This is a genomic window from Archangium sp., assembly GCF_057119385.1.
Genome location: NZ_DBNGVP010000114.1, coordinates 1 through 56,403, shown reverse-complemented (window position 1 = coordinate 56,403; position 56,403 = coordinate 1). Strand labels below are relative to the sequence as shown.

General features: G+C 69.2%; 52 protein-coding genes and 1 pseudogene (1 of these 53 only partly in view). 20 read left to right on the top strand and 33 right to left on the bottom strand.

All coding sequences use genetic code 11. The features are described from left to right. Positions 1-366: the 3' end of a peptide chain release factor 3 gene (locus AC16DP_RS27375; RefSeq protein ID WP_329733209.1), read on the top strand. Its footprint begins 1,254 nt before the window's first position; the window shows 366 of its 1,620 coding nt (coding positions 1,255-1,620); the start codon falls outside the window, past its left edge; its stop codon occupies positions 364-366. Between the two features lie 102 nt (positions 367-468). Here the strand turns inward: AC16DP_RS27375 and AC16DP_RS27370 are convergent, their stop codons facing one another. Beyond that, complete coding sequence (locus AC16DP_RS27370) at positions 469-1,185, bottom strand: hypothetical protein (RefSeq protein WP_329733208.1); 717 nt, start codon at positions 1,183-1,185, stop codon at positions 469-471. Positions 1,186-1,244: 59 nt separating this feature from the next. After that, on the bottom strand, positions 1,245-1,790 hold the full coding sequence (locus tag AC16DP_RS27365) for a hypothetical protein (RefSeq protein WP_329733207.1): 546 nt from the start codon (positions 1,788-1,790) through the stop codon (positions 1,245-1,247). Positions 1,791-1,857: 67 nt separating this feature from the next. Here AC16DP_RS27365 and AC16DP_RS27360 point away from each other — a divergent pair, with 67 nt between their 5' ends. Further along, positions 1,858-3,357: a carboxypeptidase M32 gene (locus AC16DP_RS27360; RefSeq protein ID WP_329733206.1), complete on the top strand. Its 1,500-nt coding sequence runs from the start codon at positions 1,858-1,860 to the stop codon at positions 3,355-3,357. Positions 3,358-3,558: 201 nt separating this feature from the next. On the opposite strand, the gene AC16DP_RS27355 is transcribed toward AC16DP_RS27360, so the two are convergent. After that, positions 3,559-3,906, bottom strand: a complete 348-nt coding sequence (locus tag AC16DP_RS27355) for a hypothetical protein (RefSeq protein ID WP_329733205.1) — start codon at positions 3,904-3,906, stop codon at positions 3,559-3,561. Positions 3,907-4,288: 382 nt separating this feature from the next. Between AC16DP_RS27355 and AC16DP_RS27350 the strand changes: the two genes are divergently transcribed. After that, positions 4,289-4,852, top strand: coding sequence for a hypothetical protein (locus AC16DP_RS27350; RefSeq protein ID WP_329733204.1), 564 nt, complete (start codon positions 4,289-4,291; stop codon positions 4,850-4,852). 107 nt (positions 4,853-4,959) lie between these two features. Further along, on the top strand, positions 4,960-5,664 hold the full coding sequence (locus AC16DP_RS27345; protein WP_329733203.1) for a hypothetical protein: 705 nt from the start codon (positions 4,960-4,962) through the stop codon (positions 5,662-5,664). 68 nt (positions 5,665-5,732) lie between these two features. On the opposite strand, the gene AC16DP_RS27340 is transcribed toward AC16DP_RS27345, so the two are convergent. The 6 genes from AC16DP_RS27340 to AC16DP_RS27315 all read right to left on the bottom strand — a co-directional run bounded on the left by AC16DP_RS27340 (position 5,733) and on the right by AC16DP_RS27315 (position 13,384). After that, a complete protein-coding gene (locus AC16DP_RS27340; protein WP_329733202.1) occupies positions 5,733-6,209 on the bottom strand; it encodes an NUDIX hydrolase in 477 nt (158 codons plus the stop codon). A gap of 166 nt (positions 6,210-6,375) precedes the next feature. Next, the gene (locus AC16DP_RS27335; RefSeq protein ID WP_329733201.1) at positions 6,376-8,004 is read right to left on the bottom strand and encodes a DUF2339 domain-containing protein; all 1,629 of its coding nucleotides are present in this window, start codon (positions 8,002-8,004) and stop codon (positions 6,376-6,378) included. Between the two features lie 21 nt (positions 8,005-8,025). Beyond that, on the bottom strand, positions 8,026-8,403 hold the full coding sequence (locus AC16DP_RS27330; protein WP_329733200.1) for a GNAT family N-acetyltransferase: 378 nt from the start codon (positions 8,401-8,403) through the stop codon (positions 8,026-8,028). 69 nt (positions 8,404-8,472) lie between these two features. Then, a complete protein-coding gene (locus AC16DP_RS27325) occupies positions 8,473-8,823 on the bottom strand; it encodes a four-helix bundle copper-binding protein (protein WP_329733199.1) in 351 nt (116 codons plus the stop codon). 339 nt (positions 8,824-9,162) lie between these two features. Then, entirely contained in the window at positions 9,163-11,874 is a 2,712-nt protein-coding gene (locus AC16DP_RS27320) for a M1 family metallopeptidase (RefSeq protein WP_329733198.1), read from the bottom strand. 343 nt (positions 11,875-12,217) lie between these two features. After that, positions 12,218-13,384: a ribonuclease D gene (locus AC16DP_RS27315; RefSeq protein ID WP_329733197.1), complete on the bottom strand. Its 1,167-nt coding sequence runs from the start codon at positions 13,382-13,384 to the stop codon at positions 12,218-12,220. Between the two features lie 66 nt (positions 13,385-13,450). On the opposite strand from AC16DP_RS27315, the gene ttcA reads away from it, so the two are divergent. Genes ttcA through AC16DP_RS27295 form a run of 4 tightly spaced genes read left to right on the top strand, consistent with a single transcriptional unit; the run spans position 13,451 to position 17,232 of the window. Then, entirely contained in the window at positions 13,451-14,311 is an 861-nt protein-coding gene (gene ttcA, locus AC16DP_RS27310; RefSeq protein WP_052519061.1) for a tRNA 2-thiocytidine(32) synthetase TtcA, read from the top strand. Beyond that, entirely contained in the window at positions 14,304-15,128 is an 825-nt protein-coding gene (locus tag AC16DP_RS27305) for a TerB family tellurite resistance protein (RefSeq protein ID WP_329733196.1), read from the top strand. Before ttcA ends, AC16DP_RS27305 begins: the two co-directional genes overlap by 8 nt. A 16-nt stretch (positions 15,129-15,144) precedes the next feature. Continuing rightward, positions 15,145-15,966 carry a phosphate/phosphite/phosphonate ABC transporter substrate-binding protein gene (locus AC16DP_RS27300; protein WP_329733195.1) on the top strand — a complete coding sequence of 274 codons (822 nt, stop codon included), beginning with the start codon at positions 15,145-15,147 and terminating at the stop codon, positions 15,964-15,966. Positions 15,967-15,996: 30 nt separating this feature from the next. Beyond that, a complete protein-coding gene (locus tag AC16DP_RS27295; protein WP_329733194.1) occupies positions 15,997-17,232 on the top strand; it encodes a serine hydrolase domain-containing protein in 1,236 nt (411 codons plus the stop codon). Between the two features lie 10 nt (positions 17,233-17,242). Here AC16DP_RS27295 and AC16DP_RS27290 read toward each other — a convergent pair whose 3' ends face one another. The 16 genes from AC16DP_RS27290 to AC16DP_RS27215 form a co-directional block, all read right to left on the bottom strand. Continuing rightward, complete coding sequence (locus tag AC16DP_RS27290; protein WP_329733193.1) at positions 17,243-18,511, bottom strand: metallophosphoesterase; 1,269 nt, start codon at positions 18,509-18,511, stop codon at positions 17,243-17,245. 54 nt (positions 18,512-18,565) lie between these two features. Beyond that, positions 18,566-19,114: a Uma2 family endonuclease gene (locus tag AC16DP_RS27285; protein ID WP_329733192.1), complete on the bottom strand. Its 549-nt coding sequence runs from the start codon at positions 19,112-19,114 to the stop codon at positions 18,566-18,568. 171 nt (positions 19,115-19,285) lie between these two features. After that, complete coding sequence (locus AC16DP_RS27280) at positions 19,286-20,434, bottom strand: serine/threonine protein kinase (protein ID WP_329733191.1); 1,149 nt, start codon at positions 20,432-20,434, stop codon at positions 19,286-19,288. A gap of 86 nt (positions 20,435-20,520) precedes the next feature. Beyond that, a complete protein-coding gene (locus AC16DP_RS27275; protein WP_329733190.1) occupies positions 20,521-23,532 on the bottom strand; it encodes a choice-of-anchor D domain-containing protein in 3,012 nt (1,003 codons plus the stop codon). A 191-nt stretch (positions 23,533-23,723) separates the two neighbouring features. After that, a complete protein-coding gene (locus AC16DP_RS27270; RefSeq protein ID WP_329733189.1) occupies positions 23,724-24,581 on the bottom strand; it encodes an alpha/beta fold hydrolase in 858 nt (285 codons plus the stop codon). 83 nt (positions 24,582-24,664) lie between these two features. Continuing rightward, positions 24,665-24,838 carry a hypothetical protein gene (locus AC16DP_RS27265; RefSeq protein ID WP_329733188.1) on the bottom strand — a complete coding sequence of 58 codons (174 nt, stop codon included), beginning with the start codon at positions 24,836-24,838 and terminating at the stop codon, positions 24,665-24,667. 243 nt (positions 24,839-25,081) lie between these two features. Continuing rightward, positions 25,082-26,083, bottom strand: coding sequence for a trypsin-like serine protease (locus AC16DP_RS27260; protein ID WP_329733187.1), 1,002 nt, complete (start codon positions 26,081-26,083; stop codon positions 25,082-25,084). Continuing rightward, positions 26,080-26,955: a trypsin-like peptidase domain-containing protein gene (locus AC16DP_RS27255; protein ID WP_329733186.1), complete on the bottom strand. Its 876-nt coding sequence runs from the start codon at positions 26,953-26,955 to the stop codon at positions 26,080-26,082. Before AC16DP_RS27255 ends, AC16DP_RS27260 begins: the two co-directional genes overlap by 4 nt. Before the next feature lie 71 nt (positions 26,956-27,026). After that, positions 27,027-28,949, bottom strand: coding sequence for an AAA domain-containing protein (locus AC16DP_RS27250; RefSeq protein WP_483956886.1), 1,923 nt, complete (start codon positions 28,947-28,949; stop codon positions 27,027-27,029). 93 nt (positions 28,950-29,042) lie between these two features. Next, the gene (locus AC16DP_RS27245) at positions 29,043-29,414 is read right to left on the bottom strand and encodes a type 2 periplasmic-binding domain-containing protein (RefSeq protein ID WP_329733184.1); all 372 of its coding nucleotides are present in this window, start codon (positions 29,412-29,414) and stop codon (positions 29,043-29,045) included. A 16-nt stretch (positions 29,415-29,430) separates the two neighbouring features. Then, positions 29,431-30,894: a restriction endonuclease fold toxin-2 domain-containing protein gene (locus AC16DP_RS27240; protein ID WP_329733183.1), complete on the bottom strand. Its 1,464-nt coding sequence runs from the start codon at positions 30,892-30,894 to the stop codon at positions 29,431-29,433. Positions 30,895-31,008: 114 nt separating this feature from the next. After that, positions 31,009-31,764, bottom strand: coding sequence for a DUF5953 family protein (locus tag AC16DP_RS27235; protein ID WP_329733182.1), 756 nt, complete (start codon positions 31,762-31,764; stop codon positions 31,009-31,011). A 1-nt stretch (position 31,765) separates the two neighbouring features. Beyond that, positions 31,766-32,515: a DUF6310 domain-containing protein gene (locus tag AC16DP_RS27230; protein ID WP_329733181.1), complete on the bottom strand. Its 750-nt coding sequence runs from the start codon at positions 32,513-32,515 to the stop codon at positions 31,766-31,768. Positions 32,516-32,840: 325 nt separating this feature from the next. Then, positions 32,841-34,631: a serine/threonine protein kinase gene (locus AC16DP_RS27225; RefSeq protein WP_329733180.1), complete on the bottom strand. Its 1,791-nt coding sequence runs from the start codon at positions 34,629-34,631 to the stop codon at positions 32,841-32,843. Beyond that, positions 34,628-35,479, bottom strand: a complete 852-nt coding sequence (locus tag AC16DP_RS27220; protein ID WP_329733179.1) for a DUF2381 family protein — start codon at positions 35,477-35,479, stop codon at positions 34,628-34,630. Before AC16DP_RS27220 ends, AC16DP_RS27225 begins: the two co-directional genes overlap by 4 nt. Positions 35,480-35,650: 171 nt before the next feature. Then, positions 35,651-36,490, bottom strand: coding sequence for a hypothetical protein (locus AC16DP_RS27215; RefSeq protein ID WP_329733178.1), 840 nt, complete (start codon positions 36,488-36,490; stop codon positions 35,651-35,653). A gap of 298 nt (positions 36,491-36,788) precedes the next feature. Between AC16DP_RS27215 and AC16DP_RS27210 the strand changes: the two genes are divergently transcribed. Further along, positions 36,789-37,205 (top strand): DUF6209 family protein, encoded by a 417-nt coding sequence (locus AC16DP_RS27210; protein WP_329733177.1) that lies wholly within the window; start codon positions 36,789-36,791, stop codon positions 37,203-37,205. On the opposite strand, the gene AC16DP_RS27205 is transcribed toward AC16DP_RS27210, so the two are convergent. The 3 genes and pseudogenes from AC16DP_RS27205 to AC16DP_RS27195 all read right to left on the bottom strand — a co-directional run bounded on the left by AC16DP_RS27205 (position 37,189) and on the right by AC16DP_RS27195 (position 40,302). Next, positions 37,189-38,199 (bottom strand): 3-oxoacyl-ACP synthase III family protein, encoded by a 1,011-nt coding sequence (locus tag AC16DP_RS27205; RefSeq protein WP_329733176.1) that lies wholly within the window; start codon positions 38,197-38,199, stop codon positions 37,189-37,191. The genes AC16DP_RS27210 and AC16DP_RS27205 overlap by 17 nt on opposite strands. 121 nt (positions 38,200-38,320) lie before the next feature. Beyond that, positions 38,321-38,503, bottom strand: a pseudogene (locus AC16DP_RS27200) (hypothetical protein); the annotation flags it as partial. Between the two features lie 482 nt (positions 38,504-38,985). Beyond that, positions 38,986-40,302, bottom strand: coding sequence for a DUF418 domain-containing protein (locus tag AC16DP_RS27195; protein ID WP_329733175.1), 1,317 nt, complete (start codon positions 40,300-40,302; stop codon positions 38,986-38,988). Between the two features lie 367 nt (positions 40,303-40,669). Between AC16DP_RS27195 and AC16DP_RS27190 the strand changes: the two genes are divergently transcribed. The 4 genes from AC16DP_RS27190 to AC16DP_RS27175 are packed head-to-tail and all read left to right on the top strand — an operon-like array spanning position 40,670 to position 44,527. Beyond that, the gene (locus tag AC16DP_RS27190; protein WP_329733174.1) at positions 40,670-41,257 is read left to right on the top strand and encodes an RNA polymerase sigma factor; all 588 of its coding nucleotides are present in this window, start codon (positions 40,670-40,672) and stop codon (positions 41,255-41,257) included. After that, complete coding sequence (locus AC16DP_RS27185; RefSeq protein ID WP_329733173.1) at positions 41,254-42,018, top strand: zf-HC2 domain-containing protein; 765 nt, start codon at positions 41,254-41,256, stop codon at positions 42,016-42,018. Before AC16DP_RS27190 ends, AC16DP_RS27185 begins: the two co-directional genes overlap by 4 nt. Further along, positions 42,015-43,607: a caspase family protein gene (locus AC16DP_RS27180; protein WP_329733172.1), complete on the top strand. Its 1,593-nt coding sequence runs from the start codon at positions 42,015-42,017 to the stop codon at positions 43,605-43,607. Before AC16DP_RS27185 ends, AC16DP_RS27180 begins: the two co-directional genes overlap by 4 nt. After that, the gene (locus tag AC16DP_RS27175) at positions 43,595-44,527 is read left to right on the top strand and encodes a hypothetical protein (protein ID WP_329733171.1); all 933 of its coding nucleotides are present in this window, start codon (positions 43,595-43,597) and stop codon (positions 44,525-44,527) included. The genes AC16DP_RS27180 and AC16DP_RS27175 overlap by 13 nt, the downstream gene beginning before the upstream one ends. 83 nt (positions 44,528-44,610) lie before the next feature. Here the strand turns inward: AC16DP_RS27175 and AC16DP_RS27170 are convergent, their stop codons facing one another. From AC16DP_RS27170 to AC16DP_RS27160, 3 genes are all read right to left on the bottom strand, one after another. Then, positions 44,611-46,482, bottom strand: coding sequence for a M4 family metallopeptidase (locus AC16DP_RS27170; RefSeq protein ID WP_329733170.1), 1,872 nt, complete (start codon positions 46,480-46,482; stop codon positions 44,611-44,613). A 397-nt stretch (positions 46,483-46,879) separates the two neighbouring features. Continuing rightward, entirely contained in the window at positions 46,880-47,980 is a 1,101-nt protein-coding gene (locus AC16DP_RS27165) for an AAA family ATPase (protein WP_329733169.1), read from the bottom strand. 3 nt (positions 47,981-47,983) lie between these two features. Next, positions 47,984-48,811, bottom strand: coding sequence for a polyphosphate kinase 2 family protein (locus tag AC16DP_RS27160; RefSeq protein WP_329733168.1), 828 nt, complete (start codon positions 48,809-48,811; stop codon positions 47,984-47,986). A 97-nt stretch (positions 48,812-48,908) separates the two neighbouring features. Here AC16DP_RS27160 and AC16DP_RS27155 point away from each other — a divergent pair, with 97 nt between their 5' ends. The 7 genes from AC16DP_RS27155 to AC16DP_RS27125 all read left to right on the top strand — a co-directional run bounded on the left by AC16DP_RS27155 (position 48,909) and on the right by AC16DP_RS27125 (position 55,226). Then, positions 48,909-50,522 carry an adenylate/guanylate cyclase domain-containing protein gene (locus AC16DP_RS27155; protein ID WP_329733167.1) on the top strand — a complete coding sequence of 538 codons (1,614 nt, stop codon included), beginning with the start codon at positions 48,909-48,911 and terminating at the stop codon, positions 50,520-50,522. Between the two features lie 116 nt (positions 50,523-50,638). After that, entirely contained in the window at positions 50,639-50,971 is a 333-nt protein-coding gene (locus AC16DP_RS27150; RefSeq protein ID WP_329733166.1) for a PadR family transcriptional regulator, read from the top strand. Positions 50,972-51,084: 113 nt separating this feature from the next. Beyond that, entirely contained in the window at positions 51,085-51,585 is a 501-nt protein-coding gene (locus AC16DP_RS27145; RefSeq protein WP_329733165.1) for an acyl-CoA dehydrogenase family protein, read from the top strand. Continuing rightward, entirely contained in the window at positions 51,476-51,856 is a 381-nt protein-coding gene (locus AC16DP_RS27140; RefSeq protein ID WP_329733164.1) for an acyl-CoA dehydrogenase family protein, read from the top strand. Before AC16DP_RS27145 ends, AC16DP_RS27140 begins: the two co-directional genes overlap by 110 nt. Positions 51,857-51,918: 62 nt before the next feature. After that, a complete protein-coding gene (locus tag AC16DP_RS27135; RefSeq protein WP_329733163.1) occupies positions 51,919-53,958 on the top strand; it encodes an ATP-binding protein in 2,040 nt (679 codons plus the stop codon). Positions 53,959-54,001: 43 nt separating this feature from the next. Then, positions 54,002-54,472, top strand: coding sequence for an ATP-binding protein (locus AC16DP_RS27130; protein ID WP_329733162.1), 471 nt, complete (start codon positions 54,002-54,004; stop codon positions 54,470-54,472). Beyond that, positions 54,459-55,226: a tRNA(His) guanylyltransferase Thg1 family protein gene (locus AC16DP_RS27125; RefSeq protein ID WP_329733161.1), complete on the top strand. Its 768-nt coding sequence runs from the start codon at positions 54,459-54,461 to the stop codon at positions 55,224-55,226. The genes AC16DP_RS27130 and AC16DP_RS27125 overlap by 14 nt, the downstream gene beginning before the upstream one ends. Before the next feature lie 58 nt (positions 55,227-55,284). On the opposite strand, the gene AC16DP_RS27120 is transcribed toward AC16DP_RS27125, so the two are convergent. Together AC16DP_RS27120 and AC16DP_RS27115 are read right to left on the bottom strand one after the other, a co-directional pair. Next, positions 55,285-55,896: a hypothetical protein gene (locus AC16DP_RS27120; RefSeq protein ID WP_329733160.1), complete on the bottom strand. Its 612-nt coding sequence runs from the start codon at positions 55,894-55,896 to the stop codon at positions 55,285-55,287. A 7-nt stretch (positions 55,897-55,903) separates the two neighbouring features. Next, positions 55,904-56,311 carry a hypothetical protein gene (locus tag AC16DP_RS27115; RefSeq protein WP_329733159.1) on the bottom strand — a complete coding sequence of 136 codons (408 nt, stop codon included), beginning with the start codon at positions 56,309-56,311 and terminating at the stop codon, positions 55,904-55,906. Positions 56,312-56,403 lie beyond the last annotated feature (92 nt).

Below are 56,403 nucleotides of genomic sequence, written 5' to 3'. Positions count from 1 at the left end.
CTCTCCGAGGAGGGCACGGTGCAGATCTTCCAGCAGCTCGGGATGGGCATGAAGGATCCCATCGTGGGCGTGGTGGGAGCGCTGCAGTTCGAGGTGCTCCAGTACCGGGTGGAGCACGAGTACGGCGCGCGCATCCTGCTGGACCGGCTGCCCTTCAGCCACGCGCGGTGGGTGGTGGGGCCGAACTTCGATCCGAAGACGTTCGACTGGGAAGGCAACCGGCAGACGGTGCAGGACCGGGACGGGCTGCCGCTGGTGCTCTTCCGGGACGACTGGGCGCTGCAGCACGCCGAGGAGAAGCACCCGGAGCTGAAGTTCCTCTCCGCGGCGCCCATCCTGCGCCAGCTGGCCGCCACGGGGAGCTGAGCCTCCCCCGGCGCCCATGCTCTCCGCCCATCACCCCTCTCCCACCGGGAGAGGGACGGGGTGAGGGGGCCAGGGGCCCCGGGTTGAATCCGTGAAGGCCGTCTACCGTGAGGCGGTCTGGCAGAGCCCGTTGCCGCCCTCGAAGTGGAAGCCGAGGTTGACGGAGGGCTGATCGGACCGGACGCAGGTGCTCACCACGAACTCGATGTTCTTCCCGTCGGCGCTGGTCACGATGTTGCTGTACTGGCCGGCGTCGGAGATGGTCGAGCCGTCCGCGCGGTAATAGCTGAAGACATTCGAGAGCCCGGCCGCGTCCGTGGGGAGCCCGCCCGAGGGCGAATAGGCCCGGACGCGGGTCCGGATCAACATGGGCCGAGCGGTAACGCAGCGCGTGTCATCGGTCGCGAAGGAGAGCAGCTCGGCGGCGTAGGTCACCGGGCCGGTCGCCGTGGCCGGATCCCACGAGACGGGGAACGTGTTGAAGTTCTCGCAGGTGGGCGTGGGCACGTGCTGGCAGGTGCTGCTGCGGGAGCTGCAGTACGAGCCGTAGGCGCAGGTGGAGGGCTGGGGATCGGCGAGGACGCAAGGGTCCCCCGGCTCCTCGGTGCCCGCGTCGGTTCCCGCGTCCGGGGTGCCCGGGTCGGAGCCCGCGTCCGTGCCCGCGTCGGTGTCACTCCCCGCGTCATCCCCCGCGTCCGTGGGGGTCTCCTCCCCTGCGTCGTTGCCAGAGTCCCCGCCGGGCCCGTCCGGGTCGCAGGAGGCGGCCACGAGGACGAGGCCGAGCGAGAGGGGAAGCAGCAGGGAAGGGAATCGTCGCACGGTCGCGTCTCCGGGTCACACCACCGGCACACAGGTGCCGGGGAGAGCCGGAGTCTAATTCACTTGTAGGGCACCACGGTGCCGCCGCGGTGGGCCGAGTCGCGCAGCACCAGGCGCGTCTCCTTGTAGAGGCGCGCGGCCTTGGGGCCCACGAGGAAGGCCTTGGGGTCTCCCTTGCGGAACGTCTTCTTCAGGTACTCTTCAATCTCCCGGTAGATGCGCCGGAACTGGTCCGAGGCGGCGTCCTTGCGGCCCGTCTGGGGCGTCACCTCCATCTCGGCCCACATCTGGCCGCTGAGCAGCTCGCCCTCCTCGTTCATCCGGCAGCGCTCCATGAAGATGACGGGCGAGCGCACCTCGTCGATGCGCCAGAAGCCCTTGTCCGGGCCGCGCTTCACCTTGTCCACGATGGCGGGCCCCACGCTGACGGCCACGAGGTACAGGTCCTCCTCGGGCAGGCGGGGGACGTTTTCCTGGCTGGCGCGGAAGGCCTCCCAGTCCGGGGGGACGCGGCGGGGGTACACCTCCAGCTCGAAGCGCTCGAGGAAGCGGAAGAAGGCGACCTCGTCGTCGGGGGACATGAAGTACTGAAGCTGGCTGGCCATGGTGGGGCAATTAACCGAATGCCGCGCGTTGCGGAAGTCCGGGGCGATTCGGACTAAAGAATCCGCCATGGACAAGACCTTCGACGCGCTGCTCGCCCGGATGCACGAGCTTCGGGATCTCGGTGGGCTGATCGCCCTGGCCACCTGGGACCAGGAGACCTACCTGCCTCCCAAGGCGGCGGAGTCGAGGGCCCACCAGCTCTCCACGGTGCAGGGCCTCCACCACGAGCGCCTGGTGGACCCCCGGCTGGGCGAGCTGCTCGCCTGGGCGGTGGGCAACCCGAGCCTCACGGACGACCAGCGGGCCATGGCGCGCGTGCTCCGCGAGGAGCGGGACCGGGCGGTGAAGGTGCCCAAGGCGCTGGTGCAGGCGCTCGCCGAGGCGCAGAGCCGGGGCCTCATGGCGTGGCGCGAGGCCCGCAAGGAGAACCGCTTCTCCGTCTTCAAGCCCGCGCTGGGGCGGCTGCTGGCCCTGCGCCGCGAGCAGGCGGATGCCTACGGGCACGGCGGCGAGCGCTATGACGCGCTGCTCGAGGGCTTCGAGCCCGGCATGCGCGTGGCGCGCCTCACCCCGGTGCTCAGCGCGCTGCGCGACAAGCTCATCCCCCTGGTGGCGGCCCTCCAGGCGGCGCCGCGGAAGGTGGAGGACCTCTTCGTGGGCCGGAGCTTCGACCCCGAGACGCAATGGCGCCTCTCGCTGCGGCTGCTGGGGGACATGGGCTTCGACCTGGAGGCGGGGCGGTTGGACAAGAGCATCCACCCCTTCTCCAACGCGCAGCACCCCCTGGACGTGCGCCTCACCACGGGCCTGGAGGAGGGCACGCTCTCGGCCCTCTTCAGCACGCTGCACGAGGGAGGACACGGCCTGTACGAGCAGGGCTTCTCCCCGGCCCACCACCGCACGCCGCTGGCGAACGGGCCCTCCATGGGCCTGCACGAGTCGCAGTCGCGCCTGTGGGAGAACCAGGTGGGGCGCGGCCGGCCCTTCTGGACGCACTACTTCCCGGTGCTGCGCGAGGCCTTCCCGCGGGCGCTCGCGGACGTGGACCTGGACACCTTCCACGCGGGGCTCAACCGTGTCTCGCGCTCGCTCATCCGCGTGGAGGCGGACGAGGTGACGTACAACCTGCACATCGTCCTGCGCTACGAGCTGGAGCTGATGCTCATCCGCGACGAGCTGCCGCTGGACGAGCTGCCCTCGGCGTGGAACGAGCGCATGCGGCGCTTCCTGGGCGTCACGCCCCCGGACGACATGCAGGGCGTGTTGCAGGACATCCACTGGTCCTGGGGCGAGTTCGGCTACTTCCCCACGTACGCGCTGGGCAACCTCTACGCCGCGTCCCTCTACCGCGCCGCGCAGCGCGCCATGACCGGGCTGGAGGAGGGCCTCGCCCGTGGTGAGCTCAAACCCCTGCGCGAGTGGCTGCGTACGAACATCCACGCCGAGGGCTACCGCCTCCACGCCGAGGACCTGGTGCGCAAGGTGACGGGCCAGGGCCTCACCGACGTGGACTTCCTCGCCTACCTCGAGTCCAAGTACGGCGCCCTCTACGGCGTCACCCTCTGACTCGACTCTCGCCATTTTGGGCGCCCCAGAGGGAAGAACGAAGCGCTTTCCCAGAGGGGTGTCAGAGGGAGCTGGTCAAAAATGGCTAAAGTCGAGGCCCAATTGAGAAACACGCATCCCGCCTGACTCGGTGAGGTGAAGAGGGGCGCAGGAGGGCATCCGCGCCCACCCGGCTCCCCTCTATGTTTTCCGCAAATGTGTCTACGGGCGGAAAGGTCTTGGCGGTAGTGCCGCTTGCAGATCCTCTGGCACTGCTACATCGTTCCGACGCGCAAGATCGATGTAGGCGCGAATGACCTCCCAGAGTTCGTTGCAGGTTGCCGTCTGACGCCCGCTCTTGACTGGCTTGCTCGCTGGCTGGCGGCCATTGATTCTGCTGATACGCGGGTCGAAGATCTGGTCCTTGAAGACCGGTACGCTTCCATGATCCCACTCCTCAGGGCCGAACCCCACACGGTAGTAGAAGCCGGGTCCATGGCCGTCTGAGGCGTCCACAAAGATGGAGTCTTGGGGGTTGAAGATAGCTGGCACTCGATCGTCCTCCTTCATTCGATTCTCCTTCTTCAATTCATGGATAGTACCTATAGGGTCTATTTCAACCTATAGGTCTCTTCCAGGCCCTATAAGTATCGGTTTCATGAGGGGGGGTAGCAGGAGTGCGAGCGAGTCTGGAGCACCTGGGAGTGCCCACCGCATGTGCGGCTTGGACCCGGCGCGAGGGCCAACCGAGGCCAAGTGGCGCCGTGGAGCCTGCTCGCGCCTCACGCCAATGCCGGAGCCGTGCGCAGGGCGGTGATACGCTGCCCCCATGAGAACAGCCTTGGTCATACACAGAGCGATGGCGATGAGCCTTGCCCTCATGCTTGTTTCCTGCGGTGCGGCACACTCCGCAGCGGTCGGACCCACGGCCCCCAAGGATCTGACCAGGTACGTGATTGTTCTCGAGCAACAGGCAGATGGGCAGGTGCTGCACGCCTGGGTTCCATTGCAGGAGTTTGATCTGGCGAAGTTCCAGCACACCATGCGCATGAGGAACGTCCGTCGAGACATCGTGCGTGTCTCCTCGTCGGACTTGAGGGCGTATTGCGAGGGACGGCGTGCGCAGTGCGAAATGGACTGTCTCAGGAGTGGCAGGCCCTTTGCGATTGGTCGCCGCAAATACCAGGACACCCGGGTACAGCCGTGGCGCATCGCCAGGGGATGGTGGTGTCCGGAAAACTGCATGGATGCTTTTGTTGAATGCACGAAGGGCCGCGGTGAGTGGACAGAGGAGTACGCCGCCGGGTTCGATGCGATAGAACCTGCCATTGACTGGCTCAAGAAGCATCGTGCGGAGCTTGTCGTGGGCTCCGTCGTGGTCATCGCCGGTGTGTCCTTTGCTGTCGTGGTCGCCGGCTCGGGAGGCGCGGTCCTCGTTCTGGCGCCACTCCTGGTCATGGCGGAAATCTCTCCGGGGATGCTCCCCGAAATCCAGCTCGGGGGGGCATGCAGGTGACAATCCATGAGCAGCTTGCGGACGTAGTGCTTTTCATGGGGACCCGGTGGCGAGCAGCGGAGACGAAGGGGTGGCACGAGGAAGTGAAGCTCTGGAGCTATGTGAGGATGCTCGACGACTTCGTCCGCGTGACAGGCCAGGTCTACCGGTTCGAAGACTCCCTCAGGAGAGAGCTTCCAGCGGAACGGCCCTTCGTCAGTACACGTCTGGGCAAACATGAAGGGACGCTCGCGCAACCGGCGATGCAATTGCTGCTCGAAACCCTGGACGAGACGCCTGAGCCTGAACACAAGCAGCAGGTGCGCGTTCTCATCGCCCTCATCAACTTCATCGCCGAGACGGGGCAACTCGAAGAAGCGGATGGCTTCGTCGTCAATCGGCTGGACTACGCCCCGGTGGCCATCGCGCACTTCGCCACTCATGAGGAGGCCCATGCCTGGATGGAGAGCGTCACGGAGCCACCGAGCCCGGTCCGCATCCTCATCGGCGATGAGTATTACCAATTCTGGTATATGCGTGAGGACAATACGCGCGGAATGTATCGCGATCATCCCCTGGAGCCGGTGCTGGAATCGCTCACCGCCAGGGGAATTCCCCTGGGGACACCTTCGTTCGCCACGCGCGTGGAAGCGGAGGCATGGTTGATGAGCCACCCAGCACATCCCTATTCATTCGTGACAATCGCCGGGGAGCACTACTTCGCGGTGCATCACCCGATGTTGAAGCGCCACTCCCTCCTCCATGTGGCATCGGCCCTGGCGGCCTGGGGGGAGTGCGAGACAGAGGACTCGTCAGATGGCGCCGGTGAGTAGGAGGACCCACCAGCTCTGGTAACAGGCGCGGCTCAGGTGCTGGCGAGCTGTTGGGCGCGACCGGCAGGTCAGGCACGCCGCGCGGCCGCGTCCTCGAGGTAGGCGCGCACCATCTCCGCGAGGGGCAGCTGGAGCGCCGTGTCCACGTCGATGAACGCGGCCCATACCACCTCGCGGTTGTCGAGGGCGAGGCTGGGTGGCGCTTCGACCGTGAGCTCGACGAAGAAGCACCGGTCGCGCTTGTACTCGTCGGTGCCCCGGGCCTCGAAGACCTCGCGCAGCTCGCTCGGGGCGACGCTCAGCCCCACCTCCTCGCGCAGCTCGCGTGCGCCCGTCTCCCGCGGGGACTCGCCCCGGTGCTGGCCTCCGCCGGGCATGCTGAAGACGCGCTTGTAGGAGTTCTGCAGCAGCAGCACCTCGCGGCCGTGCCACACGCCGACGAGGGTCCCCGTCGTCTCCGGGCGGCGCACGAACCAGTACCCGAGCGCCAGTGTGTAGGCGCCCCGGTACGCCATGCGCATGAGGGGATCGACGAGCGAGCTCACGGTGCCTCCTGCCTGACACGGTAGCCGAGTGGCCTTCCCTGGTCGATCTGGCGTCGCGGGCTCATCATCCGGCCTCCATTCCCCTGGGAGACCCTTCTCCTTGGAGGTATGGATGCTCGCGAGCTGTCGGATCACCCTGAGCATCGCGGTGATGGAGCAGGCCCGCTCAGCTCCGGTTCCCGCGCAGCCGCGTGTACACGTACGACACGGCCAGCAGCATCAGCCCGAGCAGGATGAAGGTGAGGATGCGCTGGTCCGGTGGCAGCCCGGACAGGTCCACGAAGACCAGGCGCCCCAGGGTGAAGGCCAGCACCGCGAGGCCCACGAACCGGTACCAGCGCTCGCGCACGGCGAAGCCCAGGGCGAACAGCCCGAAGGCCGCCATGCCCCAGCCCAGCGTGGTGAGATCCTCGGGCATCCGCTCGCCCACGAGCCACACCAGCGCGAGCCCCGCTCCGGCCGCGCAGGAGAACTGGAGCGCGCCGCGGCGGCTCCCCTCGAGCGGCGGAGGCAGCCGCTCCGTCCGCGCCACCGCGGCCCGCTCGACGAGCACGAAGCCCACCAGCAGGGCGGCGTCCAGGAGCGCGCGTCCCGTGGACGACGGCACCTGCCACGTGGCCACGAGCGCCACGTAGAGGATGCCCACGCCCACCACCTGCAGGGCACCCGCGCCCAGGGCCCGCCCGGCGACTCCCGCCACCCCTCCCACCGCCGTCCACGCCCGCACCAGCGCCGAGTCCTCGTACTCCCAGGGCAGGCCCAGCGCGAGCGTGAGGCCGCTCGTGGCGAGGAAGGCCTGGAGCACCGCCGGGTGCGAGTTCCTCCACCCCGCCACCGCGGCCCCCACGCCCTGCGCCAGCGCGAGCGCCACGAAGAAGGTGAAGAGGTGCGGCTCGCCCCAGCGCCCCACCTCCACCGCGCCCAGGACGAGCATCCCCACCCAGTTGAGCAGCGCGAAGGACAGCGCCGCGCGCCTCGATATCTCGCGCGGGTGCACCAGCAGCGCCACCGAGAAGATGACGTAGTAGAGCGCCAGGAAGGACAGGCTCAACGCCAGCCGCTCGCTGTCGGGCTGGCCCGGGGCGAGGGCCTCCTCGCGCATCGCCCAGACGACGTGCGTCGAGTACACGGCCACCAGGCTCGACAGTGGCACGAAGACCCAGCGGTTCTTCACCAGGAAGAAGAGCGCTCCGCCCGCCAGCATCGTGGTGGACATGAGCGTGAAGGAGGTGATGTCGCTGAGCATCCCCGTGCGCAACCCGAGGAAGAGCGCGATGCCCGCCACCGTCTCCGACTGCATCCGCTGGGCGATGACGACGATGCCCACCACGTTGAGCGCCAGCAGCACCAGCGCCAGGGGCTCGCTCTCGATGACCCGCACCGCCGGCACGAAGTGCAGCGCGTACGTGACGAAGTAGGCGAGCGCCAGGCCTCCACCGAAGACGATGCGCCCGAAGAGCTCGTGCCGCTTGGACAGCCACAGGCCCAGCGCCGCCAGCCCCGCGCTCAGCAGGTAGCCCGCGCCCACCCGCGCCAGCACCCCCAGCTCGCCGAAGTGATAGATGATGAGGAAGGCGAAGCCGATGATGAGCGCCACGATGCCCACCCGGCTCAGCCAGTACGTGCCGAGGTGCGCCTCCAGGTCCTGCGTCCGCTCCGTCTCGGGCACGCGCTCGACGGGCTCCACGGCGGGGGCCTCCGTCTCCAGTTGCTCGATGCGCGCCTCCAGCCGGGCGACCGTCTCCTCCAGCCGCCGCACCGTGTCCCGCAGATCCTCCGTGTCTCCCTCCGCCATGCGCTCCTCGTGCGCCGCACCTTATGCCGGGCCGGGCTTCCACTCCGAGCGCAGAATGCCCATCACCCACGTGTCCACGTACGCGCCGTCCACGTAGTGGTGCTGCCGCATCACGCCCTCGCGGCGGAAGCCCGCCTTCTCGTAGGCGCGGATGCCCGCCACGTTGGGCTCCAGCACCTCCAACTGCACCCGGTTCAGGTTCAGCGTGCCGAAGCCGTAGTCCAGCGTCATCCGCGTGGCCTCCGCGCCGTAGCCCTTGCGCCACTCGGACGGCTCGCCGATCACCATGCCGAAGGTCGCTCGCCTGCTCCGGAAGTCCAGGTCGTGCAGACCGGTGGTGCCGATCATCCGGTCCCCGTCCCGCAGCACGATGGGGCCCAGGAAGAACGGTGTCTGCACGGTGGGGTCCTCCTCGGGAAGAAGACCCTCACCCTCGCCCTCTCCCAGGGGGAGAGGGGACTTGCTCCGTCAGGTGAAGAGCAGCGGCCGGCACGCCCGGGCCAGCTGCAGTGCATCGCGTGCCAGCACGTTGGCGGACAGGTCTCCGTCCAGCCACGCGGCACGGGCCACCTGGTTGCTCAGCTCGAAGCACAGCGTCGCCGTGCGCCGCGCCAGACGGCTGTCCTTTTGCAGGGCACGGGCGTTCAGCTCGCACAACTCCGCGCATTGGCGCAGCAGGCGCATCGGCTCGCTGTCAGCGCGCATTCCCTTGGCGGCCAGTTGCTCCATCGCCGCCTCGCACGAGGCCTGACAGCTCAGGCTCGCGGCGATGCAGTGATGGATGTCGGCCGTCGCGCCACCCAGTCGGACTCCAGACATGCCCGCGCCACCTCCACAGCGGCTTCAAAGCTACGCACGTTCCCCCCAGCCGCAACCTGAACCTTCGCCCCGCGAGCCACATGTTCAATCGGCTCCATGACACTGCTCCGCACGCCTACTGCCATCGAGTAGGACGCACAGGCGCGCACCGGAGTTCCCGCCCCGCTCTTCGTGAAACTCCGGCAAAGCACCCGGGCGCGTGCGTTGGCCGCCCGGATGCAAGGGAACAGGGCTGATGGGCGAGGCCCTCACGAATGACGGGCGAGCTCGTCACTCGTGACAGAAGATGACGCCCCGCGTGAGTCCAACGGTGGAGACGCTGAACACGCGGGGTTTCCGCTACTGGCGCGAGAGGAAGCGCACGAGTCCGGGCTGGAGGGCCTCGCGCTGGGCGATGCACAGGTCCACGTGCTCCAGGGCCCGCCCGAGGATTTCCGTGCCACCGGCGTAGCGGGCCGCGCGCTCCCGGAAGAAGGCCTCCACGTCCTGGCGGTGCGTGGCGTCGCAGAAGGAGGCACCGAGCGCCGGCATGTGGCCACCCATCTCCTCGGGCATCCGGGCCATGATCGCGTCGAAGTGGTCCTTCAAGTAGGTGAAGAACAGCTCGCGCGTGCCCTCTTCGCCCATCATGCCGTTGACCAGGCCCATGCTGACCTCGAGCGTGGAGAAGTCGTCGGAGAGCATCAGGGCGGTGGAGGCGCGGGCGAGCGCCGGATCCTGGAAGGAGCCCAGCGCGGTGAACAGCTTGCCGCGCTCGGCCGGGTCCTGCGTCTTCCGGGCCTCGGCGAGCAGGCGCTGGTGGAGCGCGGCATCCCCCTTCCTCGCGGCGAGCGGCAGCACCACCTCCACCATCTCCGGCGAGACGGCACGGCGATCCTCCAGCCACCTGCGCGCCAGCTCGCGGGCGCTGGCCTGGAGGGAGGGCTCCTCGCCCAGGAGCGCCACGACGCGCACCACCGAGGGCCGCAGCAGGCGCGTGGCCTCGTCCTCGCCCGGGCGCGGCTGCAGGCCGAGCGCGCGCGCCTTGTCCCCGAACGTGCGGCGCACGAAGGCCGCGTACTTGGGCCTCAGCGCCTCGGGGATGAACTCGCGCCGCAGCGAGCCCACCATGTTCAGCGCGACGGTGAGCAGGTCGCGGTCATCCGTGGGCAGCAGGCTCGTCACCACGCCGAGCGCCTCGTCCACCGGCAGCGCGTTGCTGGCCATCAACGCCTGCGCGTCGCCGAGCAGCCCCATGCGCTCGGTGAGGGACAGCTGCTTCGCGCCCCCGCGCGTCAGCTTCTGGAGCAGATCGCCTTCCAGCTTCGCCTGGTAGTAGCCGCGCGCGTCCGCGTTGGGGGCGAGCCACTCGGGGCAGGCGGTGGCGCCCGTGAGCACGAGCTCGCCCGTCTTGTCGGTGAGCAGCGTGCAGGCCCGCGCCTCCTGCTTGCCGGTGCCGTAGCGCACGCACACGGGCACCTGCCACGTCTGCTCCGCGGTGCCCGCGCCCCGCGAGCCCACGGGGAGGAAGCGGCGCTGTGACAGGGTCAGCTTCGGGGGCGCGCCCGCGGTGCACCGCAGGCCCATGGAGACGAGCGGGACGCCGGGCTGGGTCAGGAAGGTGGAGAGGGCGGCCGTCAGGTCGGTGCCCGAGGACTCGGAGAGGGCCTGGAAGAAGTCGGCCGCGGTGGCGTTGCCGTGGGCGTGGTTGCGCATGTGGGCGCGCACGCCGTCGCGGAAGCGCTCCGGGCCCACCCAGGACTCGAACATGGCGAGCACCGCGTTGCCCTTGTGGTAGGTGATGGCGCTGTCGAAGGCGGTGAGGATGTCGCCCTCGCTCTCGACGGGCTGCTGGATGCGGCGCGTGGTGACGAGCCGGTCCGCCTTCATCGCGTGGGCCCGGTTGCGCACGCGCTCGGCGTCCATGCTCCACGAGGGCTGCCACTGGCCCGTCACCTTGAGCGAGAGCCAGTCCGCGAAGGACTCGTTGAGCCAGGTGTCATCCCACCAGGCCAGGGTGACGAGGTTGCCGAACCACTGGTGGGCCAGCTCGTGCGCCTGGGTCAGCGCGAACTCGCGCTGGCGCGAGAGCGTGTCGTGCTCGGGCCGGGCGAGCAGCAGCGGCATCTGGAAGGTGATGAGGCCCGGGTTCTCCATGGCCCCGAAGAGCACGGGCCGCGGAATGGCCAGCACGTCCAGCTTCTCGTAGGGGTAGGGCATGCCGAAGTAGTCCTCGAGCAGGCCCAGCAGCGGCGGCGTGGCCTGGGCGGCATAGGCGGCCTCGGCCGTGCGGCCCTTGGGCACCACGATGCGCACCGGCGTGCGCTTCTGTCCGGCGGGTGCCGCGTCCACCGTCTCGAAGGGGCCCACCGCGAAGGCCACCACCTCGCCAGGCAGCGGCGGCGTGGGCCGGAAGCGCACTGTCTTCCACCCGTCCGGGCCCTTCTGCTCGGACTCCACCGGCGTGTTGGAGAAGGCCCGCTGCTTCTCCGGCACCTTCAGCGTGAGCTGCCACGGCACCTTGAAGCCCGGCTCGTCGAAGCACGGAATCGCCCGCCGCGCGTAGTTCGCCTGGAACTGCGTCAGCGCGTACCAGTGGTCTCCATCCTTCTGGCGGAAGAGGCCCACCGTCTCCTTCGCCAGCGCGAGCCCCTGGTACGCCACGCGCAGCGTCGCCGTGCCCGGACCCACCGGGCGCTCCAGCAGGAATCCGATGAAGTTGTCGTTTTCCGTCACCGCACGCGCCGGCTGCGACTGGCCTCCCGCCGTGAGCGTGGCCTCCTTCACCGTCAGGCCCTTGCCGTGCAGCCACACCTGCCGCGTGGGCTCGGAGAGCTCGAGGGGGATTTCCACGACGCCGCTGAAGCCCTCCTGGTCCGCGTCCACCGTGAGCTCCACCTTGTAGCTCGTGGGCTTCACCTGGGTGCCCAGGCGGAAGGTGGGCGGGCGCGGCGTCTCGGCCTCGGCGGCCGGGGGTGGAGGCGCGGTGGGCGTGGTGCTCTGCTGCGGCGTGGCACAGGCCAGGGTGAGCGTGAGCAGTGCCCACGGGGTGTGGCGGAGGCGGAGGTGCATGGACTCCCTCGATGAAGTGGCGGGAGAACGCCTGCGCGCCGGTTCTATTGCACGCGGGCGCATGCGGCGGACGCTTTGATCGCGCCCGGGGTTGGATCAGACCGCGCTGGCCTTGGCTCTCGTCAGGGCAGGTTCTCGGGGCTGTCCAGGAAGAGCGCATGAAAGAGCCGCGTCTCGGGCGGCTCCGTGAACTGCACGAAGAGCGGGACGCCTGGACATGCGCAAGGCCTCATGACCCGTGGACAGTGGGGAGCACGGGCCCGGATACCCTCACCCCGTCCCTCTCCCGGAGGGAGAGGGGATGGATGCGCGAGTGGGGGAGACAGGGCGATGAGGGAATGGCTCAGCCCTGCACGGGATGCTGGGCGAGCAGCGCCAGCAGGTCCTCTCCGTACAGCTGCACCCGCTTCTCCCCGATGTACGGCACCGTCCTCAGCTCGTCCAGGTTCGCCGGAGGCCGCGACGCGAGCACGTCGAACACCGGGTTGGGCAGCACCACCGAGGGCGTCACCTTCCGCGCCGACGCCTTCTCCGCGCGCCACCCCTTCAGCGCCTCCTCGCGCTTGCGCCGGTTCGCGTCCTTCGGCCCCTTCTGCTCCTGCTCTGGTTTCAGCTCGCCCCGCCGCGACTTCTCCAGCAACTCGCGCACCAGGGCGATGATCTCCTCCCCGTGCGCCCTCACGAAGGCGCCCCGGACTCCCGCCGCCTTCGCCAGCTCCCTCGGGTTGCCCGGCGGCTTCACCGCGATGTCCGAGATGGCCATGTTGGAGAGCATCCGCCCCATGGGCACGTTCTCCGCCTCGGCCCACTCCAGCCGCTTGCGGTGCAGCGCCTGCGCAATCGCGTTGGCCAGCACCAGCTGGTTCGGCGTCAGCCCCGCCTTCGGCAGGCGCGGCTTGAAGTCCGCCCCCACCTCCGGCCTCGCCGCCGCCTCGTCGCACATGCGCTGGCAGTCCAGCAGCACCTCCTCGAGGATGTCCGCCTTCCGCGTCTCCTCCCTCACCAGGCGGCCCAGCTCCACCAGGTAGCGCACGTCGTTGGCGATGTAGTCCCGCATCCCCGGCGGCAGCGGCCTCAGTGAGAAGTCCGACTGCTGGTGCTCCTTCGGCAGCTCCACGCCCAGCCGCTCGCGCGCCAGGTCCGCCAGCCCCACCTTGGGCCAGCCCAGCAGCGTCGCCGCCCGGTGCGTGTCGAACAGCCCCCGCACCCTCACCCCCGCCTCGGCCAGGTAGGGCAGGTCTCCCCCGGCCGCATGGAAGAACTTGGTCCGGTCCGGGTCCTCCATCACCGGCGCCAGCAACGAGGGCTCCACCCCGGGCTGGAGCGTGTCGAAGAGGAGCACCTCCTCGTCCGTGGCCACCTGGAGGAAGCACAGGCGGGCGCGGAAGGCGTGCATCGCATCCGCCTCCACGTCCACGGCCAGCTCCCGGGCCCCTTCGAGCTTCCGGGCGGCCGTCTGGGCCCCCTCTGAATCGATGATGTCCTGCGCACCTTGTGGGAAGCTGTGCATGGCGGAGAGCAGGCTAGCGGACCAGGTATGTACGTGTAGCGTGTTTTTTCCGCCGCCGCCGCTAGGATGACAACCCCGATGAACCCCGACGTCCTTCGCCTCGAGAAGAGCCTGCTCGGCCACATGGGCCGTGCCATTTCGGACTACTCCCTCATCTCCGAGGGGGACCGCATCATGGTGGGTGTGTCCGGTGGCAAGGACTCGTACACCATGCTGTACCTCCTCCGGGAGCTCCAGCGCCGCGCCCCCGTGAAGTTCGACCTGCTGGCGGTGAACCTCGACCAGGGCCACCCCGGCTTCCCCGCCGACAAGCTCGAGGGCTGGTTCAAGTCCGAGGGCTTCGCCTACAAGATGCTCAAGGAGGACACCTACTCCATCGTCCTGGAGAAGACGCCTCCCGGGAAGACGCAGTGCGCCGTCTGCTCCCGCATGCGCCGCGGCATCCTCTACACGGCGGCCGTGGAGCTGGGCTGCAACAAGATCGCCCTCGGCCACCACCGGGACGACCTCATCCACACCCTGCTGCTCAACCTCTTCTTCGCCGGCTCGCTCAAGGCCATGCCGCCCATCCTCAAGAGCGACGATGGGCGCAACACCGTCATCCGCCCCCTGTGCTACGCGCCGGAGAAGGAGATCGCCGCCTACGCCGAGGCCCGGCGGTTCCCCATCATCCCGTGCGACCTCTGCGGCACCCAGGAGAACCTCCAGCGCAAGCGGATGCAGAAGCTGATGGAGGAGCTGGGCAAGGAGATTCCCAACGTCCGCCAGAGCGTGCTCTCCGCCATGAGCAACGTGCGGCCGAGCCACCTGCTGGACAAGAGCGTTTTCGACTTCTCCTCGCTCGCATCCGAGGGTACTCCAGCAGGGGAAGCGCAGGCGCAGACGACGACCGCAGCACGAATCCAGGGAGGGCTGGCGGATGCCTAAGGAAGCGGTGAAGGCGCGCAAGGAGCGGAACGCGGCGCTGGTGGAGGTGATGCTGCTGGCGGCCATGGCGGATGGCCGGGTCTCCCAGCTCGAGTTGCAGACGTTGTTGCGGCGCGTCATCGAGCGCCCCGAGTTCGAGGGCACCAAGCCGGACGAGCTCAACGCCCTGGTGGAGGCGAGCGCCCAGCGGCTGTCCAAGGCGCACGACCTGGAGGAGATTCTGGCCTCGCTGCGGGCGCGGCTGCCGGACCACAAGAACCGGATGCTGGCCTTCGGGCTGGCGGCGTCCATCGCGTTCTCGGACCACCGGGCCACGCGCACGGAGCTGGGGCTGCTCAAGACGTTCCAGGCCGCGCTGGGCATCTCCGAGGACGAGGTGGCCCAAATCATCGACGTCATCGAGGGCGGAGGCAGCCTGTCGGAGGCGCTCGGTGAGCCGCTGGAGCGGCTGTTCGCCGAGGTGATGGTGCTGGTGAGCGCGGCGGACGGGCGCCTGAAGGAGGCGGAGGCGCGGGCGCTGGTGGAGAGCTTCGCGTCGGATCCGCTCTTCCACAACGTGAGCCCCGAGCGGGCGCAGTCCTTCGTGAGCGAGGCGGTGTCGGCGCTGGCGGCCGAGGGCCTGCCGGCCCGGTTGCAGGTGATGGCGCACGGGCTGACGACGCACACGCAGCGGCTGAAGGCCTACCGGCTGGCGACGAAGATCGCCCACGCGGGAGGCCAGGAGCCGAGCCTCGCCGAGCAGCGGATTCTGCACATGCTGCAGGCGACATTCGGATTGGCGGACGACGAAGTGGCGCGGCTGGACGCCGAGGCGTAGACACGGGCTCCCGACCATGTCCGCCTCTCCTCCCAACCCGGCACGATTCTCCTTCCGCTTCGGTCTGCCGCCCTCGCTGGGCAATGCGCTGGCGCGCGAGCGGGCCGAGCGGCTGACCGCGTTCATCGAGAAGGCCCTGGGCCGCAAGGTGGAGGTGAGCGTGGCGGCCAGCTACGAGGCGCTCGCCAAGGACCTGCTCGCGGGCCGGGCGGATGCGGTGTGGGCGCCGCCCTTCGTGTGCGCCCGCGTGGAGGCCATGGGCGTACGGGTGCTGGCGCGCGGGGTGCGGCGCGGGCGCTCGTCGTACCGCTCGGCGCTGGTGGCGCGGGCGGGCTCCGGGCTGACGCTGGACACGTTGCAGGGCACGCGGGTGGCGTGGGTGGACCGGGACTCGGTGGGCGGCTACCTGCTGCCGGTGGCGTACCTGAAGGCCACGGGCCGCGAGCCGGTGAAGACGTTCTCCGCGCAGCAGTTCGCGGGCTCGTACAAGGCGGCCCTGGAGGCGGTGCAGGGCGGCCAGGCGGACGTGGCGAGCATCTTCTGTCCGCCGGAGTCCACGGGGCTGACGTACGCGGACGGCGTGGAGGTGGTGCTGCCGGGGAAGGGCGGGGCGTTCGAGCTCATCGCCTACACCGAGGAAGCGCCCAACGACGGAGTGCCGGTGGGGATGGGCGTGGCGTCGGAAGTGGCGGGCCAGCTGGAGCGCGCGCTGCTGAGCCTGCACGAGACCGAGGACGGCAAGCGCCTCCTGGAGGAGCTGTTCTCGGCGGAGCGCTTCGAGCCCGCGCCGCGGATGGGCTACCGGGCCCTGTACCGCGTGGCCCTCGCGAGCCTCTGAGCTCCTGGCCCGCCGGGGGAGAATCAACGGATGGCGGACTTTGGCATCGACGTCGACCCGGGTGAGGTCGGCCTGGACGCGCGGCGGCTGCGTCGCATCGACACGCATCTCCAGCGGTATGTGGACGACGGGCGGCTCGCGGGCTGGCAGGTGATGGTCTCCCGCCGCCGCAAGGTCGCGCATCTGTCCTCGTACGGGCTCGCGGACAAGGAGGCCGGCCGCCCCGTCGAGACGGACACCCTCTGGCGCATCTACTCGATGACGAAGCCCATCACCTCCGTCGCGGCGATGATGCTGTGGGAGGAGGGCGCGTTCGAGCTGTCCGATCCCGTCAGCCGGTGGTTGCCCGAGTTCTCCCAGCCGCGCGTCTACGTCGGCGGCTCCGCGGCCCGGCCCGTCACCGTGCCCGCCATCGAGCCCATCCGCGTGTGGCACCTGCTCACGCACACCGCGGGCCTCACGTACGGCTTCCACCGCGTGCACGTCACCGATGAGATGTACCGGCTCCGCGGCTTCGAGCTCGGCTCATCGGAAGGCATGGACATCGCCGCGTGCGTGCGCGGTTGGGCCGAGCTGCCGCTCGCGTTCCAGCCCGGTGCCGAGTGGAACTACTCCGTGGCCACGGACGTGCTCGGCCGGCTCGTCGAGGTCGTGTCCGGGCAGACGCTCGATGCCTTCTTCAACGAGCGCATCCTCGGTCCGCTCGGGATGAAGGACACCACGTTCTGGTGCCCCGAGGACCGGCTGCACCGTCTGGCCGCGCTGTATACGGCGGACCCCTCGCGCACCCGGACCATCCGCTCCGAGGCGTTCGGCAGGGGCATCCTGAAGCCGCCCACGTGGTTCTCGGGGGGCGGCGGCCTGGTGTCGACGACGCGCGACTACACGCGCTTCACCTGGATGCTCCTGAACGGCGGCGAGCTCGACGGCGTGCGGCTGCTCTCCCCGAGGACGCTCCGCTACATGACCCGGAACCACCTGCCCGGAGGCGCGGACCTCGCCGCCTTCGGCCGGCCGCTGTTCGCCGAGACGCGCTACGACGGCGTCGGCTTCGGGCTCGGGTTCGCCGTGGTCATGGATCCGGTGGCCTACCGCACGCTCTCGACCGCGGGCGAGTACCACTGGGGCGGCATGGCGAGCACCGCCTTCTGGGTGGACCCGGCCGAGGAGATGACCGTCGTCTTCATGACCCAGCTGCTCCCCTCGAGCACCTATCCGCTGCGCTCCCAGTTGCGGCAGCTCGTCTATCAGGCGCTCGTCGACTGAGCGCCGGGCTCTACACGCCCTGAGCCGCCGCCCGCGCGGGGCCCAGCGCCCGGCCCTCGAGGGCGCTCGGGGCCACCGGGAGCTGCTCGACCTGGAACCGCGGCAGCGCGCGGAACAGCAGCCACTCCCCGCTCTCGAGCGGCCCCTTCACCAACTGCCCGGTGTCGAGCAGCTGCCGGCCGATGGGGCTCGAGGTGTCGCCGAGCGGGAGCTGGAAGCGGAGCCGCTCCAGCCGTCCGTCATCCAGCTTCACCTGGCCCTCCACGCGGATGCTGTCGTCACGGAGGAAGACGCGCGAGGCCCCCTCCACGCGGCCGTAGGAGTTGTCCGCGAGGACGAGCTCGAAGGAGTCCTCGCGCAGCACCGAGGGACAGTCGCCGCTCGGCGTGTGGCCCACCACCACGCGGTGGATGCCCGAGCGGGCGAGGGTCTCGATGAGGGCGGGGGAGGGGAGCCCGGGGTGGTTGAGCCTGTCGGCCATGCGCCCGTACACCACGCTGCCGAGGTTGATGCGCTCGCCGGGAATGGGGGCCTGGTAGGCGATGAGGGGCTCCCAGGCCGGAGTGCCGTCCGGCTCGAGGCGCTCCTCGCGGAAGGCCGAGAGCTGCTCGCGGTACCAGCGGTTGAGGGCCTCGACCCAGGCGTCCACGCCCTCCACGTGCTCGCCCGTGGGCACCTGCCCGAGGCTGCGCTCGTGCACTCCACCGTGGACGAAGAGCGTGTTGCCGGTGCGGTGGGCGAGCTGGCAGACGGAGAGGTAGTCGCGCAGTAGCCCTCCGGGGCGGACGTCCTCGAGGAAGCTGTCCACCACGTCCTCGTCGCTCACGGGCGTGCCGGTGCGCTCCAGCTCTTCCCGGCGGAACTCGAAGGCGTCACGCGCGCCCATGGTGTGGTCGAAGATCCACCGCAGCAGCACCGGCCTGGGGGCGGTGCGCACGTCGGCGGGGGTTTTCGGGAGGGGATGGCCGTTCAGCTCGCGCGGCAGGCGCAGCTTGTTGATGTCCCGGTTGCCCGCCAGCAGCACCACCTGGGAGGGCTGCCGCCGCCGGGCCTCCAGCAGGGTGCGCACGACGCGGAGCCCATCCGGCCCGCGGTCCACGGCGTCTCCCCCGTAGACGAAGGTGGCGCCGGGACGCACCACCAGCCGCTCTCCGGCCTCGAGGTGCACGTACGGGTTGCCCTGGCAGAAGCTGTCCAGCTTCTCCCAGATGCCCTCCACGTCCGTCAGGTAGGCGATGGGATGGTCGGACCTGCTCGTCCCGGGATGGGTGTTCGCCATGGCGGAAGGGTGCTCCTCCAGCGCGGGTCTGTCATCCCTATTCCTGGCGCGCGGCTACACCTCGTCCCAGAGGGCGGCGAGCTCCAACTCCAGGGCCTCGAAGGGCTCGGCGCGCACCCGGGCCGTGCCGGTGTGGGTGGCCATCGGTGAGTAGTGCGCTCCGTCCAGCCGGAGGACCTCCAGCGTGCGTGTGTCCGGATCCAGGAACCACACGTGCCGGACGCCCTCGCGCGCGTACACGGGGAGCTTGGCCTTCCGGTCCAGCCTGGCCGTGGAGGGAGAGAGCACTTCACACACCCAATCCGGTGCGAGCGTGAAGCCCACGGTGCGAGGCATGCGCGGCATCCGCCCCCTGCGCCAGCCGGCAATGTCCGGCACCAGCACGTCCTCCCCCAGGTGCAGCTCCGGTTCATCCAGCAGGACCCACCCGCCGGGGCCTCCTCGATGGAATGCCACGCCCAACTTCACCCCCAGCACGGAGGACGCCATCGCGTGGGGGCTCGCGGGCCGGGGACTGGCGTACAGCTCCCCGTCGATCAGCTCCCCCACCACATGCTCCGGGAGGGCCTCCAGGTCCGCGTAGGTGGCTCGTTCACGTCCCATGACTTCCCTCAATCCCCCGACGCCCGTCTCCGTGTCCATGGAGCCGGTCTAGCACTCCGGTCTGACGTGTCACGTCACCCGGGTCCATCTTCCCTCGGAAGTTGCCTCCGGACCCACACAATGTCCATGGAGCCACACGCGGGCCGCCTGTCCGCTCGCCCGTGAGCGGGCCTACGTCTCCTCCGTCTCCTCGCCATCCCCGCGGGGGGCGGTGGGACGCCGGGTGGCGGAAGCCTGTGCCCGGCCCTTCGACGGCGTGGCGCCCGCGGGACGGGCCTGCTTCGCCTGGGGCCCCTGCGCCTGCGCGGGTGCCACCTTGGTCGAGGACGGCGAGCTGATCTCCCGCGACAGCCGGGGATCGTACTGGATGACGGTGGGCTCGCTGGCGAAGCGATCCTCCTCGAGCTCCGCGGAGAACAGCTCCTTCATGAAGGCGGTGAGGTGGGCCGGGGTGCCCGGGAGCCGCTCGGCGAGCAGGAAGTCCTCGAGCGCGAGCTGGAACTCCCCGGCGCTCTGGAAGCGCTCCTCGCGCTTGCGGGCCAGCGCCTTCATCACCACGGCGTCCAGCGACTTCGGAATGCCGGGCACGGCCTCGGAGGGCGGAATCACCTTGGCGCCCACCACGGCCTTGAGGGTGGCCAGGTCCGACTCGCGCTTGAAGAGCCGCTGGCTGGTGAGCAGCTCGTAGAAGACGATGCCCAGGCCGTACACGTCCGAGCGCGCGTCGAGCTCCTCGTCGCGGGCCTGCTCCGGGGACATGTACGCGTGCTTGCCCTTGATGGTGCCCACTACCGTGTGGCTCAGCTTCCCGGACACCTTGGCCACGCCGAAGTCGATGAGCTTCACGTTGCCGTTGAAGCCCACCAGCACGTTCTGCGGCGACACGTCCCGGTGGATCAACCCCAGCTTGCGGCCCGAGGGCGAGCGCGCCTGGTGCGCGTGATCCAGTCCCGCGGCGGCGTCCGCGATGATGCGGCACTTGAGCCCCAGGGGCAGCCCGCCCTTGCGGTGGTTGGCGCGGGCGTTCACCTGGCTGACGGCCTCGCCCTGGACGTACTCCATGGCGATGTACAGCACGCCGTCCACGTCCCCCAGCTCGTAGATTTGGGCGATGTTGGGGTGGTTGAGGATGCCGGCGATGCGGGCCTCATCCAGGAACATCTTGATGAAGTCCGTGTCCTCGGACAGGTGGGGCAGCAGCCGCTTGACGACGAGCAGCTTCTGGAAGCCCACGGGCCCCTTCTGCCGGGCCAGGAAGACCTGGCCCATTCCGCCAGTCGCCAGTTTTCGGAGCAGCTCGTAACGGCCGAAGGTTTCCACGGGGGACCCCACCATATCCCCCCCGAGGCCACGAGCGGAAGGGACCCCGCGCCCTTGACGGGGTCCCCGGAGGCTCCCCCCGCCCCTCAGGGGGCCGCGGGGGTGATCACGCAGGCGCTGCGGTAGCGGACCTCGATCATCTGGCCCAGGGTGGGCACCGCGGCGGACCGGAAGACGACGGCGTTGCGCGCCGGATCATGGAACCACTGGTCGTCGGGCAGCCGCCGGCCCTGGACGCGCACGGACATCTCGGTGGTGCCGTTGGGCGTGGCGCTCAGGGAGAAGTCCGCCTGGGGCTCGCCGGCGCGCTGGAGCAGCTTGTCCAGGAAGGGGCCGTAGTCGCCGGTGCAGATGGAGGCCACCGCGCCGCCCGTGCGCTGGGCCACGCTCGAGAACCGGGGCCCAGGGCCGCCCGCCGTGGTGCAGCGCGAGTCGGTGGGCACCAGCGCGTAGAGCTGGGTGCGGTGCGACATGCCCGTGCCCTTCACGGCCTGGAGGAACTGCACGTAGCTCTCCGGGTCGAAGCCCGAGTGGTCGTCCTCGTCGGACACCACCACCACCGCGAGCCGGGCCGTGGAGCGGATGAAGCCCAGGTTGCCGTCGTTGGGCAGCGGGGTGCGCGGATCATCCGCGCTGGTGGCCAGGGGCGAGGAGAGCGCCTGGCGCATCGTCTCCAGGCCCTGGACCAGGTTGTGGCACAGCCCCAGCTCGTCGATGTTGGCCTGCACCGTCCCGGCCGCCGTGGCCGCGGTGCTGGAGATGGCCCGGGCGCGCCGCCCATCCACCGGGGCGAGCCGTCCGGCCTCACCGCCCGCCGCCGGGCCGCCGCACACGCTCGCCCGGGCACCCAGGCCCGTGCTGGTGACGCCCAGGCGCAGGTCCACGCCCTCCGTCCGCGCGCGCTCCAGCCACCCGGGCAGGGCCGCCTTCAGCCGCGCCTGGAAGGTGTCCATGGTGGTGGTGTTGGACACCACGAAGAGGACGTCCAACTGGCTGTCCGTGCCCTGGATGAAGCGATCCAACTGCAGGCCCTCGTGGTTCGTCTCCGCCAGCAGCGGGACGAGCAGCGGCGCCGTCTCGTTCTCGGCGGACGCGAAGAAGGGCGTGTAGTGCTGGCCCAGCACGTCGCGCGCATAGGTGAACTCCACCTCCACGCCCTCGCCGGGCGCCAGCATGCGCGGCAGGGCGAGCGGCGTCACCTGATGGAACTGGCCGCTGGTGCCCGCGCCCATCCAGGCGTTGTCCATGACGACGGGCGCGGCGCACTGGTTGGAGATGAGCGTGCGCCGGGGCTTCGCCGGGCAGTCGTAGCGGATGGGCCCGAAGTCCACGAAGTTCGGCGCGGCCACCAGGCAGGTCGCCTGCGACACGCCGCGCAGGGGCAGCGTCACCGTGGGCGTCGCCGGGTTGTTCACCGTCAGCTTCAGCTCGCCCTGGAACTGGCCCGTCGCCGGGGGCCGGAAGGCGATCATCGCGCTGAAGGCCGAGTCGTACGGCACCACGCCGCCCGCCAGCTTCCCGCCGGGCATGAAGAAGGCACCCCCGCCGTCATGGGAGATGTGGATGTCCTTCACCGCGCACTCCTCGCGGCCCGGGTTGCGGAAGTGGAAGCCCAGCACCGCGCCCCGGCCCGGCTCCACGTTGCCGAAGTCCAGCACCGGCTGCGGTTGCAGCTCGAAGACGCACGGGCCCGTGGTCCGCGCGCGCCCGGTGAGGACGATCTCCCGCTCGGGGTTGATCAGATCGTCCGAGACGAGCACCAGCGTGGCCGTCCAGGGGCCCTCGGCCACGGGCTCGAAGTACACCGTCAGGTCCAACGCGTCCGCGCCCGGGGCGATGGGGATGTCGTCCGCGCCCAGCGCCGGCCAGGCGGTGCCCGCCGTCCAGGGCAGGGGCGCCTTGCCGCGCAGGGGCACGTCCACCGAGAAGTGCGCCGCGGCGCCCGTGCCGCGCACGCCCTTGAAGTACAGGTTGCCGGTGGTGCCGCCGTTGGTCAGGCGGATCGTCTTGCCCACCTTGCCGCCCACGGGCAGCTCGCCGAAGTCCAGCGCCAGCGGGGCCACCGCCAGCCGGGGCCGGCCGCCGCTCGCGTCCAGCACCACCTGCGTCTGGCGCCGCTTGTCCGACTCGTAGCCCACCGTCAGCAGGGCCTGGGTGGGCCCGGAGGTGCGCGCCGCGAACTCCAGCGGGAGCTTCACCACCTCGCCTGGCTTCACCTCCGTGGCGCGCGGGGCGGCCAGCGGCGTGAAGGCCCGGTCATCCGTGCTCAGCTCCTGGAGGGTGACGGGCCGCCAGGTGATGTTGCGCGCGCGCGTGAAGGACTGCGTGCGCTCGTGCACGGGAATCAAATCGAAGGGCACCGGCGAGGGCTCGAAGACGAAGGCGCTCGCCACCGAGCGGCCCGCCAGCTCCGCCGTGGACGGGGTGCAGGTGGCGCAGGGCTTCACCTCCACCAGCGCGCGCATGTCCCCCAGGTCCGTGGGCAGGTAGCGCGTCTCCACCTGGTGCGTGCTGAGCGGTGGCACGGTGAGGGTGTCCGTGCGGAACGCGTCCGCCGCCGCGCCCTTCACCGTCACGGTGAGCGGCAGGTCCACCGGGTTGGTGATGGTGAGGCGCAGCGTGCGCTCGCTGTCCACCTCCAGCGTCTCGAAGTCCAGCACGGGCGGTTGGATGTCGATGGGCAGGGGTGCGCCCTGGCCCATCACCCGCACCGTGTGCTCCCGGCCCGAGTTGGCATCCGTGGTGACGTGCACCCGCTCCTCCACGGGGCCCTCGGCCAGCGGGTGGAAGCGCACGCGCACCAGCTTCTCGGCGCCCGGCTCCACCCGGCCTTCGCCCTCGAAGGAGACCTGGTACGAGGGATTGCCCTCGAGCCCCAGCGCCTCCAACGCACGGAAGGGCACGTAGCCCACGTTGCGTATGCGCACGACCTTCTCGCGCCATTGCCCGACCGGCACCTCGCCGAAGTCGAGTGCGTCCGAGTCCACTGCCGCCGTGGCCATGACCGAGCGGGTATTCCCCGGCTCATGGCATGCGGCCAGAAGCGCCGCCAGCAGCGACAGACCGATGATCCGCCCACCACTCAGCCCCGTTCTCATCACCTGATCTCGCCTCGCGCCCATCCGGCAGGGCCCCAATGCAAACGGGCGACCAGCTCTCTGTCGACTGGGGAGTCCAGTGAAAACAGGGACTTGGTGAGAGGTGTGGATGTGGGATACGAACGGAGGGAAGCCGCGTACCCTGAAGGGTGGAAGGGATTTTCCCGGGTTGCCGGAGGGCCGGGGGCGGACTAGCGGGCCGAGCGGACGTGCTCCACCAGGGCGCGCGCCACGGCCTCGGGCTGCTCCAGGTGGACGTGGTGCCCGCCGGGGATGACGAGCGGGGGAGGCAGCCGCAGGGCCTCCATCCTCGCCCGGGCGCGCTCCTCATCGAAGCGGAAGCCCTCGCCGCCGAGGATCAACCGCACGGGGCAGGTGACGGCCGAGGAGAGGGCGAGCCACTGCGCGTCGTCGTAGCCGAAGGCGAAGCGGCGGCGGTGGGCGGGATCGAAGGTGAAGACGAGGCCGCCGTCCACGGGCCGGGTGCCATGGCGGGCCAGGTGGAGCGCGACGCTCTCGGGCAGGGAGGGGGTGTTCTCCCGCAGGCGGGCGGCGGCGGCCTCGACGGTGGGGTAGCGCTTGCGGTTGGGCGGGCGCTCCAGGTCATCGAGGAAGCCGCGCAGGCGGGGGAGCGCGTTCTCGGGAGGGCCGCCGGTGGGGCCGAGGCTCTCGATGAGGCCGAGGCTGAGGACGCGCTCGGGACGCGCGGCGGCGTAGGCGGTGGCGACGATGCCGCCGAGCGAGTGGCCGACGAAGTGCGCCGCCTTCAGCCCGGTGGCGCGCAGCACGGCCTCCACGTCCACCAGGTGCTCGGCGAACTGGTAGTGCGCATGGCCCGGCAGGTGCGCGCTGCGGCCCATGCCGCGGAAGTCGAGCAGCACCAGCCGCCACGTCTCCGGCAGGTGCTCGGCGACGAGATCGAAGCTGTGGGAATGGTCCAGCCAGCCATGGAGGAACACCACGGCGGTGTCGCCCCCGGGATTGCGCTGGCGCGCGTGGAGGGCGAGGCCGTGGGCATCGGCTGTCAACGACTCGAAAGAAGAGGACAACGGCGGCTCCTTGCGGGCCGGGAGACTACTCCGGCCGGAGCCGCATGACGCATCCGGCCGCCGTTGGGAACTGCGAGCTCGACTCAGGCCTGCAGCTGGACGGGCTCCATGGACGCCGGGGCGGAGAGCATCTGGGCGAGCTGCTTCGCCTGGCCCTCGGAGGTGCAGCGGTACTCCTGCACCTTCCCGTTGGCCTTCTCCAGCCGGAGGACCCACACATCTGCTTCCTTGGACACGACGGAACGAACCTGCGACATGGCTGCCTCCTTTGAGGGCTGCCTTCCCCCGCTCCCTCCTCAAGCATGCGGCGTGCCGATGCCCGGGTATGGCCGGTCCACAAGGAATCCAGGGATTTAGACCCTGCCAGCCCCTCCCGGAGTGACAAATTTTGCGGGGGGATGCGACAAAACGTGCGTGTAGGACTGCACCTTTTGCGTAGTCGGCCGGGGTGACTGTCGAGGTTCTTATTGTCTCGAGTCCCAGGCATCCAGAATCATGAATCACGGCTCCGCCAGTTGTTGGCTCAGCCACTCCTCATGCGAATAGATGCTGGTGAAGACCGAGAGGCTCTCGCCCCTCCCGTTCTTCGCATTCCCACCCGCGATGCCGATGAGCACCAGGTTGCCATCGCTTCCCGTGCGCCAGCAGCCACCTCCGCTATCACCTGCGTCCAGGTGTGCGGCGACGTGTCCGGTGGGCATCCGCTGCTGTGCAACGACGAACTCGACACTCCCCGAGTCCAGAGTCCTGAGCCAACTCACCTGGTTCTCGCCAGAATGACGCTCCCCAGCCAATCCGAGGGGCTCACCGGGTCCATAACCCGCCATGACGATGGGCTCACCCACCCGCGCCTCTGCTGTCGTCCGCTCCACCACCGGAAAGTCCTTCACCGGCATGTCCAGGTGGATGACCGCGAGGTCCGCGCTACTCCAGACCACGCTCCCTTCATCGTCGTAGAGGAGCTCGAGCCGGGGATGGGGCCTCACCGTGCCGCTGTAAGTCACCTGCCGCGAGCCCTCCGCTTCTCCTGGAACCCGCGGCTCGTAGATGATCGTCCTGACCTTCGCGCTGCTCGCGCACCTCGAGCTGTCCAGGACGGCGTCAAGACGTTGGCCCCGAAGGCTCTCGGCCCTGGAAACGACATCCCCTCGGCGCGCCATCCCGGCAATCGCCTCCTTGCCGAGTGCCTCGCGTTCGGACACGGAGAGCTTCCTCACGATGCAGACACAATGTCCGGCCGTCAGAACGGCCCGCGGCGCGATGAGGACGCCGCTGCACTCTCCGCTCGAGCCCTGTTCTTGTGCTGCCTTCTCCGCGACGAAGAGCCTGAGCGTCGACCGGTAGCGGTTCTCGAAATCCCGCGAGCTCCCTGGCCTGACGAGAGACGTGCGCCGGAACAGCGTCCGCTCCTGCGACGAGATCTCCCCGGCGCAGCCGCTCCCGAGGGCGAGCACCGGCAGCGAGAGCACGGCGAGGAGTGTCCGGCAGCGGCCCCCGCTCATGGCGTGCTCTGCATCCGCTCGAGAATCCAACCCTGGAAGGCATGGGTGCCGATGAAGGAGGGCTCCTGGCCCAGGCTGCGGCTCGATACCCCGATGAGCTCCTGCCCCTGAGGGGTCTCCCGCAGGCAAGGGCCTCCGCTCTCGCCCTTGTAGACACTCCGGTTCGGCTGTTCGAACAGGATTCGCTCTCCGCCTGCTTCCGCGCGCTTCACCACCCGCGTCCTGTTGAATCGGCGATCTCCCCCCATGCTTCCTCGGAGCTCGTCATGGCCGTGTCCCACCACGGTGATGGGCTCACCGGGGATGACTTCAGTCTTCGCGAGAGCTGGAGACGCAGGCGCGTCCTTCACCGGAATCTCCAGGAAGACGAGCGCGAGGTCCGCATGGCTCGAGACAATCCCTCCGTCAGCATCCAGCAGGAGCTTGAGCTCGGGATGGGCGTGAACCTTGCCTTGATGTCTTGTCGCGCGCACCTCCGACGGTTCACCCGGCGTCATCGGAAGGTAGGAGAGGACCTTGATGGTGGCACTCGCCGAACACGTGGTGCCATCGACGATGCGCCCATTCTCATCTCCAGGCACACGCGCTGGCCGCTGCGGACACACGCAGTGTCCCGCCGTGAGCACCCACCGCGGGGAGAGCAGCACGCCGCTGCAACCCTTGAAGCCCTTTCCCGTCACGGGCTCCTGGGCGACGACGAGGACCGTTGAAGGATAGCGGTTCGCCGAGTCGACCTCGCCCGCCAGCGCCTCCACCGACACCTCCCGGCTCGTGGTCTCCGGGCTCTCTTGCTTCGTGTCCGGGTTGGAGCGGTCCGAGCACCCTGCGATCGACAGCCACAGCAAGAGCCCCGGCAACACGGATGGGGACAACGCACCCCCTCGCGGGTGTGTCCTATTGTACATCTGTTCACGATAGGAGGGGGGGCGCGACGTGTCAAACGTCAGGGGACGTCCGCGGGGTCGGGCCACTCCCAGGCGGAGCGGTAGGAGGAGGCCTCCTGGGTGGACTCGATGAAGCGGGCGTAGAAGGGGTGGCCGCTGAGGGTGGCCGAGTCTCCCACCACGAAGAGGTGCCTGCGGGCGCGGGTGAGGGCGACGTTGATGCGGCGCAGGTCGGTGAGGAAGCCGAGCTGGCCCTCGGAGTTGGAGCGGGTGAGGGAGACGAGGATGGCGTCCTTCTCGCGGCCCTGGAAGGCGTCGACGGTGTCCACCTCGACGTCGGGGGAGAGGGCCTCCACGCGCTCGCGCAGGGCGTGGGCCTGGGCGCGGTAGGGGGTGATGACGGCGAGCTCGCGCGGCTCCAGGCCGGCGCCGAGCAACTCCTTCACGCGGGCGATGACGAGCTCTGCCTCGCCGCGGTTGAAGAGGCTGCCGGTGTCCTTCTCCTGCTCCTCGTCGAAGCCCTTGCCGGCGGTGTCGAGGAAGAGGACGGGCGGGGCGTCCACGCTGGCGGTGGAGGGCAGCACGTCGGCGAGGGTGCGGTCCGCCACGCTGGGGTGGGCGCGCAGCTCGCCGCCGTACATCTCCTTCGAGGGGAAGGACATGATGGCGGTGTTCATCCGGTACTGCTCGCGGAGCATGCGCTTGACGCCCTCGCCGTGGTCGGCGAGCAGACGCTCGAAGAGGCTGACGGCGAGCCCCTGCTTGGCGGCCTCGGGGGAGAGGACGGTGGGCGGGAGCTGCTGGGGGTCACCGGCGAGGATGACGCGAGGGGCGCGGAGGACGCCGAGCAGGGTGAGGGGCTCGGTGGCCTGGGTGGCCTCGTCGAGCAGGGCGAGGTCGAACTCCTCGTGGGAGAGGACGCCGGACTCGAGGCTGGCGAGGGTGACGCAGACGACCTGGGCGCGCTCGAGGACGGCGCGCAGGGCCTTGCGCTCGAGGGCGCGGGCCTCGTCGAGGAGGCTCTTGGCCTCGGTGGTGGAGGCGCGGGCGTTGGCGAAGCGCTCGCGGCTGCGGCCCTGGTTGCGCTGGCGGCGGGCGTAGCCGAGCAGGGAGAAGGCCTCGTCGAAGAGCTCGCGGGAGAGGACGCGGTCGGGGTGCTCCTCGACGACGAGATCGAGCGTGTGCTGCTGGAGCCGGGGCGTGACGCGGGCGGGGTGGCCGATGCGGAGGGCGCGCAGGCCCTTGTCGAGACAGAGGTCGGTGAGGTGGTCCACGGCGGCGTTGCTGGCGGCGGTGCACAGCAGACGCTGGCCGCGGGAGACGGCCTGGGCGGCGACCTCGGCGAGCACGGTGCTCTTGCCGGTGCCGGGAGGGCCGTGGACGAGGAAGAAGTCCTCGGCGGCGAGCGCGCGGGAGACGGCGTCGTGCTGCTCGGGGTTGAGGGGGCGGGTGGGGGTGAATTCGCGCAGCGAGTCGAAGCGGGGGTGCTCGTTGCCGAGGAGGACCTCGCGCTTGCGGCGTGCGGCGCCCTTGTCGAGGGCCTTGACGCGCTGGAGGCCGGCGCGGACGCGCTCGTAGGTGACGTCGTTGGGGACGCGGTCGAGGCGGAGGAGACCTTCGTGGACGAAGGGAGGGGGCTCGCGGTCGAAGGCGAGCTGGACGCGGGTGGCGGTGGCGCGGGAGACGAGGGCGCGAGCGGGCTCCTTGATTTCGGAGCGGCGGGGGAAGACGGCGACCTGGTCTCCGTTGTCGAGACGGGCGGGGAAGCGGGCGCGGTCCTTGCGGGCGAGGGTGACGAGGACGCGGCCGCCGAGGCCGACCTCTTCCTCGATGCTCTCCAGGTCGAGGAAGGAGAGGCCCTGCTCGGCGCGCTGCTGAAGGGACATGCCCTCGGCGAGGGCTTCCATGCGGGCGCGCGCGGCCACGCGCTCGAGGGAGAGGAGGCGGCCCAGGGCTTCGAAGAAGGAGACGTCGCGAGACATGGGGGAGGTTTATGCCATGTGCCGGCTACCCCCAGAAGCGCATCAAGGGACTCCAGACCCCTGGCGCACAGATCGCCAGCTCGCTGACACTCCTCACCCTCCACTTGCATGAAATGCTTCGAGTATTTCCGCTGCCGTCATTGCCGGAGTCACCTTTACCTCGCCGTTCATACTCTCGTCGCAGAAGAGCAGTGGCAGGTGAGGGGGGACGAGAGTGCGGCACCATTGAACGAATCCGGAGGTGTCTCGAAGAGAGGCACCTTCGAACGTCATGGAGTCACCCGTTCGAGCAAGCAAACCCTCCAATGCTGAATCCGTCATGGGAACACTGAACTCCAAAACATAGCTTCTCTCGGGATTGGAGATCTGTCTCACCGTGGCTCCAGGCCACCGCGTGCTCAGGCTGGAGATGAACTCAGAGACAGGCGGCAATCCGCCACTCTCCGCCAAGATGAAGAACTTCATCCACCTTCTCCTCGCTTCAAGGGCGAACAACAACCTCACCTGGAATGCTGAATTTCTTCAGGAGTTGCTCGAAGAGCGGAACAGCCCTGCTATCGTTGACAATCACCTCGAGCCCCACTGCTGGAGTGTTGGGATCCCTGATGACTGCGGCGTAACGCGCGAACTCGTCCATGAGTGCGTTCAGAATCATGGTTCGGGCTTTCTCGACACACTTCGAGCCAGCAATGAATGGACTTCGCTCGGCATCGCCAATGTGCTTGACCTCGAGCAGTTTCGCCTCCTCCAGGCGGGCACCGTCCGCCCAGACTTGCTCTCCACCTCCGGAGACCTCCATCTCCTCTGGCCCAGCATGCTTCCTCTGGTACTTGTAGGCTTCCGAGCCCTCGCGGGCGGGCCGCCGTTTCACCTTTCCAATCCATTCCTTGAAGGTTTTGTGGTTGACCTTCTTGGGCTTCACTCCCTCTGTTGGAGCGCCTCCTCCCGCCGAGCGTCCACCTGCGGCGGCGAACGCGGGTGCCACACCTGTCCCTGGGACGACACCTGGAGCGGCGCCCACGGGAGCGCCCACATGCCCGCCCGCGGCTACTGGTATGGGTTCGGGTAGCAGGGCGGGATGGTCGCGTGGCCCCGGCCGGTTCTGCACCTTGCCGGATACCTTCTTCATCAGGATGAACGTCACGACGCTCACCCCCACCGTGGCCCCGGCTCGTGCGAGGTGCGTCGCCGCTGCGTCGAGGCCCGCCTCATCTCTCGCATGGGTTGCGGAGTTGACGTAGAGCCACAGCGAGTCCTTCACCGCAGCCGTTTGCGCTGCGGCCATCATGACGCCCAGCGATAGCAGCGCCACGTCCACGGCCTGGCCGAGCACGGGAATGCCCTGACTGCCAATCCATGCCATGGTCATCGTTCCCATGAGCGTGATGCTCTCGGGAGACAGTACTGCCTGCACTTCATTCATCGCCTCGCCGGGCATCTTCTCCATGGCTCGTACGAAGGCACGGCAGAGCTTCTCCGGCTTCTCCATCGCTTCGACTGGCCGAGGCCGCGCATGGCACAGCTCATTCTCCAATGGGCTGGCGAACGCGGGCGCAGCGAAAAGAAGCCCCAAGCAATAGAGAAGGATTCTCATGGATGTAGGCGCTGACCGGATGCGCGCCGCACCGATAGGTAGCGCGGCAGCGCCCATGCTACTACTTCTCGTGGGAGAGGATGCTGGACTTGAGGGGGGCGCGACCTGGTCCCCGTTGTCGAGGCGTGCGGGGAAGCGGGCGCGGTCCTTGCGGGCGAGGGTGACGAGGACGCGGCCGCCGAGGCCGACTTCTTCCTCGATGCTCTCCAGGTCGAGGAAGGAGAGGCCCTGCTCGGCGCGCTGCTGGAGGGACATGCCTTCGGCGAGGGCTTCCATGCGGGCGCGCTCGGCCTCGCGCTCGAGGGAGAGGAGGCGGCCCAGGGAGTCGAAGAAGGAGACGTCGCGAGACATGGGGGAGGTTTATGCCACGCGCGGGCCGCCTGCAGGACAGCGGTGGGGGCCGGGCGCTTGCCAGCCGGCGCTCTCGGGTGAGTACCTGGCGAGGCTCCCTGCCGAAACCTGCTCTCAAGGGAGGACTCGCCCGCCAATCTCCGGGAAGCGCTCGTAGACCCGTTGAAGCGCGTCCAGGTGGGTGGGGTTGTCCAAGTCGAGCGGCGCATCGGTGAGCCGGACAACCCACCCTCCCGTCGCGGTACGCCGTGTGCGTGACAGCAACTCCGCGTCGCGGGCCGGGTCCGGAAAGCCGATGGCCTCCGCAGCCGCACCCGACCAGTAGTTCAGCCACCCGAGGCGATGCGGAATCTCAGGCGAGCGCATGGCACCAGGGGACTTGATCATCGGCAGCCCGCGAGGAGGAGGCTCCAGGTCGTCTGGCCGGTTCTTTGTCTGGCGCGCGATATCCAGCGACGCCTTGGACGGCGTGGCATGCCCCCAGTACGCGCGCGCGTTTTCTGCCACGGCCTCCAGCACATCCGCTGCCGCTGCAATGCCTTCTGGGCTCAGTGGGAGCTTGATGTGTATTTCCAGCTGGGCCTGACCGCCCGGCGAACTGGTCGCCGACGCTTCCGTTCCATACACCGAGACGAACGCACGCTCATCGCCGTTGTGGAGGAGCGGAAATTCCCGGTCCATCCTCTGTTGGGCCAGCCATGTATCGCGATTCGCCAAAAGGGTGCGCTGCCCGTCCAGTGAAGTCGTCCATCCCAGGCTCATGCCAGGGAACGCACGCTCCATCCCATGGACCACTGTCATGGGTCGACTGTCATCGCGCACGAGTGCGGGCGCGTAGACGATGAGGGTGATTTTTCGTTTGGCTGTCATCTCAGCACCAGTCCATGACAACGATGAGGCCAATGAGATCCGGGGCCTCTTCTTCCAGCGCTTCTTTGTGCGCTTCACTGCGCACGCCGACGTGGTAGTCAAATCCGCAAGCCAGAGCGAGGGCGCGCTCGTGCCGCAACTCCTGCACCTGACTTTTGACCACGATGACCTGTAGGTCGTCCGTGTACGTGTCGAACTTGTCGGTCTTGACCTCCCACAGCGTGCGCGTGGCCAGTTGCAGCGCGTCGAAGTTCTTCCCATTCACGAACACATCGCCGCCGGGAAAACTGTTGTTCGGAATTCTGTCGGCGCACATGTCGTGCAGTTTATTACCGCCAAGGTGGTACGGCACTGGAGCGGGCTCGCACCTGCGGCGATCTCGCGCCGAAGTCTCGGGTGGCTCCACAGGAGGTAGATCCGGCCCCTTCGGCTCCGGCTTGGGCCTTTTTTTAGGCGAGGGTTTCTGTGGAGTGGTCCGCGTTTCAGGCACGGGCCGCGTTTCAGGCGCGGGCCGTACCTCGGGAAGGCCCATATCCAGAGCATACGCATCCAGGGCCTCCTTGATGACGAAGCCCACTAACACCACGCCCGCGATGATCACCGTTCCCACGACGAGTTCCGGCGCCGCCAGGACACAGAGCCCGACTCCCAGGGCAGCGGCACCGGCAGAGGCCACCGCGCATCGCCCCGTGGTGTCGTGAAACTCGATCCGGTCATGGTCGAGGGCATGAAAGCACCGCTCCGCCAGCACGGGCCAGGGCTCGGAAGCCTCCTGTACGGCGCAACGCCCCCCGTCCGTCCAGGGCAGCGTCGCCGCTCGCTGGAGGTTGGCCAACCTCGGGTCCCGGGCTGCTGGCCCTCCTGGGCCGGGCGCTGACGTAGCGCAGGCTGAGACATAGAGTAGAAGTGCGATACACGCTCGGAGATGCATGGCCAGGTCCTCCAAACAACTCAGGACCTCGAGGGTCCTGGCGGGGCCGCTCGGAGTATGACAGCACGCCCAGACAGCCACGAATCGGCACGTGAGTGGAGCGGCAGGGGGCCAGAGCCGAGAGCGTCACGTCGAGCGGCGGCACCTAATCATCTATGACGACGCGGGGCCGGAACTTGTTGTCGGGGCCCTGGATGTAGGTGAACACGATGGGGAAGTTGAGGATGGCGGCATCGGGGCTCCGGTCCACCTTGGTGGGCTCCACCAGGGCGCCCTCCTGCGGCATGACCGCCCATGTCTCCACCCCGAAGCGATTCCTGTTGTCGTTCAGGGCCGCGCCGCAGAAGGGCACGGGTGGGCCCTCGGGCGTGGGATGGAGCTTGTCGAAGTAGATGTAGACCCGGTCCGGGAACACCTTCGCCTCACCCGTCACCTTGAAGTAGTCCTCGTCGTTCACGATGAGCTCGCCCTGCACCGGCCCGCTCTTGATGTTGACCGTGGCCAGGTGGTGGTCTGGCCCCGCTTCCGTCACGTTCACCAGCTGGACTTCCATGATGGACCGGAGACCCAGCCGGCTGGCCGTCTGGCGGGCCTCGGGTGGGCACTGCGCGAGGAGGGGCTCCATTTCGGGGCGGACGGGCGCGCTCGCGCACCCCAGGAGGTTCGCGGCGGCGGCACAGGCACCCAGCCACGTGCACAGGCTGCTGGCGGGATGGGGCTGCGAGAGGGTGTCGTCGGCTCTGCGGGAGGGTAACAAGGAGTGGTTTCCTTTCTCGGTGGAACCCGCGCCGGAGCACGCCAGCTCGAAGGCAGACACGCACTCCTCGCGGACCAGACTCCACCCTACCCCGAGTAGCCCCGCGGTGACGGCGAGTACCAGGAGTGCCCTCCACCGGAGCCCCGGCTTCCTCGGCTCCTTCTGTGCGTCCGCCGTCTGGCCGGCCGGAGAGGACGTTCCTGGCACCCCGTTCTCATCTGGAAGGGCAGGAGGCGCCTCATCCCGAGCCGCGAAGGCATACGGGCGCGTCCATGGCTCCGAGTCTCCCTCCGCCTCCAGCATCCGCATCAGTTCCTCGTGGACGGCCCGGGCGCTCGGAGGGCGCAGCTCCGGCTTCTTCGCCAGCAGCCGCATCGTCAGGTCATTGAGGACTGGCGGCACCCGCGGGTCGAGCAGGAGGGGCTCTTTCGGGACGACTGACTCGATGGCGAGCAGCAGCTTCGCCTGGGGCAGCCGGGGGCTGAAGGGATGGCAGTCGGTGAGCACCTCGTAGAGCAGGGCACCCAGGCCGTAGAGGTCCATCGCGGGAGTGGCGGAGAGATGCGCTCCCTGCTCCCACTCGCCGTTGATGAGGAAGGTGGCGCACTCGGGAGGCAGGTTGTGGAACGTGGTGGGCGGCAACACCTCTGTCAGCGTGTAGGCCCCGGGCAGGAAGGCCGAGCCGAAGTCGGTGAGGAAGAGCTTCTCGTCCCCCTCCCGGATGAGGAGGTTGTCCGCTTTGAGGTCCCGGTGCACCACGCCGCGCTCGTGCAGCTCCGCGAGCACCCGTGCCACCTCGGCCACCTCCTTCACCTGTCGGCGCAGCGAGGAGTGTGTCTTCCAACGCCACCGGTTGAAGGTGCACCCGGGGATGTACTCGGTGACGACGAAGAAGTAGCCCGAGTCCGCGTCGGGCCAGCGTCCCGTGGCGTAGACCTTCGGCAGGTGGGGATGCCGGAAGTGCCCCAGCACCACCGCCTCGCGGACGGCCCGCTCGTCCACGCGCGACTCGTCCTCGGCGCTCGGCGGCCGCGCCGCCATCTTCATCGAGAAGAAGTGGCCCCCGTGTTCCACGAGGAGGACGGTGGAGAAACCGCCGGAGCCCAGACGGCGGACCACCCGGTAGTGACGCACGCGGTGGCCCGGGCGCAGCTGGTCCGGGTGCAGGGGGCGCTTCATGGGTTCACCTTCAGTTCCTTGACGCGCAATGTCCGGGGGCCGTCTTCCTCCAGGGTCAGTCCCACGCAGCCAGCCCCCTCGGGCATCGGCGTGGTGAAGGTGTGGAACTGATATCGCCCAGAGCTACCCGAGGTGATGCGCACGGGGAGCCCCTCGCCTCGAGGGCACCCGGCCTCCAGCCGGACCCGGACGAGCCGCCAGGGCCTGGAGTGACGGCGGTCGGCTTGGAGGGTGACGGTGACGAAGAGGTATCCCTCCAACTGGAGGGAGGACTCGACCCAGGCCCGGAAGCCGCTGGCCGGCACGGTGGCCGTCTTCATGTCCGGGACACGGAGCGACAGCCTGGGACTGCCGCCTCCTGGTACGTGGCTCGCGAGCAGCTCGCGGGCGACCGCGTCCACCTCGTTTCCGTCCGCCACCGGCTCGGCAAGCACGTGGGCTCGGGCCACCCACGCCTCCGCGTCCACCACCTCCTTCCGGGTGACGAGCGCCAGCGTCAGCGAGACGGGCTCTCCGGCCTCCGTGCGTCCCGTCACGGGCAGCAGCAGGCGTTGCCCCTCCAGCAGGTTCTTCACGGGGGAGAGCACGAGGGAGCGCTCTCCAAACGGAGCGACTTCGACATGCCCCTGCCACTCCGGTCCTGGCAGTGCGCGCGGTTCCACGAGGTCCACGAAGCGGACGCGGGTGACCGTGCCCGAGTCCACGTACAGCACCGGGGGTGCCTCCGGCCGTCCCGCGACGAGCACCGTGCCGCGCCGCGACTCGGGCCCGGTGGCCCGTGCGGGTTGTGCGGCGAGGGTGGTGACGAGAAGGAGCCAGAGCAGGGCTGTCCATGTGCGAGGGCGCACGGGGCCTCCGGGAAGAGGCTCGCACCGTAGAGGAGCCTGCCCGTCCGGACAAGGACTGCTCAACCGGAGCGGTCACTCCGGAGCAGGTCACTTGACGAATCGGTAGGGGGCGTATGGGCCACCCGGGGCATCTCCTTTGGAGGCGCGTGTCCGCGAGCCCATCCGTGCTTCTCAGTCTGGCCGTGAGGGCTCGGGTTCAACCTCGAGATTGATGGTGTATCCATCGGCCATCGACAGGGGGTACAGGGCGCGGCGTTGGACGTTGGCGTGGTTGACCGCGAGGTGGACTGCACCCGCGATCATCACCCATTCGCGATCGGGCGGCTCGGCTTGCGCTTTCAGCCAGGCCTCGGCCATCTCGCGGCTGGCGAATGAGGCCACGGGGATGGGGGGTACATCCTGGACGAGCTCCGCGAGGTAGTACTCCATTGCGGGCCACGGCATGACCTTGCGGTGGTTGATGTCTCGGAGATAGACGGCTTGGTGGTACTGGTCTCCAATCAACACCAAGGCCCTGCTGGGCGGTTCGGACGTGTTTTCCAGCCAGGTTGTTGCCTCTGCCTGCGTTCCAAATGCGGCGATGACGCGCGGCGGAGCGCCGGCTTCGAGTCTCTGCATATGTTCGTCCAAAGCGACGAACTCGCCGTTCAAGACGATGTAATGAAACACGTCGAGGAGAATGCGAATCGGCTCATGGTCATTGGTACAGTTCGGCCCGGCCAGCAACTGATTGAAGAAGCCATGGGTTCTGGCCAGAAGCTCTCGGATGTTCGCGCTACCAGCGGCTCCTGGTTCGTTGGGGGCGAGAGTGCGCGATTCGACCCGTGCCGGGCTATCTGAGGCCAGGTTCTTGCGAAAGTCCTCGAACCGGTAGTGCTGGCCGGTCGCGGAGATGAACGAGAGGGTGTAGCCCGCACACTCCAGGATTCTTTCTCGCTCAGGGGATTGCTCCTCCTTCCAGAGCCTCCCGAGGAGCTTCTGGGCTTCGATGAGTGCATCGTGGATTGGCATCAAAGATGACTCTACCCGCGTATGCTCACGGGCGGTGTTCCTTTCCCTGGACGAGGTGCTCGAACGGCTGGCGCACGATGCCGACGAGCGCCTCGAGTGGCAGGCATCCCACGGCCTTTGATGTCATTCTCCAGTGGTGCGGGACTTCGACATGGACGGGGCGTGCGCGAGCCCTCTGCACGGAGGCGCGCGGATGCCCCATGTCTCCTGGGAAAAAGAGAAAAGTGGAAATTCCTGGAATTTTCTCCACCGCATCCTGGAGAATGCCCGGGCAGTCCTTTCCCCCCAGGAGCTTCTCTTGTCGTCCAGACTCTGTGCGTTCGTCCTCCCCCTGCTGATCGCCACCTCCGCCGCGGCGCAGACCCCGGTCATCTCCTTTCCGGTGAGCGGCCCCTATACGGTCACCGGTACGCTGCGCGCCGGCCAGCCCTTCACCGTCCAGTACGCGCTCGACCGGCTGAAGACGTGCCGCGCGACGTACAGCGGCATGGACACGTGGTTCATCACCGTCGAGTACCGCTTCGACTACGGCACCTTCCAGAGTGCCTATGTGACCACCACGAGCGGGTACAGGCGGGAGCCCGCGCCGGCCACCATCACGGCACCGGTGGGGGCGCGCACCCTCGAGATGCGGTTCAAGAACTGGGACCGCGGGAGCTGCGTCGCCTACGACCCGAGCTCCTGGCCCATCTACACGTTCACGCTCCAGCCGTAGCGGAGCGCTCCAGCAAGGCTCCAGCCCAGGTGAGGCCACTGCCCACCACCGCGAGTGCCACCGCGTCGCCCACCTGGGGGTTGTCCCAGTTCTCCGAGAGCACGGTGGGCGCGCCCGAGGCCCCACAGTTGCCCCGGTGCTCCACATTGTAGAAGTGGTGCGCGTCGGGCACCTCGGTGCGCCGCTGCACCGCCTCCAGCATGCGCAGGTTGGCCTGGTGTCCGATGAGGCTCAGTCCGTCCGGGGTGCGTCCTGGTGAGGCCGCGAGGTAGTGCGCGCGCAACGCCAGGAACGTCTCGCTGGCGCGCTTGATGGCGAAGGCCTGCACCGCGGAGCCCTGCTGGGTGAAGTGGCCGGCGCGGGGCACCTTCACCTTGTCCGCGCCCGAGGGGCTTCCGCCGAGCAGGGTGTGCGTGATGCGCCAGGGGCCGGGGATGCGCGGGCTGATCAGGGCGGCGCTGGTGCCATCGCCCCACAGCACGCAGCTGGAGCGGTCCGCGTAGTCCACCACGCGGGTGGAGTTCTCCGGATTCACCACGAGGATGAAGTCTGGCAGCCGCTCCGGCCGCATCCCGGCGAGGAAGTGCAGCTGCGCGCAGAACGACGAGCAGGCGGCGTTGAGGTCCAGCGAGGGGGCCTCGATGCCCAGTGCCTCGGCGATGCGGCAGGCCTCGGCTGGAATGCACTCGTCGGGCGAGCAACCTCCGGCCACCACCATTCCCACGTCCTTCACGTCGCGCCCCGCGCGCTGGAGGGCCATGAGCGCCGCGCGCCTGCCCGTCTCCGCGTTGGAGTACAGCGCGGCCTCGAGGGCTCCGCGCACGTCCCGGTTGCGGGTCTCGCGGAGGTAGTCGAGCGGCAGCACCGTGTGCCGGGTGCGGATGCCCACCCGCTCGACAATCCATGCGTCGTCCGTCTCCAGGCCGATGTCCTGGAGGAACGCGTTGGTGATGAGGTTCTCCGGGTGGAAGTGTCCGAGCGCGTGGAGGAACATGCGGACCGTCTACCCGCGCCACGTCATCGCTTTGCCACGGCCGCGAGGATTTCCCACGCGAGTCCGGCTCTGACGCGGTGCGCGTACGCCGCGCACCGCGTCATGGCCCGCATGGCTGCTCCTGGAAGGCCAGCGAGCCGGCCATCGTGAACGCCTGCGGCGTGGAGTCGCGCACGTGCGTGCTCCCATCGACCAGATGCACCTCCACGTCCACCATCGGGTAGCCCGCGAGCACGCCTCTCTCCATGGCGCCGGCCACGCCCTTCTCGATGGCCGGGATGAACTCCTTCGGGATGACCCCGCCATTGTTGCGGTAGCGCTCGATTCGAGTGGTGCGAGACATAAAAGACTCCCGTTCCCGCCGGGTGCACGCACCCGCGGGTTGAAGACAGACACTGGTTGAGAGGATTCAGACGCTCGGGAGGCTTCGGGCGCGCACACGCATGCCCGGGAGCGGCCGCTCAGGGACGCTCGGGACGGTGTGAGGACACACGAAGGCCCGGGATGATCAGCGGCGGAACAGAGCCCCTGCGGTACACGGGAACCAGCCAACCCGCGTACCAGGGAACCCGGTCCGCCTGATCAAATGTCGAGCAGAACCTTGTTGCGGGAGCCGAGACGCACGTCCGCCATCGGCGCGAACTCGCGCTTGGACGGCACACCCAGGATGGTGGTGACGGGCCTCATGACGCGAACATAATTAAGACATCAGCGGGAATTGTCAATCCTGAGCAGGCATTGACGCGGGAGGGCCCGGTGCTTCGAGGCGTGCGTCCACCCGCCGGCTCAGGCGTTCGCCATTTCCTTCTTCTCGGCCGTGGAGGCCCGGCGCATGGGCTGGGCCTTGCCGTACGTCAGCGAGCGCGTCACCCACTCGACGGGGCCGAAGCGGAAGCGCGCCAGCCACAGGTGGCTGAAGACGATCTGCAGGGCGAAGAGCACCAGGGTCAGCGCGAACTGCGCCGCGGGGCTCTTCAGTTTCTCCATGAGCCCCAGCCCGTAGCCGTAGAAGAAGAGCACGCCCAGCACCGACGTCAGCAGGTAGTTCGTCAGCCCCATGCGGCCCACGGGGGCGAGCACGGTCAGCCACCGGCGCCACTTGTCGCGCTGGAAGAGCAGGGTGATGCCCGCCGCGTAGGCCGACGCCATGCCCAGCTCTCCCAGGTGGCGCATGGGCCCCATGACGAACGGCAGCCACGGGAGCGATCCGGGTTGGAGGATGTTCCGGATGGAGAGCAGCCACACGACGATGGCCACGCTGCTGGCGGCGAGGCCCAGTCCCAGGCCCCACCCGAGCAGCCGGCGGAAGAAGCGCAGGTGCTGGTGCGCGTCATGGAAGAGGCGGCGGCGCCCCGCCCACAGCCCCAGCAGGAAGCGGCCGGCGATGACGGGCAGGAGGGCGCTGAGATTCCAGAACAGGTCTTCGCAGTAGTACGCCCCGCCCACGCGCACCGTGTCGAGCCAGGAGCCGTGCGAGAACGCCTCCAGCACCCGGGCGCGGAGGGCCAGGCTGTGCTCCATGGCGGCCTTCGCGGCCTCCTCGGTGGCTGGCGAGCCGAGCAGCTCTGTCACCCGCGGGACGATGAGCCAGAGCAGGGGAGCGAGGAAGATGAGCACGGCGGCCCAGACGAGGAGGGTGCGGTCCGTGCGCTTGTGGAACAGCAGCAGGGTGAAGCCCAGCACGGCGTACGTGCTGACGATGTCGCCCTGGAAGAGCAGGAACAGGTGCGCGAGGCCGACGCCCAGCAGCACCACCAGCCGCCGCGCGTAGAGCGGGACGACGGAGGTGCCGCGGCCCTCGGCGCGCTCGAGCTGCACCACGAACCCCAGGCCGAACAGGACCGAGAAGAGGGTGATGAACCGGCCGCCGATCAGCGGACCGAAGGTATGGATGATGACGGCGTCCAGCCCTGACGACTCCCGGTAGAACGTCTTCACCTCGGCGAGCGGGCGGAACATGAGCCCGCTGAACCACAGGTGGACGTTGGCCAGGAAGACGCCGCTCAGCGCGAAACCCCGCAGGGTGTCGAGCAGGACGAGGCGCTCGCCCTCGTCGACGGGACGGGCCTTCAGGGCGGGGGAGGCGGGGGGGGTGGAATCCATGGCGGGGGAGTATCGCAATGCCCGCGCCAGTCCCACGGGGGCCCCTCCCATGTGGGACAGCCATGCCCGCGCCCTGGGGCGTTCCCACTTCTGGGACGGGCCCCTTCAGGACCGGACATGCGCGGCGGCGGGCGCCGGCTCACTCGGGGTGCAGGCGGCCCTACACCCGAGGCGAAACAGCCCGCCCGGAAAATCAACCGTGGGGCTTGCCCGGATATCCGGCCCACGGGTCCAAGGTTTTGGGAGTGCCAGCAGGAGGCCCGCGCCGATGACGATCCTATTGCAGTTACAATCCAGCGGCGGTGGGCCTCGGCTGGGCTGGATCGGGTCTGGTAGAGTGCCCTCCCCCCCATCCCCGACCAACGCTTTGAGCCGAGACGACTCGCAGCAGATCTCCCTGCTCTTCAACCAGCACGGCCCGCGGGTGTACCGCCGGGCGTTGCGGTTGCTGGGCAATCCAGCCGACGCGGAAGAGGCCACGCAGGAGATCTTCATCCGGGCCTTCCGCGCCGCCGGGAACTTCCGGCAGCAGAGCCAGATGACGACCTGGCTCTATCAGATCACCACCAACTACTGCCTGAACCAGATCCGGGACCGCTCGCGCCGCACCCGGTTGCACGAGGAGCACGTGGAGCCCATGGCGGACGACGGCTCGCGGACCGGGCCGGTGAGCCCCGATGACCTCGTGCTGCTGCGCCGGTTGCTCTCGGAGGCCGACGAGCGCCAGGCCGCCGCCGCCGTGTACGTCTTCCTCGACGGCATGTCACACGAGGAGGCGGCCTCGGTGCTGGGCGTGTCCAAGCGCACGGTGGGCAACCTGCTGGAGCGGTTCCAGGAGTGGGTGAACGCGCGGACGGCGGGAGGCTCGGAGGGCACGCCTCCTCCTCCCCCGGCTCCGCCACCGCCGGAACGAAAGACCTCGGGTTTCCTGGGATTGGGAAGGAGGCGCTCATGAAGCCGCCTGACTTCGTCAAGTTGCGCGCGGGAGGGCCGGAGTGCCCCTCCGATTTCACGTTGGATCGTCTCCACGCGGGCGAGCTCCCGCCGGAGGAGGCGCAGCGGACCGAGCGCCATGTGGCGGGCTGTGCCGATTGTGGCGCGCGTCTGGCCGAGCGCCGGGCGGGCTTCGGCGCCATCGACGGCGTGGATCCGCGCGTGATGCTGGGGCGTATCCGCAAGGGGCTGGATGAGCCCGCCCGGGCTTCGAGCTCCGAGCGGCTGCTCGGCTGGGCACGCCGCCTGCTCGCCCCGATGGCGATGGTGGCCACGGCGGCCGTCGTGCTGCTGGTGGTGGTCCCCGGCCAGCAGGGGACGCGGATGAAGGGGGCGCTCGGGCTGCACGTGTTCCGCCTCGTGGGCGACCATGCCGAGGAAGTGGTGAGCGGCGACACGTTCGCGCCGGGCGACCGGCTCCGCTTCAGCGTGGACGTGCCGGCGGAGGGCCACGTGACGGTGCTCGGCGTCGAGGCGTCCGGGGCGCTGTATACGGCGTGGCCGCTGGAGCCCGGAATGCAGACGCGCTTCGAGGAGGGGGACGGCATCGCGCTCCCGGGCGCGGTGTCGCTCGACGCGCAGCCAGGCCGCGAGATGCTCTACCTGGTGCACTGCCCGCTCGAGGTGGGCACACCGGAGTGCACCTCGGGCGGCGCCGGGGAGAAGCCCGTGTGCCCCGAGGGCTGCGCGATGACGCCGTTCATCCTGGAGAAGGGCGGATGAGCCGGGGATGCGTCTTCCTCCTGGGCCTCGTGCTGGCGGTGCTCGTGTCCCCGCTGGCTCAAGCGCTCCCCGAGCACACCTGGGTGGTGGCCATCGGCCATGACCAGGGCGCTCCCAACGAGGTGGGCCTGCTCTTCGCGGAGCAGGACGCCCGGGCCTTCACCGACGTGCTGCGCCAGCACGGGGGCGTCTCGTCGCGGCGGACGATGTTGCTGCTCGGCGATGACGCGGCCTCGGTGCGTCGCGCGCTGCAGGATGTGAACGCCGCCATCCGCGCGCAGGCGGGGGCGGGGCATCCCACCGCGCTCGTCGTCTTCTACTCGGGCCATGCGGATGCGACCGCACTCCATCTCGGGGGAACGGAGCTGCCCCTCGAGGAGCTGAAGACGCTGGTGGCGGGCTCGCCGGCCGGCGTGCGTCTGCTGGTGCTCGATGCCTGCCGCTCCGGCTCGGTGACCCGGGTGAAGGGAGTCAACGCCGCCGAGAGCTTCGACATCTCCCTGAACAACAACATCGCCACCGAGGGGCTGGCCATCCTCACCTCGAGTGCCGCGGGCGAGTCGAGTCAGGAGTCCGATGAGTTGCGTGGCTCGTTCTTCACCCACCACCTGATGAACGCGCTGCGCGGCGCGGCCGACCATGACGACGATGGCAAGGTCACGCTGACCGAGGCGTATGGCTATGCATATACCCAGACACTGCGCTCGAGTGGCCAGACGGTGGCGCTGCAGCACCCCACCTACTCGTGGGAGGTGAAGGGGCGCGGCGAGCTGGTGCTGTCCACTCCGGCGGAGACGCAGGGGAAGATGGGGCGGCTGCGGCTCGGCTCCTCCTCGCTCTACCTCATCCTGGAGGGGCGGCGGGGCGGGCCCGTGGTGGCGGAGGTCTCGCCACAGGGCAATCGCCGGGAGCTGTCCCTTCCCGCGGGCCACTACTTCGTGCAGCAGCGCAGCGCCGATGAGTACCGCGAGTACCAGGTGGCCCTGGCCGCGGGCGCCGTGGCCGACGTGGCCTCGCTGCCCTTCGAGACCGTCCGCTATGACCGGCTGGTGCGCCGCCGCGGTGGCGAGAAGCGCTACACCCATCATGTCGACCTGCTCGGGGGCGCCCAGGGGCAGATGCTCGCGGGAGACGGCATCGCGCCGCAGCTCCGCGTGGGCTATGGGCTCGACTTCGATTGGGGCTCCGTGGGCGTGCGGCTGCGGGGCATGCGGAGCCAGAGCTCCGGGCTGGACGGGTTGCTGCCTCGCACCCATGACGAGCTCGGCCTCGGATTGACGCTCCAGCGTTTCGTCGATTTGCAGCCCGTGAGCCTGGCGTTCGGGCTCTTCGTCGAGGGCGTGTACCACCGGCAGAGTTTCGACACGCAGCGGGTGTCTCCGGACCGGCAGGCGCTGGGCGCGGCCTTTGGCGGAATCCTGTCGGTGGAGCGGCACCTGGGGGCGGGGCTCGCACTGCGCCTCGAGGGCGGGCCGGTGACCGGCCTCTTCCAGCGGGCCGTGATGAAGAACGGGGTGGCGTCGGATGAGCGTGAGCTGGCGACCCCACTGACCTGGTGGGGCGCGGGAGGACTCGTATGGCGCCGGTGAGCACCGAGGGCAGGGCTGCTTCCTCTCTTCTTCGCGGGCTCGTCTGCGTGCTGGCGGGCGCGGCACTCGCCTGCGGAGAGACGCTCGTCGACGAGACGTACTCGGGGACGCCGCTGTTCACGCTGCGGGGACGGGTGGTGGCCCCCTCGGATTATGTCGATGAGGAGGACGCCGAGGTCTTCCTCATGGTGCTGTGGAGCCTGGGCGGTGCGGCGAAGGCGGACAGGCTGGTGCCGCAGCCGGGGACCACCCGCCGCATGGCGTTCTTCCGGTCCTTCGAGATGCACCTGTTCGACGAGCCCGGGCCCGAGCTCCTCTACACCACGCCCTCCGGCGCGCGGTATGGCATCGCGCGGCTCGGGGCGTTCCGGGATGCGAATGGCAATGGGCGGAAGGACGACTCGGAGCCTTTCGAGGGCTACTCCCAGAACGCCTTGATTCGCGTGCCCGTGGCGCTGTCGGGCGGTGATTCACCCACGGGGACTCCCTTGAGCGCGGGGTGGCACCTCGTCTCGACCCCGATGATGTGTCCGTCCTCCATCCGGCCCACGACGCCCGTGGCGGATGGCGAGTGCGGCGTGCCGCTCGGGGCCGGGTGCAAGAGGGACTCGGACTGTGGGGGCGGGGTGTGTGTCCTCAACTTCGTCGGAGAGTGGTCCGGTGGGGCCTGCCTCATCCCGGAGCCTCCGCCGAATGGCTGCCGCCAGAAGGGCTCGGTCCTGCTGCGGGCCCCCGCGCCGGACGCGACGGCCTATTGGATCAAGGCCTGTACGGTGACGGAGGACTGTGGGCGTCTCCATCCCTATCAGTGCGACCAGCAGCTCCGCGGGTGCAGGCCCTCGGCCGAGGTCGTCGTGGACGTCAACGGGCGGGATCCGGCGCGCTCCTTCTGCGTGGAGCAGGGGGCTCCGCCTCAGTAGCGGGGTCGCCCGCGAAACAAAGCCCCCGGGAGGCATGCCTCCCAGGGGCCGTTCAACTCACGTTCCGCTCAGCGTGCTCGGGACTAGTACGCGCCCTTGAGCGAGGTGCTGGAGTAGGAGCTGTAGCCGCGCAGCATCACGTAGTAGCGGCCGGAGGTGGTCTTCGCGGCGAAGGAGCACGTCTCGTTGTTGCCGGAGAGGTACGGGCGGCAGTCGTACGAGCTGGTGCTCGGCGTCGAGCCGAACTTCACGTACATGTCCGCGTCACCCGAGCCGCCGCTCAGCGTGAAGGTCACCGCCCGGCTGGCCGGCACGTCCAGGTGGTAGTACTTCAGCGAGCCCGAGGCACCGGAGATGCCGGTGATCGCCACGTTGTTGGTCAGCGCCGTGGAGGCCGGGGGAGGCGTCGAGGCGCCCACGCCCACCGCCGTCCAGGCCGCCGACACGGAGGCGACCTCGGCCGTGGTGTAGCCCAGCGCCGTCGCGGCCTGCTCCGTGTACGTCTTCGCCTGGGCGAAGGTGGTGGAGGCCGTGAAGAGGTCGCGGTTGGCGCGGTAGAAGATCTGACCGGCCTTCTGGATGCCGATGCCCGTCACCACCGTGCTGGTCATGCCGCGCGGGTGCGTGCCGCCCTGGCTCAGCAGCACGAACGCCAGGTTGGCGATGCCCGAGTTCCAGTGCACGCCGCCGTTGTCGGACGTGCCCGTGTAGCGCGTGGGGTAGTAGTCGTAGGACGAGCCGTCCTGCGTGGGGTTGGCCATGTAGCGGAGCGCGTCACCCGGGGTGTTGGGCGTCCACACGTCATCGCCCACCATCCACACCGCCGCGTCCACCACCCAGCCGCGCTTCCACGACTCGCAGTAGGCGCCGAAGATGTCGCTCATGCCCTCGTTGAGAGCGCCGGACTCGTTGGAGTAGGTGAGGTTGGACTCGGAGCTGGTCACCGCGTGCGTCAGCTCGTGCACCGTCACGTCCAGCGACTTGCCCAGCGGCGCGGACTGCACGCCGTTGCTGTCGCCGTACACCATCTGGCTGCCGTTCCAGAAGGCGTTGGTGTAGTTGGTGCTGTAGTGCACCGTGCTGCGCAGCTGCGCGCCCGCGCCGTTGTACGAGTCACGCGCGAAGTTCACGCTGTAGCAGTCGTAGGTGGTGCCCAGGTGAGCGTAGTTGTCGTCCACGTGGGTGTCGCCCGTGGCCGCGCCACCCTCGGAGCGCCTGAGGGTACCGGGCAGGCTGGTGCCGTTGTTGGCCGAGTACACCGCGCGGTTCTTCGCGGAGTGGATCTCCGTGGTGGTGTCCTCGATGGCGCCGGTCAGCGCGTTGACGAACACGTGGTCACGGATGGGCAGGTCCGCGCCCTCGCCCGTCACCACCACCTCCCAGGCCAGCCGCAGACGGCCGTCCTGCTCGGAGCGGATGTACACCAGGCGGGCATCCCCCTCGGTGGCGATGTGGCGGCCCACCGTGTTGTCCAGGGCGGCGGCCTTGGCGGCCTCGCCGGAGACGCGCGCCTTGGCCGGGACGAGCTCGCCGTCACGCGCCGAGCCGTTGGCCATGAAGATCTTGCCGCTCGGATCCTTGTGGATGATGAGCTCGCCGCCCATCACGGGCAGGCCGTTCTTGGTCTGGCTGTAGCGGATGTGCGAGTTGCCCTGCTCGTCCACGCTGGTGCGCGTCATCACCAGGTCGGCGGTGTCGAGGCGGAAGGCCGCGGCGATGCCCTGCAGGCCGTTCACGTTGTCCAGCGAGCCCTTGAGCATGAAGGGAACGCCATCGTCGTTGGAGCCAACGACCTCGGCGGAGGGCAGCGCGGCGAGCGCGGCGCGCACGTCACCGAGGGAATCGGCGGCCGCGTCGGACTTCGGGGCGCCCTCGGGCAGCTGCGAGTTGTCGACCTCGCACGCGGCGAGGGGAAGCGCGAGCAGCGCGGCGGCAAGGAAACGGGTGCGGATCACGAGATCTCTCCTGACCGACGGCGGGGTGCCATCGGACGGCTCCCGCTAAAGCAGGGAACGCGCCAACCCCGTAAATGCTTGGAACTCCGAAGGTTGCGGCCCCATGTTTAAATTTTGTGGAGCAAGTATGTCACGCCCGCCTGCCTTCCGGATGTAGAGCGTGTTTACACGGAGTAGGAAGAATCACCTGATTTCAATGGTTTGAGACAACTCAATCCGGGGTGTCCTGGATTCGGACAGGAGTGTCCTGGGTCGCGACAGGCCCGCCACCCGGTCTCCGAGTCCGGAAAATACCGTGTCAGGACGCAGGGTCCCTGGCGTCTTTTCCGGCTCCCTGACTCCAAATCCGGGCGTGCGGGGTTCAACTCCCTGGCGGCCTGCCACTTCTTCCTTCTCGTCACTCCGCCTCGTCCGGCTCCACGAGCTCCGTGGCGCCCGAGTCCTTGCGCAGCGGGAGGATGGACGCCCGGGCGTGCTTCTCCAGCGCGGTGGCCAGCTCGTGGGCGTGCGTGGTGACGAACACCTGTCCCTGCCGGCTCGCGGTGGCGATGAGGCGTCCCAGTGGCTCCAGCAGCGAGGGGTGCAGGCTCGTCTCCGGCTCGTTGAGCGCGAGGAAGGGCGGGGGACGGGGCGACAGCAGCGCGGCGAGCAGACAGAGGTAGCGCAGCGTCCCGTCCGACAGCTCCGTGGCTTCCAGCGGGCGCACCAGCCCGGGCATGTGCATGCGGAAGGAGAAGCGCCCATCCTCGCTGTCGAGCTCCAACCGTGAGCCGGGGAAGGCGCTCTCCACGGCCGCGTGCAGCGCGCGGTCATCGCCGATGTCGTCGATGGTCATCAGCGCCGCCGCCAGGTCCCTCCCGTCGTGCGCGAGCGCGGGCGTGCGCACGCCCACCTGCGCGTGACGCAGGGGCGAGTCCGGGTCGGTCCGGAAGTGGTGGTAGAAGCGCCAGCGGAGCAGCTCCGCGCGCAGCGCGCTCAGCAGCGGGAAGCGGTGGGGCTCGGAGAGCTGGGCCAGCACGGACTCGCTGCTCCACAGCTGGGCCGCGAAGGTGGTGCGGTGGCCCTCCGCGTCGCGCGCGAAGACGCTCTGGGACTTGCGCTCGGCCACCACGTGCCGGCGCTTGCCCTCGTGCACCCAGACCGTCTCCTCCTTCACGTCCGGGTCCAGCGAGAAGGGCCCTTGAGGGGGCGGCACCACCCCGCAGGACAATTCGTAGGCCAGGTCCTCCAGCCGCACGCCCACGGTGAGCCGCAGCGGGGCGGACTTCGGCGCGCTCTTCGGACGCGGGCCCGCCCACAGCACGGAGGGCATTCCGCCTTCCTCGGCCAGGGTGCGCGCCAGGGTCCCCTCGGCACCGGCGAGCAGCAGCTGCAACGCGCGGTAGACGTTCGTCTTGCCGCTGCCGTTGGGGCCCACCACCACCGTCACGGGGGCGAGCGGGAAGCGCAGCGCCCGCACCGAGCGGTAGTTCTCGATCCACAGCTCTTGGACGGGCATGGGCTAGCGGCTCTTGCGCCAGGCCTCGAGCTCCGCCTTCTTGCGGACACCCACCTCGTCGAGCCGGTCCTGCCAGGCCTGGCGGTAGGGCCGGAGCGCCTCCACGAGGGAGCGCGCCACCACGAGGTTGCGGTACCACTTCGAGTCCGCGGGGACGAGGGTCCACGGGGCCTTCTTCGTCGAGGTGCGCGAGAGGGCCTCCTCGTAGGCCTGGGTGTAGTCGTCCCAGTGCTCGCGGTCCTCCCAGTCTCCGGCGTTGATCTTCCACGCCTTGCGCGGCTCCTTCTCCCGGTCCACCAGGCGCTGCTCCTGCTCCTCGCGGCTGATGTGGAGGAAGTACTTGAGGATGAGGGTGCCGTGCTCGGAGAGCATCTCCTCGAAGTCGCGGATGTGCCCGTAGCGCTCCTTCCAGAGGGACTCGGGGACGAGCCCGTGCACGCGCACGACGAGCACGTCCTCGTAGTGGGAGCGGTTGAAGATGGCGAGCTCGCCCTTGCGCGGCGCATGGCGGTGGATGCGCCAGAGGAAGTCGTGCTCGCGCTCCTCCTCGGAGGGGACGCCGAAGGAGGTGACGCTGACGCCTCGCGGGTTGAGGAAGCCCGCCACGTGCTTGATGGTGCCGTCCTTGCCGGCCGTGTCGCGGCCCTGCAGGACGATGAGCACCGAGTTCATCTTCGCGCCCCACAGGAGATCCTGCAGATCGAAGAGCTCCTCGCCCAGCGCCTCGAGCTCCCGCTTCGCCGCGTCCCGGTCCGCCTTCTTCGGGGGGGCCGCGGAGATGCCGTCGAGTTTGACCTTCTCGCCCTGCTTGTCGATGGTGATGATGTCCATGCCCACACCTCCCGTTGGCTCCCGTGAGCAGGTTTCCACGGGGCGTGAGGGCTGACAACCCGGACTGTCCACCCGTGGAATGGTAAGGTCCGGCCCCATGCAGCTCATCATGAACCCGGGCGCTCTGGATGAGCAGACGTTCGTGCTTCCCGAGGGCCCCGTCACGATCGGGCGCACGCCGGAGTGCACCGTCTGTGTCGTCCACAAGAGCCTGTCGCGGCGGCATGCGCGGCTGGAACGGGTGGGCGGGCGCATCGTCCTGGAGGACCTGGGCAGCAAGAACGGGACGTTCATCGGCTCGGCCCAGGTGCGGCGCCACGAGCTGCGCGAGGGGGAGAGCTTCCGGTGCGGCCAGGTGTCGTTCCGGCTCGTGCGCACCTCCCCCTCGTTCTCGCGGGAGCCGATGCCGACCCAGGTGCGCTCGCTGCAGACGCGCTTCTCTCCCACCACCATGGGCGAGCTGCTGCGGCCATATGCCGATCCCGAGTCGAACACCGCCCTGAAGATGAAGCCCGTGAGCGGCGACGTCCGGGCCCACAACAAGCTGCAGATCCTCCTCAAGGTGAGCCAGCTGCTCTCCTCACCCGGCTCCATCGACGAGGTGTTGGACCGCGTCCTCCAGCTCGTCTTCCAGATATTGGAGGTGGACCGGGCGGCCATCCTGCTGGTGGAGCCGACCAGTGGGCAGCTGCGTCCGCGGGTGGCCCGTGCGTCGGGCGAGCTGCCCGCGGGGCCCTTCTACAGCCAGCACATCGTCGACTACGTGCGCAAGCACAGCGTGGCGGCGCTCTTCTCGGATGCCCGGAGGGATCCGCGGCTGGGCTCCGCCGACTCGGTGCTGAAGCAGTCCATCTGCGCGTCCATGTGCGTGCCCCTCAAGCCCCGGGACACGGTGATGGGGGTGCTCTACCTGGACAACCTCTCCCGGGCCCATGGCTTCACCCAGGAGGACCTGGAGTTCCTCACCGCCTTCGCCAACCAGGCGGCCATCGCGCTCGACAACTCGCTGCTCCGCCAGCAGCTCGAGGAGGAGGCGGTGATGCGCACCACGTACCTGCGCTTCTTCCCGCCGGCCACCCTCAAGAAGCTGCAGCTCGCGCGCAGCGCCCACCTGGGCGTCATCGAGACGGAGGTGACCATTCTCTTCTCGGACATCAGCCAGTTCACCGCGCTGTCCTCCACGCTCGAGCCCCGGCAGGTGGTGGACCTGCTCAACGAGTACTTCCCGGTGATGGCGGACATCGTCTTCCGGCACGAGGGGACGCTGGAGAAGTACATCGGCGACGCGCTGATGGCGGTGTGGGGGGCGCCCGTCGCGCACCCGGACGACGTGGACCGGGCGGTGCGCGCCGCGGTGGAGATGCAGCGGGCGCTGGCGCGGTTGAACGCGCGCTGGCGGGCCGAGGGCCGGCCCGAGCTGAACATCCACGTGGGCCTGAACACGGGCCGGGTGGCGGCCGGGAACATCGGCTCCGAGCAGTACCTGCAGTACGCCACCATTGGAGATGCCACCAACGTGGCCAGCCGGGTGTGCGCCGCCGCCCGGCCCGGGGAAATCCTCCTCACCGAGGCCACCTTCGAGCGCTGGCGGGAGCGCGCCTTACCCGTCACGCCGCTGCCGCCGCTCCCGGAGCACGGACGGCAGGAGCCGCTGACGCTCCACCGGGTGGAGTGGCGAGGGCCCCTCGGGGAGTCCTCGTACACCGGCTGACGCGCCCCGGGTCCGGGTGCTCCCCTTGACGGCTTAGGGGATGCTGGGGACTCTTCCCTCGACACCTGAGGGGAGCGTGCGCGTCGCTCCCCCGAGCACCTGAGGGGACGAGCGACATGGCGGGCAACTCGCTGGAGTTGATGCAGGGCACGCTGGACGTGCTGATTCTGAAGAGCCTGTCGTGGGGCCCGTTGCACGGGTACGCGGTGGCGGAGGTGGTGAGGGAGCGGAGCGGGGAGGAGCTGAAGGTGGAGGAGGGGGCGCTCTACCCGGCGCTGCACCGGCTGGAGAAGCGGGGCCTCTTGGAGGCGGAGTGGGGCCTGTCGGAGAACAACCGGCGGGCGAAGTTCTACCGGCTCACCTCGGCGGGCCGGGCGCACCTGAGGGCCGAGACGCAGGCGTGGCAGCGCTACGTGGCGGCCGTGTCCCGGGTGCTCGAGGCGGCTTGAGGGCGCCCATGCGCTACCCGGTCACGCCCCCGTCACACCCCCGTTGGTACTCGTTGCTCCACGTCGGACGAGGCGCATGGGGGGACTCCCGCGCCCGCGACGAGGAGTGACGCATGAAGAGCGCTGAGACGACGAAGGTGGTGCGGGCCGCGCGGGACCTGGCTCCGGTGATTGCCGCCCGGGCCGCGGACATCGAGTCGGGACGGCGGTTGCCCTTGGACCTGCTCGCTCCATTCAAACAGGCGGGGTTCTTTCGCGCCTTCGTGCCCCGGAGCCACGGTGGCTTCGAGGTGGACCCGCGGACCGGCTGCGAGGTGCTGGAGACGCTCGCCCGCGCGGATGGGGCGGCCGGCTGGACGACGATGATCGGCATGGAGAGCCCGCACCTCTTCGCGCTCCTGCCGCGCGAGCGCTTCGATGCCATCTACTCGGCCGGTCCGGACGTCATCATGGGCGGGGCCTTCAACGCGCAGGGGCAGGCCGTGGTGGAGCAGGGAGCGGCGCATGTACGCGCGCGTCCCGCTCCTCGAATCTCCCGTCTTCCAGCTCGAGCTCGGCCGCGTGGACACGAGCGTGCGGGCCGCTCACGCGCTCCTGTACGCCACGGCGGATGAGTTCTGGGCCGCGTGCGTGAACGAGCCCGCGTCCGCCGTGCCGCTGGCCCCGCGCCTGTCGGCCGCCCTGGCGTGGGTGACGGAGAATGCCTCGGGTGTAGTGGAAACCTGCTATCGCGCGGGAGGGGCCAGCTCGCTCAAGGAGGGCTCGTCGTTGCAGAGGCGCTTCCGTGACATCTACACCTTCAGGCAGCATGCGGCTGCCGCTGAGGGGTGGTTTGGTCAGGCCGGGGCCTCCCTCCTCGAGCAGCCGACGGGATTCTGGACCTGAGGACGCTCCCTCGAGAGCGCCCGGGGTGCTCGGCTGCTCCATGGAGTGGCGGGGGGGAAGTCGTGACGGACTGGCGGTTGGAAGTGCTCGGGGGAGCGCGGCTCCTGGGGCTGGCGGAGCCCCTGGAGGTGCAGCGTCGTGTGGCGGCGGTGCTGGCGTGGCTGGCGTTGGAGGGGCCCACGCCCAAGTACAGGCTGGCGGGCATGCTGTGGCCCGGCTCCGGCGAGGACACGGCGCGCAACAACATGCGCCAGTTGCTGCGCCGGCTGCGGGTGGCCACCGGGACGGACCTGGTGCTCGGCGGGGACGTGGTCTCCCTCTCCGAGCGGGTGTGCACCGACGCGGTGGAGCTGGAGGCCCATGTCTTCGCGGGCCGTCACGCGCAGGCGTTGTCGCTGGCGGGCTCGCTGCTGGGCACGCTGGACTTCGATGACTGCCCGGACTTCGAGGCGTGGCTGCTCCGGGCCCGCGAGCAGCTCGAGGCCTTGCGGTGCCGTGCCGCCATCGCCGAGGTGGAGGCCCGCGAGCAGCAGGGAGACCTGGCCGGGGCGCTGCACTTCGCCGAGCGGCTGCTGGGGTTGGCGCCCCTGTCGGAGGAGGCCTACCGGCGGTTGATGCGGCTGCACTACCTGCAGGGAGACCGGATGGCGGCGCTCACCCTCTTCGAGCGCTGCCGGAAGATGTTGTTCGAGGAGTACGACGCGGCGCCGCACCCGGACACGCTGGCGCTGGCGCGGGACGTGGAGCGCGGACAGGTGAAGCCCCGCGCCGTGGAGAAGAGGCTGGAGCGGACGCTGCCGCTCTCCGTGCTGCGTCCGCCGGTGCTGGTGGGCCGCGCGCGCGAGTGGGCGCGGATGGAGGCGGCGTGGGGGTCGAGGCAGCTCATGCTGCTGCTGGCCGAGCCGGGCGTGGGCAAGACGCGGCTGGCGCATGACTTCGCGGCGTCGAAGGGGCGCTACCTGGTGTTCTCCGCCCGGCCCGGAGACGCGGAGGTGCCCTACTCCCTGTTCGTGCGGAACATCCGGGAGATCTTCGCCGGGCGGCCCGAGCTGCGGCTGGGCCTGGAGCCATGGATTCGCCGGGAGCTGGCGCGGGTGATGCCCGAGCTCGCCGCGCCCGGGGAGCGGATTCCTCCCGTGCGGGACGAAGGGGAGCGCGTGCGCTGCCTGGACGCCTACAGCGAGGTGCTCCGCCGCTGCACCGAGGGCGTGGACAGCTTCATCACCGATGACCTGCAGTTCGCCGACACCGCGAGCCTGCAGGTGGGGGCCTATGCCCACGCGCGCTTCCACTCGGCCGGCACCTTCCCGCTCATCATCGACTGCTGCCGCAGCGGTGACTTCGGGGGCGAGGCGCTCGCCATGACGAAGCGGCTGGAGGCCGCGGGGCTGGCGATGTTCATGTCCCTGGAGCCGCTCCCGCCGGAGGCGGTGGGTGAGCTGCTGGAGAGCCTGGAGCTGCCCGGGGCGGAGTCGCTCACCCGGGAGATGACGCGCTACACGGGGGGAAATCCCCTCTTCATCACCGAGACGCTCAAGCATCTGGTGGAGTCGGGGAGCCTGGAGCAGGGGTGGCCGGAGCGGCTGCCTCCACCGGGGCGGGTGCGCCCGCTCATCCAGCAGCGCCTGGAGCGGCTGTCCCCGCTGGCGTTGCAGCTGGCGCAGGTGGCGGCGCTGGCGCTCATGGAGTTCAGCCTGGAGCTGGCCGGGGAGGTGCTGGAGGTGAGCCCCCTGTCCTTCGCCGAGCCGCTGCGCGAGCTGGAGGCGGCGCAGATCTTCCGGGGTGAGCACTTCACGCATGACCTGGTGTTCGAGGCGGTGAAGGACTCGATTCCCTCGGCGATGGGGGGCCTGCTGCACCGGCGCCTGGCGCAGCGGTTGGAGGCGAGGCGAGCGGCCCCGGCGCTCATCGCGCAGCACTGGCTGGAGGGAGGGGAGACGCGGCGCGCGGTGCCCTTCCTGCTGGCGGCGGCCCAGGTGGACGAGTCCCACCTGCGCCGGACGGAAGCGGCGACGAACTACGCGCGGGCCGCGTCCATCCTGGAGTCCTCGGGTGAGCTGGAGGAAGCGGCCCGGTGGAGGAGCAGGATTCCCTCGGGGTGACGTCAGAGGCCGGGCGTGCACACCGTCCGGGGAGGGACGTGTCATGGAACTGGTCCTCTTCATTGGATTGCAGGGCTCGGGAAAGAGCAGCTTCTACCGGGAGCGCTTCGCGGGCTCGCACGTGCATGTGAGCAAGGACCTGTGGCCCAACGCGCGCAAGCGGGAGGCCCGGCAGCGCAGGCTCATCGCCGAGGCGCTGGCCCGAGGGGACTCGGTGGTGGTGGACAACACCCATCCGCTCGTGGAGGACCGGGAGCCGCTCATCGCGTTGGGCCGCGAGCACGGGGCGCGGGTGGTGGGCTACGTCTTCGAGTCGGACCTGGAGACGTGCCTGGCGCGCAACGCGGGGCGGGTGGGGAGGGCGCGGGTGGAGGACAAGGCCCTCCACATCACGTACCGGAAGCTGCGGTGGCCCTCGAGCGCCGAGGGATTCGATGCGTTGTTCCACGTGCGGGTCCGCCCCGAGGGCGGCTTCGACGTGAGGGAATGGAGGGAGGGACATGAAGCCGGATGATTTCGAGGCCCGGATGCGGGAGGGCGAGTTCTTCCACTCGCTGCGGCTGCTGAGGGGGGCGTGGTGCGTGCTGAGGGTGGACGGGCGGGGCTTCTCGCGCTTCACGGAGGCGCGTTACGAGAAGCCCTTCGACGCGACGCTGCACCAGCAGATGGTGCGCACGGCCTCGGCGCTGCTGGAGGAGCTGCAGGGCGTCTACGCGTACACGGAGAGCGATGAGATTTCGGTGCTCTTCCGGCCGGACTGGTCGCTGTTCGACCGGGAGGTGGAGAAGCTGGTGTCCATCTCGGCGGGCGTGGCGAGCGCGACCTTCACGCACGTGGCGGGAGTGCCGGCGGTGTTCGACAGCCGGGTGTGGATGGGGGTGAACGAGAGGGAGGTGGTGGACTACTTCCGCTGGAGACAGGCGGACGCGACGCGCTGCGCGTTGCACGGCTGGTGCTACTGGACGCTGCGCAAGGAAGGGCAGAGCGTGGCGCAGGCCTCGCGGGAGCTGCACGGCAAGTCGGTGGGCTTCAAGAACGAGCTGCTCTTCCAGAGAGGCATCAACTTCAACGAGCTGCCGCTCTGGCAGAGGCGGGGCTCGGGCATTTACTGGGAGCAGTACGAGAAGGAGGGGGAGGACCCGCGCAGTGGCCGGAAGGTGAGCACAAAGCGCCGGCGGCTGAAGGTGGACGAGTCCCTCCCGATGAAGGAGGAGTACGACGCCTACGTGCGGGAGCGGATGAACGCCCCCGCCCCCTTCGCTTCATGAACACGACCTCCCGTGTAGCCGACTGATGAGGTGTGTCCACAAGACCGGGGCAGGCTCACTACATGAAGATCCCCGGGGCTGTTTCCAGGGCGGCACGCAGCTCCTCGACTGTCGTCTCCGACTTCTTGGCGATGGTGGGCGCGTGCCAGACCGACGCGACCGTGCCCTGTGGCGGATCGCACACCGTCCTGATCACCGAGTCGAAGGAGCCGGGCCACTCACACCGCGCCAGCTCCGCGGCATGCCGGCGTGCGTCCAGGAAGGTGAAGCACGGCCAGCGCGGCAGTCGAATCGTCGTCATGTCGCAGTTGAAGAACCGGCAACCGTTGAGCTGCGCCTCCGTGAAGTCGCAGTCCTCGACTCCACCGGCCTTCCACCTCTCGTCCACGTCCTCGCGGAAGCCGAAGTCATTGCCGGTAAAGCGACCCTTGAACCGGCACCCCGTCAGCTTCATCGGTGCCCAAGGCAGGCCCGTCAGCTGGCCCTTCGCCTGGATGGTGCAGTTGATGAACTGGCCCGACATAGGCACCAGCGACCGCCCAGCCGCACTGATGATGACAGTGGAGTCGCGCACCGTGAGGTCGGGGCCGAGCCAGTAGATCGGGCCCTTGGCCAGCTCCAGCCGCTCACCGACAATCTCTCGCTTTTCGTAGTGGATGTTGGGAGTCACTCGGGTCTCAGAAGAAGATCATACGAAAGAAGGTGCTCGCCATCCGTCGCCCGTGCAGCGCGAAGTTCGACTCCGTGCCAGACAGGATCTCGTAGTGGTAACTCTGTCCCCCCGGGCCCGTGATGTCGACACCGCGGCTGTTCCACGACAGGCTCGGGAACCGCTGCTTCATCTGCAGCTCCACCCACCGCCCGCGCGCCTGGCGCTCCAGGAGATTCGCGCGGTGCTCGAGACCGCGGCTTCGCACTGCGTCGATGGCCCTACGCTCCTCGTCCCTCAGAAACGCCTGGGACCACTTCGCCGCAAACTCCTTCACCGCCGCCTGCAGCTCGTCGCCCAGCCGGTCCTCCCCCGGGATGTCCCCGTAGCTCTTGCCTCGCGGGAGGACGGCGTCCACATACTGCACCCCCGACATCACTCCCCAGCTCCGAGCAGGTGACGGTGACCTTGCGTGGGCACCCCCTCCAAGGAGTGCGGCTGCCAGTTACTCAGGCCTTTCGTACCCAG

Excerpts from the sequence above, each read along its gene's own strand:
- AC16DP_RS27365 (WP_329733207.1), bottom strand. The coding sequence starts at position 1,790 with ATGGCCAGCCAGCTTCAGTACTTCATGTCCCCCGACGACGAGGTCGCC.
- AC16DP_RS27360 (WP_329733206.1), top strand. The coding sequence starts at position 1,858 with ATGGACAAGACCTTCGACGCGCTGCTCGCCCGGATGCACGAGCTTCGG.
- AC16DP_RS27355 (WP_329733205.1), bottom strand. The coding sequence starts at position 3,906 with ATGAAGGAGGACGATCGAGTGCCAGCTATCTTCAACCCCCAAGACTCC.
- AC16DP_RS27345 (WP_329733203.1), top strand. The coding sequence starts at position 4,960 with ATGCTCGACGACTTCGTCCGCGTGACAGGCCAGGTCTACCGGTTCGAA.
- AC16DP_RS27335 (WP_329733201.1), bottom strand. The coding sequence starts at position 8,004 with ATGGCGGAGGGAGACACGGAGGATCTGCGGGACACGGTGCGGCGGCTG.
- AC16DP_RS27325 (WP_329733199.1), bottom strand. The coding sequence starts at position 8,823 with ATGTCTGGAGTCCGACTGGGTGGCGCGACGGCCGACATCCATCACTGC.
- AC16DP_RS27320 (WP_329733198.1), bottom strand. The coding sequence starts at position 11,874 with ATGCACCTCCGCCTCCGCCACACCCCGTGGGCACTGCTCACGCTCACC.
- AC16DP_RS27315 (WP_329733197.1), bottom strand. The coding sequence starts at position 13,384 with ATGCACAGCTTCCCACAAGGTGCGCAGGACATCATCGATTCAGAGGGG.
- ttcA (WP_052519061.1), top strand. The coding sequence starts at position 13,451 with ATGACAACCCCGATGAACCCCGACGTCCTTCGCCTCGAGAAGAGCCTG.
- AC16DP_RS27305 (WP_329733196.1), top strand. The coding sequence starts at position 14,304 with ATGCCTAAGGAAGCGGTGAAGGCGCGCAAGGAGCGGAACGCGGCGCTG.
- AC16DP_RS27300 (WP_329733195.1), top strand. The coding sequence starts at position 15,145 with ATGTCCGCCTCTCCTCCCAACCCGGCACGATTCTCCTTCCGCTTCGGT.
- AC16DP_RS27295 (WP_329733194.1), top strand. The coding sequence starts at position 15,997 with ATGGCGGACTTTGGCATCGACGTCGACCCGGGTGAGGTCGGCCTGGAC.
- AC16DP_RS27290 (WP_329733193.1), bottom strand. The coding sequence starts at position 18,511 with ATGGCGAACACCCATCCCGGGACGAGCAGGTCCGACCATCCCATCGCC.
- AC16DP_RS27285 (WP_329733192.1), bottom strand. The coding sequence starts at position 19,114 with ATGGGACGTGAACGAGCCACCTACGCGGACCTGGAGGCCCTCCCGGAG.
- AC16DP_RS27275 (WP_329733190.1), bottom strand. The coding sequence starts at position 23,532 with ATGAGAACGGGGCTGAGTGGTGGGCGGATCATCGGTCTGTCGCTGCTG.
- AC16DP_RS27265 (WP_329733188.1), bottom strand. The coding sequence starts at position 24,838 with ATGTCGCAGGTTCGTTCCGTCGTGTCCAAGGAAGCAGATGTGTGGGTC.
- AC16DP_RS27260 (WP_329733187.1), bottom strand. The coding sequence starts at position 26,083 with ATGAGCGGGGGCCGCTGCCGGACACTCCTCGCCGTGCTCTCGCTGCCG.
- AC16DP_RS27250 (WP_483956886.1), bottom strand. The coding sequence starts at position 28,949 with ATGTCTCGCGACGTCTCCTTCTTCGAAGCCCTGGGCCGCCTCCTCTCC.
- AC16DP_RS27245 (WP_329733184.1), bottom strand. The coding sequence starts at position 29,414 with ATGAAGTTCTTCATCTTGGCGGAGAGTGGCGGATTGCCGCCTGTCTCT.
- AC16DP_RS27240 (WP_329733183.1), bottom strand. The coding sequence starts at position 30,894 with ATGTCTCGCGACGTCTCCTTCTTCGACTCCCTGGGCCGCCTCCTCTCC.
- AC16DP_RS27235 (WP_329733182.1), bottom strand. The coding sequence starts at position 31,764 with ATGACAGCCAAACGAAAAATCACCCTCATCGTCTACGCGCCCGCACTC.
- AC16DP_RS27225 (WP_329733180.1), bottom strand. The coding sequence starts at position 34,631 with ATGAAGCGCCCCCTGCACCCGGACCAGCTGCGCCCGGGCCACCGCGTG.
- AC16DP_RS27215 (WP_329733178.1), bottom strand. The coding sequence starts at position 36,490 with ATGCCAATCCACGATGCACTCATCGAAGCCCAGAAGCTCCTCGGGAGG.
- AC16DP_RS27205 (WP_329733176.1), bottom strand. The coding sequence starts at position 38,199 with ATGTTCCTCCACGCGCTCGGACACTTCCACCCGGAGAACCTCATCACC.
- AC16DP_RS27195 (WP_329733175.1), bottom strand. The coding sequence starts at position 40,302 with ATGGATTCCACCCCCCCCGCCTCCCCCGCCCTGAAGGCCCGTCCCGTC.
- AC16DP_RS27185 (WP_329733173.1), top strand. The coding sequence starts at position 41,254 with ATGAAGCCGCCTGACTTCGTCAAGTTGCGCGCGGGAGGGCCGGAGTGC.
- AC16DP_RS27180 (WP_329733172.1), top strand. The coding sequence starts at position 42,015 with ATGAGCCGGGGATGCGTCTTCCTCCTGGGCCTCGTGCTGGCGGTGCTC.
- AC16DP_RS27175 (WP_329733171.1), top strand. The coding sequence starts at position 43,595 with ATGGCGCCGGTGAGCACCGAGGGCAGGGCTGCTTCCTCTCTTCTTCGC.
- AC16DP_RS27165 (WP_329733169.1), bottom strand. The coding sequence starts at position 47,980 with ATGCCCGTCCAAGAGCTGTGGATCGAGAACTACCGCTCGGTGCGGGCG.
- AC16DP_RS27160 (WP_329733168.1), bottom strand. The coding sequence starts at position 48,811 with ATGGACATCATCACCATCGACAAGCAGGGCGAGAAGGTCAAACTCGAC.
- AC16DP_RS27155 (WP_329733167.1), top strand. The coding sequence starts at position 48,909 with ATGCAGCTCATCATGAACCCGGGCGCTCTGGATGAGCAGACGTTCGTG.
- AC16DP_RS27150 (WP_329733166.1), top strand. The coding sequence starts at position 50,639 with ATGGCGGGCAACTCGCTGGAGTTGATGCAGGGCACGCTGGACGTGCTG.
- AC16DP_RS27145 (WP_329733165.1), top strand. The coding sequence starts at position 51,085 with ATGAAGAGCGCTGAGACGACGAAGGTGGTGCGGGCCGCGCGGGACCTG.
- AC16DP_RS27140 (WP_329733164.1), top strand. The coding sequence starts at position 51,476 with ATGTACGCGCGCGTCCCGCTCCTCGAATCTCCCGTCTTCCAGCTCGAG.
- AC16DP_RS27130 (WP_329733162.1), top strand. The coding sequence starts at position 54,002 with ATGGAACTGGTCCTCTTCATTGGATTGCAGGGCTCGGGAAAGAGCAGC.
- AC16DP_RS27125 (WP_329733161.1), top strand. The coding sequence starts at position 54,459 with ATGAAGCCGGATGATTTCGAGGCCCGGATGCGGGAGGGCGAGTTCTTC.
- AC16DP_RS27115 (WP_329733159.1), bottom strand. The coding sequence starts at position 56,311 with ATGTCGGGGGTGCAGTATGTGGACGCCGTCCTCCCGCGAGGCAAGAGC.